The following is a 57671-nucleotide window of genomic DNA, read 5'->3' as shown; positions in this document are numbered from 1 at the left end:
TGTAAGAAATACCGTTCTGACGTGCTGCTGCGTTGATACGCGCAATCCACAGTTGACGGAACTGACGCTTACGTTGACGACGGTCACGGTAAGCATACTGACCAGCTTTGATAACTGCCTGGAAGGCAACGCGGTATACGCGAGAACGCGCACCGTAGTAGCCTTTGGCTTGTTTCAAAATTTTCTTGTGACGTGCGCGTGCAATTACACCACGTTTTACGCGAGCCATATGTGCTCTCCTGTATCTATTCTAATTAAAAAGTTAAAAACGTTAACGGCTTATGCGTACGGCAGGCACGCGATAACCAGGCCCAGATCGCCTTTAGAAACCATGGCTTTCGGACGCAGGTGACGTTTACGTTTAGTCGCTTTTTTGGTCAGAATGTGACGCAGGTTAGCGTGCTTGTGCTTAAAACCACCTTTACCGGTTTTTTTGAAGCGCTTAGCAGCACCGCGTACGGTCTTAATTTTTGGCATTTTAATAACTTCCACTTCGCATTGTTAATAAACGAAACATAGGCGAACAAAACCTGTGAAGCCCGAAGGCTTCACAGAATTGTTACTTGAAGGCCTTACTGTTTCTTCTTAGGAGCAAGCACCATAATCATCTGACGGCCTTCGATCTTCGTTGGGAAGGATTCGACCACTGCCAGTTCTTGCAAATCGTCTTTCACGCGATTAAGCACTTCCATACCGATTTGCTGGTGGGCCATTTCACGACCGCGGAAACGCAGCGTGATTTTGGCCTTATCGCCCTCTTCGAGAAAGCGAATCAGGCTGCGGAGTTTTACCTGATAGTCGCCTTCATCTGTCCCAGGACGGAATTTAATTTCCTTCACCTGGATAACTTTTTGCTTTTTCTTCTGTTCCTTAGAAGACTTACTCTTTTCATAGAGGAATTTGCCGTAATCCATTATACGACAAACCGGCGGCTCGGCGTTAGGGCTGATTTCGACTAAGTCTACTCCGGCTTCTTCAGCTTTTTCCAGAGCTTCTCTCAGACTCACAATACCAAGCTGCTCGCCTTCCAGACCTGTTAAGCGAACTTCTTGCGCGCGAATTTCGCTATTAATACGATTCGGACGCGCCGTTTGAACTCGTTTTCCGCCTTTAATACTTTATTCCTCCAGTTGTTGAAGACTGCGGCTGCGAATCTCTTGTTGCAGCTTCTCAATCACGTCATTTACGTCCAGACTGCCCAAGTCTTTACCGCGGCGGGTGCGAACGGCAACTTTGCCTGCTTCCACCTCTTTATCACCACAGACCAACATATAAGGGACACGACGTAAAGTGTGCTCGCGGATTTTAAAGCCAATCTTCTCATTTCTCAAGTCTGCTTTTACACGAATGCCCGCATTTTGTAGTTTCTGCGTCAATTCGTTAACGTATTCAGACTGCGAATCGGTAATATTCATCACGACTACCTGAACAGGCGCGAGCCATGTCGGGAAGAAACCAGCGAACTCTTCGGTCAGGATACCGATGAAGCGTTCCATCGACCCAAGAATCGCACGGTGAATCATTACCGGCACCTTACGCTCGTTGTCTTCACCTACATAGGAGGCGCTCAGACGAGACGGTAAGGAGAAGTCCAGCTGTACTGTACCGCACTGCCATGCACGATCGAGGCAGTCATATAAGGTAAATTCAATTTTCGGACCGTAGAATGCGCCTTCACCCAGTTGATACTCAAACGGGATATTATTTTCTTCCAGCGCAACCGCCAGATCCGCCTCAGCACGATCCCACATCTCATCGCTGCCGATACGCTTATCAGGACGAGTGGAAAGCTTGACGACGATCTTCTCGAAGCCAAAGGTGCTGTACATATCGTAGACCATACGAATACAAGCGTTAACTTCATCGCGGATCTGCTCTTCGGTGCAGAAGATATGCGCATCATCCTGCGTAAAGCCGCGTACGCGCATCAGACCATGCAGCGCGCCTGATGGCTCGTTACGGTGGCAGCTACCGAATTCCGCCATACGCAGCGGCAAATCACGATAGGATTTCAGACCCTGGTTAAAGATCTGAACGTGGCCCGGGCAGTTCATCGGCTTGATGCAATATTCGCGGTTTTCTGAGGATGTGGTGAACATCGCATCTTTATAGTTGTCCCAGTGCCCGGTTTTTTCCCACAGCACACGGTCCATCATGAACGGGCCTTTAACTTCTTGATACTGGTACTCTTTGAGTTTAGAACGAACAAAGACTTCCAGCTCGCGGAAGATAGTCCAGCCGTCGTTATGCCAGAACACCATGCCCGGCGCTTCTTCCTGCATATGATACAGGTCGAGCTGCTTACCAATTTTACGATGGTCGCGTTTTGCGGCCTCTTCCAGGCGCTGCAGATAAGCGTTCAGGGCTTTTTTATCTGCCCATGCCGTACCGTAAATACGCTGCAACATCTTATTATTGCTGTCACCGCGCCAGTATGCGCCGGCAGTTTTCATCAGTTTAAAGTGATGGCAGAAACGCATATTCGGCACGTGCGGACCACGACACATGTCGACATATTCTTCATGATGGTACAAGCCAGGCTTGTCATCATGAGCAATGTTTTCATCAAGAATGGAAACTTTGTAGCTTTCACCACGCTTCACGAAGGTTTCACGCGCTTCGTGCCAGCTGACTTTCTTCTTGATAACGTCGTAATTTTTCTCGGCGAGCTCATGCATCCGCTTTTCGAGCGCTTCGACATCTTCCTGAGTTAGCGTGCGGTCAAGATCAACGTCATAGTAAAAACCGTTGTCGACAACCGGGCCGATCGCCATTTTCGTGTGCGGCCAAAGTTGCTTGATTGCGTGACCTAACAGATGCGCGCAAGAGTGACGAATGATCTCCAGACCCTCTTCATCTTTTGCGGTGATGATGGAAAGCGTCGCATCATTTTCAATCAGATCGGAAGCATCAACCAGCTCGCCATTCACACGGCCCGCAATGGTGGCTTTCGCCAGGCCAGGACCAATGTCCAGAGCAACATCCATCGGGCTTACAGGGTGGTCATAATGGCGTTGGCTGCCATCAGGAAGAGTAATAACAGGCATGTTATATCCTTATTTGCAGTGGTGACCCATACGCAAGATCACATACAAAGAGAAAATGAATTTATTGACAGTGAGTTGTGTATCCATCTAGCCAACCATTGCTAAATTGGCGCACAACCTTCGACACAGACGAAAATCGCTATTTTCGTCCGGCATGACGATGGTAACACTAAAAAAAGGGAGATTGCATCTTTCTGTTCTACAGAACCTGAATCCCAACACACTACCCAGCACGCGTATCGTTAATGATGTACATGGTCACTCTGAGTCTCGACTTACTGCCACCGTATGAGTCATTCACATCAGATAGCTTTCGACGACCGCTATCTATATTCTCCAGATGGGGACCTGGCAGCATGCGATAACGCACAATACGAAACCCACTTTCCAAAGCACATACCAGCAAAGAGCCATTACATGCTGCTATGAAGCTTCTATAACTAGCAACGTCTCCCTTATGATGCCGTACTTGTAATTCGTCTGTGTTGCTTGAAGTATGTCGCGGCACGATGTGAGATGAGTTACTCGTCGAGTGATAGCCCTTTCTCTGTATAGTCTTTTACAGGACTCGGGAACCTCATGATGAACCTTCGAATACCACTGTATATAAACGCAGTAACAATCATGCGTAATTATCAAAAGCATTTACATTGCTTGATGTTTGTGCTGCAAACGCTTGATAGCTTCATGCTATCGGAGGCGCAGTAGATAGGAGTGTTAATGAGTGTTAATATGTCAATAACACGGTTTTGATATCGGGAAGATAGTGATGAGTAATGATTATAGACTACCAGATTCAGAATATCTTGCCAGAAGATTTTCCGTACCACACCTTGTTTGCCTGATGGCAATATTATTAATATTTTTAATACTAAGCATTTTTTCTAAAGGCTCTATATGCTTATAATTTCATACATTGTATTATGCTTATTATTTATAGTTTATCTCTATACTCTTTCCGTAAGAATTGAGGGAAAAATAATAAATGTAATGGTCCCATACCTGATAATAACAGTGCCTACACTGTACGTGTTTGAAGGTATATTTGTATACCTCTCAGAGGTGCGGAAGTATACAGTGGAATATTTGTTTTTCTATACTTGCTATATAACATACATAGCATCATTTGTTATTTCTTATCTTTACACACAAAGAAAACCCATATACAACAAATCAAACACAAAAAATAAACCAAGGTATGTGTTTACTTCATTGTTATTCACCTTCCTTGCTTTTATCATTTACCTTCCAGTGTTGATGGAGTTCAGAGAGTACATACTTAGCCCAAGAAGAATATACGAATTAACCAGAACAGGGTATGGTATATACTTCTATCCTTCATTAATGTTTTCTCTTGTCGCTTCTATTTGCGCGTTCTTTACATACAAAAAATCAAAGTTATTTTGTATTTCCATAGTTTTATTTAACTGTATACTTATTTTCTTGCATGGTAACAAAGGACCAATATTTAGTATATTTATAGCATTCATCCTTTATCTTTCATATATTGAAAATAAAAAAATTAAATTTATGTTCCTGGTGAAATCGTTTGCTGTTATAGCAGTCATTGTAACGGCATTCTTTGCATATACGTTTACTGATGGGAATCCGATAGAGAATATGGCGAATTACTCGGATTATACCCGTAATGCTGTTCTTGTTGCTTCCTCAAACTTTGACTTTATGTATGGAAAATTACTAATGGAGAGCGAGGTTTACTCGAGGATTCCGAGGGCTATTTGGCCTGATAAGCCTGAAGATTTTGGCGCATTGTATCTGGCAAAAGTATTTTTCCCTGATGCATTCTACAGAAATCAGGGCGCTCCTGCTTTCGGGTATGGTGAACTATACGCAGATTTCGGGCTTTTTACACCAGTTTGGTTAGTTATATCTGGAGTATTTAAAGGCGTCCTGGCTAAGTATTTCTCCAATAAAACTCAGGAAACAAAGTCAGCGCATTATTTCATAATGTTCCTATTTTGCATTGGAATAAGTGTGATTCCTGTTAGCATGGGATGGTTGTTCCCTGAGCATTTGATGATTGCCTTTATGGTATACATTGCATCTTCCTTTGTTTTTTCAGCGCATATAAGATTCGTTTTACTAAGAAGCGATAAATAATTTATACGGCGGCAATGCCGCCGTTTTATTTAGTTTTGGAGCGTAAATCTTGTTGGGTTTGCTGAACAGCATTACCAACGTAAATTACTTTTGATGCATTCATGATAGCGCTTGAGTTTCCTAATAATGATTTATGAATAGCCCCTCAATTATGTATTTCTCGCCGCCGGTTATTATTAGTCCTGCCGCTACTCCGCCCTAATCCACATCTACTCATATGCGGATCATCCCGAGATTATCACCGTAATATAATCTACCATTGATACCAATAAACGCTGTGTTATGAATGACAGTTCCCTGCTTAAGTTAGATTAGGTACACACATCTTACGGCACGAAAGGGATCAATGTGAAACGGTATGAAACATATATATGCGTTATTACTAGTAATAACGCGGAACTGGTGAAACAGGTTTAAACGAACGTGAATGGATGTGAATGAAGGATAGTACTTATACGCAAGATCACATACAAAGAGAAAATGAATTTATTGACAGTGAGTTGTGTATCCATCTAGCCAACCATTGCTAAATTGGCGCACAACCTTCGACACAGACGAAAATCGCTATTTTCGTCCGGCATGACGATGGTAACACTAAAAAAAGGGAGATTGCATCACTCTGTAGCAAATCAAGGCCCTTGACAGGGTTTCTCCATTATCTTTCTACGCGCCGTATAGCGCTTCTCATCGACAACCTAACCTCTGCGCCAGACTCCCCTTTGTCGTTTTCACCTCGCTGGCTACCGCTTCAGGCAAGGCAGACCACAGCGTCAGCACTGGCTTCGTTTTATGTTCGATAGCCTCCACGGTAACCTGATAGTCGCAAAAATTCGCCGAACGGGGCGTATTCTGATCCATAATAAACGCAGCGTAATTTCCTTCACTTTTTGACGGCGTCGTTCCGGTGAATAAAACCTTCCAGTACCCGCTGGGAATTTCTACCGTCGCATCTTCTGGCAATGTGGCGATATGCCGCTCAAAAAGGGGGCCGGTCACTACGTGCACTACAGATACATCAGCCTGTTTGGCAAGTTCGCGCACCCGGTTTTCCAGTGCAGCCCATGCTCCCTGATTCAGGGCGGATTTCTGCGGCGTAATATTCGATAAATAATTTAACGACGGCCAGTCCGATACGCCGCCCAATCCTGCCAACGGCGCCTGGTGTCCCCTGTCGACTTTTAATAGCGTATGGGCATTTTTATAGGCGGAAGGGGCCAACGTATCCGAGGGCGGTAAATCGGGGTCCTGCGCCCAGTTCCGCGGGCGACCGCTTGCCTGGCTGGTTTTTGTCACGCTATAGGCAACCCAGTTGGCAAATTTCGTGGCGCTATTATTATTGAGCGTATAGACATGGCGATAGATTGTTTGTTGGCTTCCTCCTTGAGGACAGCCAACGCTACAGTTATCAGGTTGCTGAACGAGTACGTTACGATGGGGTAACTCGGGTGCCGATGTTGTATCCTGGGGAGGATACGATGTAGTACATGCGCTTAATAATACTACGGGCAGTAATTTTAGCAGATTAATGGTTTTATTCATTTTTTCTTCCTTAATAATAACCGCCCTAATAATTCAGGTAGCAATAATTTGGTTATATTACCCTGCCAGCCGTTAGATGCGCTCATCATTAAAGACAACACTATCACGGTAAAAATTAATAACAGATAAACATCGAAGCCATCATAGAAAATGAGCTCAAAAGAATACAACGTGATATTCATATTGATACCAAAAAACATCGTATTATATGCATAATCGTGAAGCCAATAATTTCTCGCACTCAGATAGCGAATGAAAAATGGATATTCAATAATATCTGACGCATGTTTTTCAACACCATTTTTCAACATTAAGGCAACGTATCCTCTCAATGACTCGCTGCTGGCAGGAGTTTAGTTATATTTAAAGGTTTAATAAGCACTGCGCATCATGCTGCTGTGCTTATTACTTTGTAAAAATAAGAGTATTCACTTTCATATTCAGGGGTAAAAAGTGAACAAATACAGCTATTGCGCAACGATGATTGCCGCCATACTCAGTACGACCACAATGGCCAATGCCAGTAGCCTTGCTATTTCAGTGGCGAATGATGATGCAGGTATATTTCAACCATCCTTAAATGCCCTTTACGGGCACAAGGCTGCAGACCGGGGTGATTATACTGCCGGGCTCTTTTTAGGCTACAGCCACGATCTCACTGACGCCAGTCAACTCTCTTTTCATATCGCGCAAGATATTTATTCTCCATCAGGCGCCAATAAGAGAAAGCCTGAAGCCGTCAAAGGCGACCGCGCGTTCAGCGCCTTTCTTCATACCGGACTGGAGTGGAATTCATTAGCCACCAATTGGTTACGTTATCGTTTAGGTACCGATATCGGCGTTATTGGTCCTGACGCAGGCGGTCAGGAGGTTCAGAATCGGGCGCATCGAATAATAGGCGCAGAAAAATACCCTGCCTGGCAGGATCAAATTGAAAACCGTTATGGTTACACGGCAAAAGGAATGGTCTCCCTTACGCCAGCTATTGATATTCTGGGTGTCAATGTGGGCTTCTATCCAGAAGTCTCTGCTGTCGGCGGCAATCTCTTCCAGTATTTGGGGTACGGCGCAACCGTTGCGCTGGGAAATGATAAGACCTTCAACTCTGATAATGGGTTTGGGTTACTGTCCCGCCGAGGGTTAATACACACTCAAAAAGAGGGATTGATCTATAAAGTATTTGCTGGCGTTGAGCGCAGGGAAGTTGATAAAAACTACACGTTACAGGGGAAAACGCTGCAAACAAAAATGGAAACGGTGGATATTAATAAAACCGTGGATGAATATCGCGTCGGTGCCACCATCGGCTATTCTCCCGTCGCATTTTCTCTTTCTTTAAACAAAGTCACGTCGGAATTTCGCACCGGAGACGACTATTCTTATATCAACGGCGACATCACCTTCTTCTTCTGAGGCGTCACCACGGAATAACCGGGTTACGTAACGTAACCCGGCGCAATATTACATCTTATAGCCCAGCGTTACCGTAGTGCGGCGATCGGTATGTTCAGGCGCTGATTCAGGCGGCTGCGAGTTCCACGTTAAATTATACCCCACCTTTAGACCAAAATGTTCGTTAATGGCGACATTGAGGGCTGTTTCCGAATTTAGTGTGGTGTCTTCTGCGCCAAATACTGACACCCCCTGTGTAAACTTAGCATTGTCAGTTAACTGCCAGGCATAGCTGCCGGAAGCATAACCCAACGGCTGCGTTTCAGTAGTATCGTCCGTATGTTCGTCATAGCGAACCCCTGGACCGAATTCAAAACGGAAGCTGTGCACTGGGCCATTAAGGAACTGCCGCCCGTAACCGGCGGTCAGTACGTCGCGCTGACGATAACCGTTGAAACGGTCTGTCAGCCAACTGGCCTGGCCAAAGGTATAATCATAATCCGTCATATTAAAACGGTTACGCGCGCCTACCGCATATTTTTCTGAAGAGCGTTCATCATTAGAGGAGGTATTGCTGGCATTGCCCCATAATGACCAGGCGGTACGTTGTCCATACCAGGTCATCGCCGTGTCAGCCGTTAAGGAAGAACTTTTAGTATTGCCTGACTGAGCAAGGTAGCCCGCATTCAGATTACCTTCAAAAGGTTTTTTCGCGGTGGAGGGATCATCCATGACAGTAAAAACGGAATCATCGGCGGCGGCATACAGAGACGCGAACACGCCACCCGCCAGCATAACTACAGCGGGTACTGCCTTCAAAAGCTTCATTTATATAGAGTCCGTACAACTAAAAAAGAGACCACGACGGTCCCGGAAACTTTCATAGGGATCAATGACAAACGCCCCTGGAAAGGTAGCGAATTATAAGAAGCCCCGAATAACATAGCAATCAATTACTATTTCATTTTTTGAATAAGAACCCTCCCGAAGCATTCATTTATTTATATAACTTTACTTCGTACTTCTTTAAATAAAGATCCGGAAAATCATATTGTTAATTCCTTCACTTTCCGGGGATTAAGTGCCAGACTGAAATCAGCCTAACAGGAGGTAACGATGGTACGTATCTATACGTTGACGCTTGCGCCCTCTCTCGATAGCGCAACAATCACGCCGCAAATTTATCCCGAAGGTAAACTGCGGTGCTCCGCGCCGGTATTCGAACCCGGCGGCGGGGGTATTAATGTCGCTCGCGCCATTGCGCATCTTGGCGGCACCGCGACCGCAATTTTCCCGGCTGGCGGCGCTACCGGCGAACATCTGGTCGCACTACTGGCTGACGAAAATGTCCCCGTGTCTACCGTCGATGCGAAGGACTGGACGCGTCAGAACCTGCACGTCCACGTCGAGTCCAGCGGCGAACAGTATCGTTTTGTTATGCCCGGCGCCACGCTGGACGATGACGAATTTCGCCAGCTTGAAGAACAGGTACTGGAAATTGAATCCGGGGCAATTCTGGTTATCAGCGGCAGCCTTCCGCCCGGCGTTAAGGTCGAGAAACTCACGCAACTGATTTCCGCCGCGCAGAAGCAAGGCATTCGCTGCATTATTGATAGCTCTGGCGACGCGCTCACCGCCGCGCTGGCGCTTGGCGATATCGAACTGGTGAAACCTAACCTGAAAGAATTGAGCGCGTTGGTTAATCGCGATCTGACGCAGCCTGATGATGTGCGTAAAGCGGCCCAGGAATTAGTGCAAAGCGGCAAGGCTCGCCGGGTAGTGGTCTCTCTGGGGCCGCAAGGGGCGCTGGGCATAGACAGTGAGAATTGCATCCAGGTTGTTCCTCCCCCGGTGAAAAGTCAAAGTACTGTTGGCGCAGGCGACAGTATGGTAGGCGCGATGACGTTAAAACTGGCGCAAGACGCGTCGCTGGAAGAGATGGTGCGCTTCGGTGTGGCGGCAGGCAGCGCCGCTACGCTCAATCAAGGTACGCGTCTGTGTTCCCGTGACGATACCCAAAAAATATACGCCTACCTTTCCGCGCAATAATCGTATCCCCCTCGGCGAGGGGGATACCGGAAAATCGGTTAACGGGCGGCGCATCCGCTGCTGTTAAAAACACAGTTGCTCCCAACGAGGTGAACGATGGCCAGTGGCGATATTACCCGTTATGTTATTACCGTAACCTTCCATGAAGATTCCCTGACCGAGATTAACGAACTCAATAACCATCTGACGCGTAGCGGTTTTTTGCTGACATTAACGGACGATGAAGGGAATGTGCATGAGCTCGGCACCAATACGTTTGGCTTTGTTAGCGCTCAGAGCGCTGATGAAATCAAAGCGCTTGTCGCCGGACTTGCGAAAAGCGCGTTAGATAAGGATGTCGACATTACCGTGGCGACCTGGGAGGCGTGGAGTAAAAACGCACAATAAGTGCCATTCCCGCCGCGGCGCGTCCGCGATGTGCGTTAGTTCGTATTTTTTAACCGCATTTTTGCGCTAACCTTATGATCTGGCAGACAACGTGGGGAGAGACATTATGTGGCAAGCTATCAGTCGTCTTTTAAGCGAGCAAGTCGGTGAAGGCGAAATCGAACTGCGTAATGAACTGCCTGGCGGAGAAGTTCATGCCGCATGGCATTTACGTTATGCAGGCCATGATTTTTTCGTGAAGTGCGATGAACGAGAAATGCTTCGCGGTTTTACCGCTGAAGCCGATCAGCTGGAGCTGCTCTCCCGCAGTAAAACCGTTGTTGTGCCTAAGGTATGGGCGGTAGGTTCGGATCGGGATTACAGCTTTTTAGTCATGGACTACCTCTCGCCCCGCCCGCTGGATGCTCATAATGCGTTTATTCTTGGGCAACAGCTGGCGCGTCTGCACCAATGGAGCGATCAACCTCAATTCGGTCTCGATTTTGACAACGCGCTCTCTACCACGCCGCAGCCGAATACCTGGCAACGCCGTTGGTCGACTTTTTTCGCCGAACAGCGCATTGGCTGGCAGCTTGAACTCGCCGCGGAAAAAGGCATTACTTTTGGTAATATTGACGCCATTGTTGAACATGTTCAGCAACGTCTGGCGTCGCATCAACCGCAGCCTTCTCTTTTGCATGGCGATCTATGGTCGGCGAACTGCGCGCTTGGCCCTGACGGCCCCTATATCTTCGATCCAGCCTGCTATTGGGGCGACAGAGAATGCGATCTGGCGATGCTGCCGCTGCATACCGATCAGCCACCGCAGATTTATGACGGCTATCAGTCCGTTTCGCCGCTACCGCTGGATTTTCTCGACAGGCAGCCGATTTACCAGCTCTACACCCTGCTTAATCGGGCAAGGCTGTTTGGCGGTCAGCACCTGGCCACTGCGCAAAAAGCGATGGATCGGCTGCTTGCGGTATAGGTACAGCCCATGCCGGATACGGGCTATCCGGCATTTTTCAGTTTACATGAAGCCTAACAAGGAAAAGAAAAAGTAGCCGAGCACGATAATAATGACCGGCAAAATATAGAGCGGGAAAAACTGTAAAAAGATGGTATGGTGCGGCACCACGATACGTGACTCTATCTGCTCACGCGTTAGCCCTTCCGCGCCTTTTGCTTTTTCCAGGATCAACTGATCTTCCACGCCTTCACGTAAAAAACGTGACTGGCGGCTCATTCTGGCGCCGGAATCCTGCATCGCCAGCCCGACAAAAATCAGAATAAAAATGAGCCAGAAACCGATATTCAGGCTTCCCTGAAAATTCGGCGTCGGCGAGTTGTACCAAAAAACATTCAGAAACGGCGTATTCACGCGCATCATGTCTATCATTACGTGGGTAAAATCCAGCATTACCGCATTTATTCCCTCCTGCTTTTCACTGTGCGCATACATAAATTTAAGGACTGAGATGAGCGTGGAAAGCAGTGCTGGAATAAAAATAACCCACCCAACAACTCTTTTTAGGATTGCAATGCGTCCAGCTTGTTGATACGTCATGAGTTCCCCTTGATAAAGACGCGTCGTTTTGGCCTAAGTCTACCTGTTGATTCCCGTTTTCGCCTGATCTTTAAGGGCGATACACTAAGAACATGGTCATAATGAACGCTTAATTCGTTATTTTTTAATCTCAACAGGAGAGGTTGTGATGTCAACCCCACGTCAAATTCTTGCTGCAATTTTCGATATGGATGGACTACTGATCGATTCCGAACCGCTCTGGGATCGCGCTGAACTGGACGTGATGGCAAGTTTAGGCGTAGATATTACTCGGCGCCATGAACTGCCAGACACGCTTGGGCTACGCATTGATATGGTTGTCGATCTCTGGTTTGCGCAGCAACCGTGGAGCGGCCCCGATCGCCAGGAAGTGACAAACCGTGTTATTGCCCGCGCGATTACGCTTATCGAAGAGACGCGCCCTCTTTTGCCGGGTGTGCGCGAGGCCGTGGCGCTGTGTAAAGCGCAGGGGCTATTAGTGGGGCTTGCCTCGGCATCGCCGCTGCATATGCTGGAAAAAGTGCTCACCATGTTTGAACTGCGCGACAGTTTTGACGCGCTGGCCTCTGCGGAAAAATTGCCCTACAGCAAACCGCATCCGCAGGTCTATCTGGATTGTGCGGCCAAACTAGGCGTTGATCCATTAACCTGTGTGGCGCTGGAGGATTCAGTGAATGGTTTAATCGCGGCAAAGGCGGCGCGAATGCGCGCCATTGTGGTGCCAGCAGAAGAAAACCAGCATGATCCGCGCTTTGCGCTGGCGAATGTCAAACTTAACTCACTGACAGAGCTGACGGCGGCGCATCTACTCGGTTAAGATGTTTCCGAAACAAAGTCAACGGGCAATTAGCCGCTGAGCCAGACGGCAAGCGGCTTTGACAGAGACAAAGAGTTACAACGTCACCACTTCCGCCTACTGTATAAAAACCCTATACTGTATGAATTGACAGTTTAATGGGTTTTATCATGACGGCGGAAGGACATCTTCTTTTTTCTATAGCCAGCGCGGTTTTCGCCAAGAATGCCGAGTTAACGCCCGTCCTTGCGCACGGCGACTGGTGGCATATTATTCCTTCGGCTATTTTGACCTGTCTGCTGCCGGATATCGACCACCCCAAATCTTTTCTTGGTCAGCGCCTGAAATGGGTATCGAAACCGATCGCCCGCGCGTTCGGTCACCGGGGGTTTACCCATAGTCTGCTGGCGGTCTTTGCCCTACTGGCGACCTTTTATCTCAAGGTTCCGGATACGTGGATTATCCCGGCGGATGCGCTGCAAGGCATGGTACTTGGCTATTTAAGCCATATCGTCGCGGATATGCTCACCCCCGCAGGCGTTCCCTTACTGTGGCCGTGCCGCTGGCGTTTCCGCCTGCCTATTCTGGCGCCGCGCAAAGGCAATCAACTGGAGCGATTTTTATGTATGGCGTTGTTTGCCTGGGCGGTGTGGATGCCGCAGTCCATGCCGGAAAACAACGTCATACGCTGGTCTTCGCAGATGATCACTATCCTGCAAATGCAGTTCAATCGTTTTATAAATCACCAGATTGATTAGTAAATCAACGCCAAAGTCATTTTTGGTATAAACCATTCCATTTGAATATAAGAGCCAGCTCACAGTTCTGCTAATCTTGCGCGAACAGAATCGCTAAAACACAGCGCTTCATAATAAAAAAATCAGGAGAACGGGGATGAATTTTCCATTAATTGCGAACATTGCGGTGTTCGTCATTCTGCTGTTTGTACTGGCGCAGGCCCGTCATAAACAGTGGAGTCTGGCTAAAAAAGTGCTTGTCGGCCTTGTGATGGGCGTGGTCTTTGGTCTGGCCCTGCACACCATTTATGGCGCTGACAGTCAGGTGTTAAAAGACTCCATTCAGTGGTTCAATATTGTCGGCAACGGCTATGTGCAATTGCTACAAATGATTGTGATGCCGCTGGTATTCGCCTCTATTTTAAGCGCCGTGGCACGACTGCATAACGCCTCTCAATTGGGGAAAATCAGTTTTCTGACTATCGGCACACTGCTGTTTACTACCCTTATCGCAGCGCTGGTGGGCGTGCTGGTCACCAATCTGTTCGGACTGACGGCGGAAGGTCTGGTTCAGGGCGGCGCGGAAACCGCGCGTCTGAATGCCATTGAGACGAGCTATGTCGGCAAAGTGGCCGATCTCAGCGTGCCGCAACTGGTGCTGTCTTTTGTACCGAAAAATCCGTTTGCGGATCTGACTGGCGCAAATCCTACGTCTATTATCAGCGTGGTGATTTTCGCCGCATTCCTGGGCGTGGCCGCGCTTAAACTGCTGAAAGATGATGCGCCAAAAGGCGAGCGTGTGCTTGTTGCTATCGATACCCTGCAAAGCTGGGTGATGAAGCTGGTGCGTCTGGTGATGCAACTTACGCCTTACGGCGTACTGGCGCTGATGACGAAAGTGGTTGCCGGCTCCAATCTGCAGGACATTATTAAGCTTGGAAGCTTCGTGGTAGCGTCATATCTTGGTCTGGCGATAATGTTTGTGGTTCACGGCATACTATTGGGCGTGAACGGGATTAGCCCGCTGAAATATTTCCGCAAGGTGTGGCCGGTGCTGACATTTGCCTTTACCAGCCGCTCCAGCGCCGCCTCCATTCCACTTAATGTCGAAGCGCAAACCCGCCGCCTGGGCGTGCCGGAGTCCATCGCCAGCTTTGCTGCCTCTTTTGGCGCGACCATCGGCCAAAACGGTTGTGCCGGTCTTTATCCTGCGATGTTGGCGGTAATGGTTGCGCCGACGGTCGGCATCAACCCCTTAGATCCCGTATGGATAGCCACGCTGGTGGGTATCGTTACTGTAAGTTCGGCGGGTGTTGCCGGCGTTGGCGGCGGCGCGACCTTCGCCGCGCTGATTGTGCTGCCTGCCATGGGCTTACCGGTCACGCTGGTCGCGCTGTTAATCTCCGTCGAACCGTTGATTGATATGGGCCGTACCGCACTGAACGTGAGTGGCTCAATGACCGCGGGTACGCTGACCAGCCAGTGGCTGAAGCAGACCGATAAAATCATTCTCGATAGCGAAGAAGACGCTGAACTGGCGCATCGATAATACATTATCGGGAGTTCACATCGTCTGAGACACGACGATCAGCAACTCAAAATGTCTGTCACTAAAAACGCCGGTCTCCAGTACCGGCGTTTTGTTTTTTTCTTAGTCAGCGATTTCGTTTTCCTGGCGAACCTGATTCGCCCAACGCTGCGCCGATTCTGGCACGCTAAAGGCGGGCGACCGTTGAAATGACTCCCCCGTCAGAACAAAGGCAACATATTTACCGCGCAGTATCCAGACGTCGCGAAACGTATCCATTTTTATCGCATGTTCCGGCGGCGCGGGTTCAACACGCGGAATATAGCTAATAATCTGGCGATTTTGCTGGCGAAGAGGTTTCATCATTAATGCTTCACTAAAAGAGGCTAAGGCTAAAAATCAGAAAAACACTATTTTAGCCGATCTTCGCCCCCGACGTCCTGTTCCGCGCGTGCGATTTCCCCGTTGTACCCTGTCTGCCGTTCCGCTCTCCCCCGGCATAATTGCTGAAATGTTCTATAGTTAGAGTGATTTTGACTACTACTACGCCCATTTCAGTGATGAAAGCAGGAGACGAGTTCAATGTCGCATAATGAGAAATCCCCCCATCAGTCCCCCGTGCATGATACCCGTGAATCACAGCCCGGCCTGGACTCCCTGGCACCGTCAGACGGTTCACATCGCCCCACGCCAGAACCGACGCCGCCGGGCGCGCAACCGACGGCCCCCGGCAGCTTAAAAGCGCCCGAGACCGCGAATGATAAGCTCACTGCCCTCGACGCCTTTCGTAAAGGCAGCGAAAATTATGCGCTGACCACCAATCAGGGCGTGCGCATCGCCGACGATCAAAATTCTCTTCGCGCCGGCAGCCGCGGCCCTACGCTGTTGGAAGATTTTATTCTGCGCGAGAAAATTACCCACTTTGACCATGAGCGTATCCCGGAGAGGATCGTTCACGCCCGCGGATCTGCAGCGCACGGCTATTTTCAGCCATATAAAGACCTGAGCGACATCACGAAAGCCGCGTTTCTGTGCGATCCACAGAAAATTACCCCGGTCTTTGTTCGCTTTTCGACAGTACAGGGCGGCGCGGGGTCTGCTGATACCGTACGTGATATCCGCGGTTTTGCGACCAAATTTTATACCGAAGAGGGAATTTTCGATCTCGTCGGCAATAACACGCCGATCTTTTTTATCCAGGATGCGCATAAGTTTCCGGATTTTGTGCACGCCGTTAAGCCCGAACCACATTGGGCTATTCCGCAAGGACAGAGCGCGCACGACACCTTCTGGGACTATGTTTCCTTACAGCCTGAGACGCTGCACAACGTCATGTGGGCAATGTCGGATCGCGGTATTCCACGCAGTTATCGAACGATGGAAGGGTTCGGCATTCACACCTTCCGTCTGATCAATGCACAAGGGAAAGCGACCTTTGTCCGTTTCCACTGGAAACCGTTGGCAGGTAAAGCCTCGCTGGTATGGGATGAGTCACAAAAACTGACCGGTCGCGATCCGGATTTTCACCGCCGGGATCTGTGGGAGGCCATCGAAGCGGGCGATTTCCCGGAATACGAGCTGGGCCTACAACTCATTGCCGAAGAGGATGAATTTAAATTCGATTTTGATCTGCTCGATCCGACCAAACTGATTCCGGAAGAGTTGGTGCCAGTACAACGCGTCGGCAAAATGGTGTTAAACCGTAATCCGGATAACTTTTTCGCTGAAAACGAACAGGCGGCATTTCATCCAGGACATATTGTTCCCGGCATTGATTTTACCAACGATCCGCTGTTACAGGGGCGTCTGTTCTCTTATACCGACACGCAAATCAGTCGTCTGGGCGGGCCAAACTTCCACGAAATTCCGATTAACCGCCCTACCTGCCCCTACCATAACTTCCAGCGTGACGGTATGCACCGGATGGATATCGACACCAATCCGGCGAACTATGAACCAAACTCCATTAATGACAACTGGCCGCGCGAAACGCCGCCAGCGCCAAAACGCGGCGGCTTCGAATCATACCAGGAACGCGTGGATGGCAATAAAATCCGCGAACGCAGCCCTTCTTTTGGTGAATATTACGCGCATCCTCGCCTGTTCTGGCTCAGTCAGACGCCGATAGAGCAGCAGCATATTATTGACGCGTTCAGCTTTGAACTGGGTAAAGTCGCCCGCGCGTATATTCGGGAGCGGGTGGTCGATCAGTTAGCGCATATTGATGTCACGCTGGCTCAGGGCGTCGCGCATAATCTCGGTTTTGCACTCACCCATGAGCAAACGCAAATTGCCCCGCCTCCTGATGTCAACGGTCTGAAAAAAGATCCGGCGCTCAGCCTGTATGCGGTGCCAGACGGCGATGTTAAAGGCCGCGTGGTCGCTATCCTGCTGAACGACAAGGTTAACGCCGCCGATCTGCTGACCATTTTGCAGGCTTTAAAAGCTAAAGGCGTCCACGCAAAACTGCTCTATTCACGGATGGGTGAAGTAACGGCTGATGACGGTTCAACATTAACTATTGCGGCAACCTTTGCCGGCGCGCCGTCGCTAACAGTCGATGCGGTAATAGTACCGTGCGGCAATATTGCCGATATCGAGAGTTGTGGCGATGCCCGTTACTACCTTCTGGAAGCCTACAAACATCTGAAGCCCATCGCACTGGCAGGCGACGCCCGACGGTTTAAGGCGCTTTTAAACATTGATAGCCAGGGGGAAGAAGGACTTGTTGAGGCAGATAACGTTGACCACCACTTTATGGACACTCTATTGACGCTGATGGCGGCACACCGTGTCTGGTCGCGTGCGGGGAAAATTAACGCGATTCCTGCATAAACGACAAAAAATGCGGCGCATTCTTGCGCCGCAAACTCAGGAGCTAAATATCAAGAAAACTGCCAGGACGATATCCACGTTCCGCAATCGCTGCCTTGAGTGACGCAGACGTCAACACCTCCAGTTCAGTTAAGCGGGGGTAACAATAGGCGCTCTGGCGAATAATGTTGTCCACAAACGCCGGATGACACATCACCTCCAGAGAGGCCTCTCCTCGATGCGCCGAGGCATCCAGAATGCGTAAAAAGCACGCTTCGGTGATCTCCTCGCCGTAAAATTCACTACTAAATCCTTGAGTGCTGCGCAAATCCGACGGCAGATCGTCGGCGTTCAACACCGTCTGGCGGTCAATACGTAACGCAATCCCGCGCTGCGCCGCAAAGCGGGCGACGATGGGGAAAATTTGCGGGAACATATGCACATGATGGTGGCTGTCGAGATGCGTTGGCTCGCGGCTAAATACGTCGATGAAACGCTGATACTGACACGCCAGTTCATGCGCAATTTCATCCAGCGGAAGCGTATCCTCCTCCGCCATTTGCCAGATCCATTTCCCCAACAGGCCGTCTCGCGTCAGGCCCGGCATCTCTGACACCGGTTTGCCTAACGTCAAAACAAAATGCATTCCCACCCCAAGCGCAGGCAGCTCGCGGCTAAGCTGCGCCGCATGGTCAATAGCCTCGCCATTGACCAGCGCCGTCGTGGAGGTCACAACGCCGTTGCGATATGCTTCAACAATGCCGTAATTTTGCCCTTTACTCAGGCCAAAATCATCAGCATTCACAATCAACACGCGTTCCATAGCCTACCTCTGTCAGTGGTGCTTACCTGTAAGCGCTTCGATGCAAGCGGCAAAATTAGGCAGCCATTTTTCATGCGCCAGAATAAGCTCACGCGCCAGGACTTCTGCGTCACGGTCGGAATGCACCAGCGGACTCAGGTTAAGCGCCAGCAGAACATCATTAAAGTTTCCGCTCAGCGCCGCATTGCTGGCCGCGACCTCAAATCCTTTAATCGTGTGGATAAGCCCCAGCACTTTTTCGTCAAAACGGGTGATACGCGGGTGCGGCGTCGCGCCATTGCGTCCCAGAATGCAGGTCATTTCCACCGCCCATTCCGCCGGAATATTCTCGACATGCCCATGATGTGGAATATTAACGTAATGCTCAGTCTGCTTGTCATTATAAATAGCGTTAATGACTTCACAAGCGGCATCGGAATAATAAGCGCCGCCGCGTTGTTCAAGCTCTTTCGGCTTCACGTTTAGCTCAGGATTTTTGTACAAGTCGAAGAGTTGTTTCTCCACTTTCTGTACGACCTGAGCGCGCGCGCCGCCTTTGTAATATTCGCCCATTTCAATCGCCAGCATCTCTTTTTGCTTGAAGTAATACAACAAATAAGAGCACGGCAGCATGTTCAGCGAGCGAATCAATCCTTCACTAAACGGCAGATCAAAGATATTTTTTACGGTTGACGCTTTCAACTGACCGGACGCCACGCCATCCAGTAATTCTGCGAACCGTGAGGTGCCATTCACCAGCACATCTTTAATAAAGACCATATGGTTTAGACCAAACAGGTCAATGGAAAGATCGTCATTCTCATTCAGCGCCAGCACGTCATGAATAAACATTTTCATGCCGACAGGAATATTACATACGCCGATGAATTTTTTAAAGTTGGTATGGCGATAAACCGCTTCCGTCACCATCCCCGCCGGATTAGTAAAGTTAATGACCCACGCATTCGGACATAATTCCTCAACATCCTTAATGATGTCAAAAATAACCGGAATGGTGCGCAACCCTTTAAATAAACCGCCAGCGCCGTTGGTTTCTTGCCCCAGATAGCCGTGGCTAAGCGGGATACGCTCGTCCAGTTCACGGGCTTTGAGTTGACCAACGCGCAGCTGGGTAGTAACAAAATTAGCGTCTTTCAGCGCTTCCCGACGATCCAGCGTTTTATACAATTTTAGCGGAACGCCTGCTTTATCAATCATTCGCTGGCAGAGATCATAAATAATGTCCAGCTTCTCTTTCCCGTCTTCAACGTCAACCAGCCATAATTCAGTGACAGGTAATTCATGGTAGCGTTTAATAAAGCCTTCAAGTAATTCAGGGGTGTAGCTGCTCCCGCCACCAATAGTGACGACTTTTAATTTCTGGCTCATAATATCTCCCTTCAGTGTATGACACTGATATGTATTACGCTATGCCCGCTCGTAAGAAATAGCGTGACGTTCCCCGCGCTATTGGGGCAAGCGTGAAATGTAATTAATCGAGCAATGCAAACCGTTACTCATTAATTTCCGTCAATCGCTTCCGATAACTATTCGGCGTGAATGAGGTCATCTTCTTAAACGTTTTAATAAACAGACTTGGACTGCTATACCCGGCTTCATAAGCAATATCCGTAACCGAATAGTTGGTCATTTCCAACTGTTTCTTGGCAAAATTAATGCGAATCTCATTAATGATTTGCATCGGCGTTTTGCTGTAATAACGTCGGGTGGCGCGCGTCAGATACTCCTGGGATTTTGCCGACAGGCGCACCATATTTTCCAGCGCATGTTCGCCAAACTGCGTTTTATCATGCATTATCTCCACGGTTGCTTTCAGCCATTGTGGAATATCATCATAAACCTGCTCTTCGCGGTAATGACGTAAGCGGTTTATAATATAAAATGTCACCACTTCAATAAATTCGTCGAGCCCATTACCGCGAAAGTTCAACGACGCAATCACCGTTTCAATATAGGTAAGGAAGGTGCTATTCGCCCTGTATACCTGCGATGCCACAAAACAAAACGGCAGTAACGGAAGATAATGCTGTTCAAAAAAACGTTTACTAATTCCTACGTTCAAAATACGCGTTGCGCCAAACTCATAGAAACTTTGGTGATTCGAACCCACCGGGATAAAAACAAAATCTCCACGTTCCAGCAGCACACGCTTCCCGTTAATCTCCTGGTAATAACGTCCGGTTAATACCAGGGTAAATTCATAATAGTCGTGCTGATGCAGCCCGGTGACGCTTTCCGTCTTGTTATAGATAAACACATGGAAATTTTTGCCATTGAAGAGCTGCTGCTCATAAACCGTTTTGATTTCCGTTGCGTTAACCTGTAGCTGCATCATCCGCCCCCTGTTATTTCAGTTTCTCATGGAGCTCAATCAACTCAGCGATCAGTTCACGAGCCAGCATTGAGGTCATCAAATGATCCTGAGCGTGAACCAGGACCAGACTGACTTTCATTTTGCCTTCGCCCTGATCGCCTTCGATGAGTTTTGTCTGCACAAGATGCGCTTCATTGAGCGCTATGCGCGACTGGTCCATCATCGCTTTCGCCGCCTCAAAATCGCCTTCTTTCGCTTTTCTGAGCGCGCCATATGCCAGGCTGCGCGCCTGACCAGAATTGATGATAAGCCCCATAACGACTTCTTCGAGTTCCTCAGCCGCTGTCTGGTTATCTACAACATTTTCAAGATCAAACATAGTCTTTCCTCTGATTCAGCCCGGCATGGCATCCCATGCCGACGCGGAGTTTAGAATTTCAGTGCGTTAGCGATATCTTCTTCGCTTTCTTCCTGCTCAATGGCGTTCTGCGCTTTGTTAGCCACCACCACGAAGGGGAGATAAATCAGGGTAGCGACCGCCAGGTTAAATAGCGCAACCAGCAACGCGGCGACACTGCCGTTGGTGTTAAAGAACGCCCCCAACCCGGTTGGCATGGTCCACGGCGCAATATTGGTAATCGGCGGAATAATACCCAAATAGTAAGCCACCAGCGTAATCGCCGCCAGAATCGGCTGAACCAGAATGAAGGGGATAAACATCACTGGGTTCATAATAATCGGCAGGCCAAACAGGATGGGTTCGTTAATCTGGAAGATACCTGACGGCAGCGCCAGTTTTGCCACCTGGCGATAGTCCGCGCGACGAGATGCGAGGAAGATAGCGATGATCAGACCCAGCGTTGCGCCGCTACCACCGAGGAAGATATAAGAATCCAGCATCGGTTTCGCCCAGATATGGAACGTTTTACCAGCTTCCAGCGCCGCATCGACGGAGCCATACTGTTGGTAAATAGAGATGTTTTCCAGCGCCCAGGGCGTCATGATGCCACTGTCCAGCGCGGTCAGCGCCAGCGAACCATGAATACCAAAGAACCACAGCAGCGGTACAAAAATGACATATGCCCACCCTACCACGCTACCCAGCGATGCCAGCGGCGTAGAGATAGTGTCCATAATAATCTGATGGAAGTTAGAACCGTAATTAGACAGCGCCCAGGCAATAATCCCCATAATAGAGAGAATAATAAAGCCGGGAATTAATGCTGAGAATGAACGAGACACCGAAGCTGGTACGCTGTCCGGTAGTTTAATCACCCAGTTGCGCCGGACAATAAATGTAAACATCTCCGCGACCACCAGGCCAATAATAATACCGGAGATAATATTCGCGCCGCCCAGCCAGTTAGCGCCTACGGCATAGGCCTCGCCGACACTATACGGCGTTACGGTCATAAATGCCGCCACGGAGAGCAGTCCGGCGGCCAGCGCATCAACCTTGCGCTCTTCCGCCAACGCCATGCCGATAAAAAATGGCGCCATGAGCGACATAATGCCCAATGTGCCGTTATAGACGTTACCGCCGATGCCTTTCAATCCATTAAGCGTTTCAATGGTTGAGGCATCAAGCCGAATGCCCATGGAATAAAAAAACGACCCCTCCCCAAAGCTCAGGAAAACGTTATTAATTAATACAAACATCGCCCCCGCAAGGGTTAATGGCATTAAACGAATAAAGCCGTTCTTGATTGCATTAACGTGTGGCTGCTTTCCTATTTTTACAGCAAAAGGAAGGAGTACCTTTTCAAGTGAAGCAATGACGTTACTCATAGAAAAATACCCTTAAATACCGCAATAAAATATTGCGGTTAGTGTATGAAATAACTCTTTGACGGGAAAAATTAAAAAATAATTAATTCGCGGCGGCTTTTTTAATTGCCGCTACCGCAGCTTTAAGCACGCCTAAACCATCTACCTTGCCGTACAACATTGAATCAATGACTTCTACCGGTTTACCGGGTAATAAACGCTGAATTTCGGGGAGCATATAAGCAATTTGCGGGCCTAATAACACGACGTCCGCTGCCGGGCCTTTTTCACCGGCCAGGGTTTCAGGGAATGCTTCAATAATCACCGGCACTTCATATTTTTCAGCCTGAGCGCGCATTTTTGATACCAGTAACGATGTTGACATGCCCGCAGAACAAAACAGATAAATGTGTTTCTTTTCCATAAAAACCTTCCTCATGTGCGATTATCTGTCAACCAGATACGCCGCAAGCCTCAACCTGCATCCATACTCTGGGCGACTTGCGTAACCGGATTTACTTTTTTAGGTGGCTGAAATGAGTATACGGGATCGGACCGCCGGATGGTATTTCCTTGACCCACTAAATTGTCTCTCATTGACCTGGCGTTATGACCCCCCTCACATTTCGGGTAAATAATTCGCGATAATAAATAAGGTTATTGCAGGCACAAAAAAACCGGCTCGCAGGCCGGTTTCCTTGAATGTTCAGGCAATGTACAGTTGTTACTGCTTCGGCGCCTGTGGGTCAGTGTCGTACTCCGCACAGGTCTGGTAGCCGGAGTTAATCACGTGCCCAGTATCATCCAGCGCAACAAAGTAGGTTTCCGCTTTACCATCACGTTGACCCAGGATGTAGGTCTGACAGGTACCGCGCGCATGAATCATGCTCACTTCAGATGACGGTTTGCCCGCAATCTGCGCAACCTGTGCCCTGCTCATTCCTTTTTTAACATCTTTAACGACAGGCTCAACAAATTGGTCTTTTGTACGATCATACGCCGTACAGCCTGCCAGCATAGTCATTACCGCCGCTGCGCTTAAAATTCCTGCTACGTTCTTGTTCATTTTCCGTCCTCTTGTTTATCAGCGTGTTATGTAAGCCTGGAATACATCAGAATATTTTTCAAGCCGCGACCCGCCACAAAAAGCCTTTCGGAAAATTCTCTAACGCAACGATATGTTGTTTTAAACACCGCTTAGCCCGCCAAACCTTGTCGTTTCAGCGGCGAAGGGTTAGCTTTAACAGGGTAAAGATTCATTTTTTTAATGTCGAAGGGGGTTAAATGACTCTGCAGCAAGAGATAATCCAGGCGCTTGGCGCGAAACCGCATATCAACCCTGAAGAAGAAATTCGCCGCAGCGTGGATTTTCTTAAAGCGTACCTGAAAACCTATCCCTTTTTGAAATCACTGGTGTTAGGCATCAGCGGCGGGCAGGATTCGACGCTGGCCGGGAAACTCAGCCAGATGGCTATCGCCGAATTGCGGGAAGAGACCGGTGATAATGCGCTGCAGTTTATCGCCGTTCGTCTGCCTTATGGCGTACAGGCCGATGAACAGGATTGCCAGGACGCCATTGCTTTTATTCAGCCGGACAGAGTACTCACGGTCAATATTAAAGGCGCCGTCCTCGCCAGCGAGCAGGCGCTGCGCGAAGCGGGAATTGAGCTGAGCGATTTTGTTCGCGGCAATGAAAAAGCGCGTGAGCGAATGAAAGCGCAATATAGCATCGCCGGTATGACTCACGGCGTCGTGGTGGGCACCGACCATGCGGCGGAAGCGATAACCGGGTTCTTCACCAAATATGGCGATGGCGGTACCGATATTAACCCACTTCATCGCCTTAACAAACGCCAGGGCAAACAGCTTCTCGCAGCGCTGGGCTGTCCTGAGCATCTGTATAAAAAAGTCCCCACCGCCGATTTGGAAGACGACCGCCCTTCACTGCCTGATGAAGCCGCGCTGGGCGTAACGTATGACAATATTGACGATTACCTGGAAGGCAAAACGCTGGACCCCGCCATCGCTAAAACTATCGAAGGCTGGTATGTAAAAACTGAACATAAGCGCCGTTTACCGATTACGGTATTCGACGACTTTTGGAAAAAGTAAGCGTACTTCTACTGTTGCGCCGGATATCGCTCGTCTATCCGGCCTCCTCTCTTCCCAGCCTCTTTTTTAATCACCCATCCGCTGTTATACTGGATGAATAACCAGTTAACGGAGATCACTGTGGTACGGCGTCAATCAGCCCCCCGCCTTGAGTTTGAAGCGGCGGCCATTTACGAATATCCAGAACATTTACGTCCTTTCCTCAGCGAAGCGCCAGCCTTACCGGGTGTCTATATATTTCATAGCGAAAGCGATACGCTGCCGCTTTATATCGGTAAAAGCGTGAATATTCGCAGCCGGGTGCTCTCACATCTGCGAACGCCTGACGAGGCCGCTATGCTGCGACAGGCGCGGCGGATAAGCTGGATCTGCACCGCTGGGGAAATGGGCGCGTTGCTGCTGGAGGCGCGGCTGATCAAAGAACAACAGCCGCTGTTTAACAAGCGGTTACGGCGTAATCGCCAGCTTTGCTCTCTACAGTTGAGCGAACAAAAGATTGAGGTCGTTTCCGCCCGCAGCGTCGATTTTTCCCATGAGCCGAACCTGTTTGGGCTCTTCGCCAACCGTCGGGCAGCGCTGCAAAGCTTACAGAACCTCGCCGATGAACAAAAATTGTGTTATGGCCTGCTGGGGCTTGAATCGGTAAGCCGTGGGCGCGCCTGTTTTCGTTTCGCTCTGAAGCGCTGCGCTGGCGCGTGTTGTGGGCAAGAAACCCCGCAGGCGCATTTTCTTCGCCTGCAGGCCTCACTGGAACGGTTACGTGTGGTTTGCTGGCCCTGGAAAGGCGCTATCGCGTTAAAAGAGAGCCGCCCACAAATGACCCAGTTCCACATTATCAACAACTGGTTATGGCTGGGGGCGGTCCCCTCGCTGGATGAGGCCACCACCCTGGTGCGCACCCCTGCGGGCTTTGATCAGGATGGCTATAAAATTCTCTGTAAACCGTTAATGTCAGGTCAATATGAGATCATTGAACTGCACACCGACTGTCGCCAGTCATAAAGAAAACCGCCGATCCTGTCCACCTCAACGATTGTGTTGTCGACAAGACCGGCGGTCTTAAATTATGCGGAAAGTTATTCTGCCGCAGCAGGCATTTTACCTTGTTGCGCCGGGCGTTCTGTCAGACGCTTCTCAAAATTAGCGTTATATTGCTTTTTCTGCTCCGGTGTCAGAACGTTATAAATTTTATTCTGGGTTTCCATATGCGCCAGCATATTGGCCTTGCGCTGCGCTTCCATTTTCGTAATTTGCGCTTCGGCTTTGGCTTTATCGAAGGTATCGCTGGCGATAATATCATGCATGGCGCGACGCTCTTCCAGCAGCGGACGTTTCATTTGCTCGCGCTGCGCTTTCATAATATCGCGAATTTGTTGCTTCTGTGCGTCTGTCAGGTTCAGGTTTTTAAACATCATATCGTGATGTGGGCCAAATTTACCTTTATGCTGCATCATCGGCTTCGCATCCGCTGGCGCGGCGGTGGTAGTCTCAGCGGCATGAGCCAGATTCGCAGCACCCATCGCCAGGGTAGAGGCAACAAATAGAGCAGTCAGTTTACGCATATTTCCATCCTTCCTTTCAGTTATTTTTACGGCATATTTAAAACAGCGCCGTGTTGTCGTGATTAACTTTAACCGTCTTAGCGTCAATTAGTCAGAACAACGGTAAAACAATGAAAGTATAAAAAACACTTTTTCGCCAATTGTGAAGAAAAAAAGAATAAATTGCGCAGAGTTGAAAGATAAATATACAGTAGCATGATATAGCAGAAATTATGCAGAACTATAACGCAGCAACGCTTATTAATAAAGCAATTCTCCAGGAATAATCCGTAATAGCATGAAACTGTGTCCCAAATCATCCCTGTAATCCTAACGTGAGCTTACAGGGACATTTATCAGGGCAGTCTTTCCAGCATTAATCCAGCCCGCAATCCGCAGGCGACAGAGGGATTAGGAAAGAGAACATATTCAACGTCATGCGTCACCGTCACACGCTTATCCCCCTCCTCGGCCAGCAACGTTCCCTTCGCAAAGGCAGTAAAATTCAGCGTTTGCGCATCCATATAAAGCGTGAACTTGTCGCTGTGACGCGTGATTTGCGACACCACCCGATAGCGTAGCGGCGGCGAAGACGAGGTTGACGTTTCGACACCGCTCAACAGCGCCGACAACGCCTGCGAGGTTACGCTGAACTGCGTCAGATCGTTTTGCCCAAACGGCAACGCCTTTCCCAACTCCAGCGTACAGGAAAGCGCGCCGAAATGTTCAGAGCTAAAGTGCGTAAACGTACCGCCGGGCGCCTGATGAAATACTAAAGCCTCCAGTCCTGCCGCGCCCAGCCACGCCAGAAAATCTGTCTCCCACGGGCGGTCGCGCTGCGGCAATACGCCAAAACGCAAATGATGCGAGCCACGAATGGCGGTATGCAGATCCAGATGCCAGCGTACCCGCGCCTGGCCAGATGAAAAGAAGGTCTCCAGACTTAGCTCCAGCTCACGCGCCCGCCACGTTTCATCGCTTTCGGCAAAGGACTGCCAACGCCCGCCAAACATACGGTTCATATCGCTGTGACAATAGCGTATTCCCGCCGCCAGCGCCTGCGGATTGCCGAGTACCACCAGCACTCGCCACGTTAACGTCAAGCTGCCTGAATGCAGCGCCGACAGCAGCTTATCCAGCATCTCTACCGGCGCGGTTTCATTGCCGTGTATCCCCGCAGAAAGAATTAACGCGCGGTCGACCGGCGCATCGGGCGTGAGTTCAAGCAGACCATGGCCTAACCAGCGCCAGCGAAAACCCGCGCCCTTCCCCTGCGTCACCCGTGGTGTCGTGCCGCTTAGCGTCAACGCCAGAAAGTTATCCATCAGCCGCCCCCGTTTGCTGGAAAGGATAAACCGACCCCAAATCCAGCAGACGCGTTAACACATCCAGCGCCTCCCGGCCTTCTCGCAATAATAACGGATCGGCCAGATCGGCGGCGGTCAGGCGATCGCGATAATAACGATCCGCCCACGCGTTAAGGGCCGTAAACAGAGCGTCATTCATCATTACCGCGGGATTCACCGCCCGTCGTTCTTCTTCTGTTAACACCACGCGTAATCGCAGACAGGCCGGGCCGCCGCCGTTGGCCATACTTTCTCGCAAATCAAATACCTGCATCGCGCTGATGGGGTTATCCTCCGCCATCAGCTTATTCAGATAGCGCCAGACGCCGACATGGTCCTGACATTCCCGCGGCAACACTAACAGCATTGAGCCGTCGTCACGGCTTAACAATTGACTATTAAACAGGTAGGTCGCCACAGCATCTGATACAGAAACCTCGCCGGCGGGCACCTCTATCGCCATAAAACCGTCAACGCGCGTACGCAACTGATTAATGAGCACTTTCTGCCGGGCAAACGCCGCTTCGTGACAAAACAATACCTGTCGATTCGAAACGGCGATGACATCATTATGGAATACGCCTTGATCGATGACCTCCGGGTTTTGCTGAGCGAAGATAACCTGTTGCGGATTCACCTGATTAAGACGCGCCACGGCCTCGCTGGCTTCGCGGCTCTGGCGCGCCGGATAACGAGCGGGTCGTATTTCATTCTCCTCTTCGCGCCCATAGACAAAAAGCTGCACGCCTGCCGAACCATACTCGCCGCCAAGACGGTTATGATTCGCCGCGCCTTCATCTCCCAATAATGCGACCTGCGGTAACGCGCTATGCACTGAAAACTGGCTTTCATCGCGAAATATGGCGCGTAGTAGCGCTTCGGTAACAGGCGCCTCAAGTGCGCGATGAAATTTATTGTTTAAATTCGCCACCGTCAGGTGAACTTTCCCGTCCAGCGCGTCTGCCGATGGGCAAACCGTCGCCGCATTCGCAACCCACATTGGTGACGCGGAACTCACGCTGGAAAGCCAGCGTGGCGCCTGACGCGCAACCTTATCCAGAATCTGCTCATCGCTACCCGTGAAGCCGAGCTGACGCAACGCCGGAATAAAAGGCCGCTCATGCGGCGGGATCACCGCCTGGGGAAAGCCGACATCCGCCAAAGCTTTCATCTTTAGCAGCCCCTGCTTTACCGCCAGACGAGGATTCGACACCTGAAAACGGTGGCGGGTCGATGCCTCATTGCCGAAGGATAGCCCGGCATAATGGTGCGTAAGCCCCACCAGCCCGTCAAAATTAACTTCATGCGCCGTCATACCGCCTCCCTGCGAGAAAAGTCGAGGCCGGGGCTTAATGTCGCAGGCAACGTCAGTTCGGGAGATTCCAGACTGGCCATCGGCCAGGCGCAATAATCGGCGGCATACCAAGCGCTGGGCCGATGGTTGCCAGACGCGCCGATACCACCAAACGGCGCAGTACTCGCTGCCCCGGTGAGCGGTTTATTCCAGTTAACGATCCCTGCCCGCGCCTCCAGCAAGAGCTGTTCGAACTGCGCGCGATCCGTCGACACCAGCCCACACGACAGACCAAAACGGGTATTATTCGCCAGACGAATCGCCTCATCGAAATGCGCATAACGCCAGACGTTCAGCAGCGGACCAAACACCTCTTCATCCGGCACATCCGCGACGCCCGTCAGCTCAATGATGCCAGGCGTCAGCAGAGAGGTTCCCTCTTTGACCTTCCGCGGCGCCAGTAGCGTGCGACCGCCTAATGCCTCTCGTTGACGCCAGGCCTCCATCACATGCTGTGCCGCCTGCGCTGAAATCAGTCCGCCGATAAACGGCTGCGGATCGTCGTCCCATCTGCCGGGCTGCAGACGTCCGGCAACGTCAACCAGCCGCGCCAGAAATGCATCTCCCTGCGCACCCTGTTTTACCAGAAGGCGTCGCGCGCAGGTACAGCGCTGTCCGGCGGTAATAAACGCCGATTGCAGCGTCAGATGTACCGCCGCATCTATATTTGCCGCATCCTCAATAATGAGCGGATTGTTTCCGCCCATTTCAAGGGCCAGGATTTTTTCCGGCTGGCCGGATAGCTGGCGATGAAGCTGATATCCGGTACTGGCGCTGCCGGTAAACAGCAGCCCATCGAGATCGTCGAGCGAACTTAGCGCTTGTCCGGTCTCCCGGCCGCCCTGCACCAGATTAAGAACGCCTGCCGGTAGCCCGGCCCGTTCCCAGAGTTTTATTACCGTTTCCCCGGTCCATGGCGTTAGCTCGCTAGGTTTGAAGATCAGCGTATTGCCTGCCAGCAACGCGGGCACAATATGGCCATTCGGTAAATGGCCGGGAAAGTTATAAGGGCCGAATACCGCCAGCACACCGTGAGGACGATGGCGCAACGTCGCGGCGCCATCGACAAGTTCGCTTTTTTGTTCGCCTGTTCTGGCGTGGTAAGCCTTAATCGAGATGGCAATCTTATTGATCATCGCCGTCACTTCCGTTGCCGCCTCCCAGCGCGGTTTACCGGTTTCACGCGCGATGACCTCCGTGAGCTCGGCTTTATGCGCCTCCAGCAGGGCGGCAAATTTCTCTACGATAGCCTGTCGTGCCGCAAAAGGCTGTCTGGCCCAACGAGGAAACGCCGCGCGCGCCGCCTGACAGGCCTCGGCGACCTGTGCCGCATTAGCGTCATTCCCCTGCCAAAGTATCTCCGCACTCACCGGATTCGTTTTGCGGCGGCGTTCGCCCTGACCGGTTATCCAGTCGCCGTTTATCCATAGCGTCATACGGTTTTCTCCTCAGCGCAAAGGCGTACCAGCCGAACGTGGTCGCCCGCGCGACATTTCAGCGCATCCAACTGCGCGGCGGTAAGTACAAGTCGTGAAGTCTGCGGATCGGCACGCACCAGCGCGGCCCGAAAGTGGTGATAGTTTTCATTGGCGACCAGACATGCCGGATAGTCGCCAGGCGCGGGTTGCCCTTCCGCGACTTCCACCAGTCGGCTTTTACGAATGGCCCGCACGCGGTCAATATCACACTCCAGCGTCGGCCCACCGTCGAAGATGTCGATATAGTGGCGATAGCGAAAACCTTCCTTTTCCAGCACCGCGCGGGCTGGCGCCGTTTGCGGGTGGACTTCGCCAATCACGGCCTGTGCCTCTTCAGATAAGAAGTGGGTATAAATAGGATGTTTGGGCATCAGCTCGGCGATAAACGCTTTTTGCCCGGTACCGCATAAAAAATCCGCCCGGCTGAAATCCATAGAGAAAAAGCGTTTGCCGAGACTTTGCCAGAAGGGAGAATAACCGTGCTCGTCAATGACGCCGCGCATTTCCGCCACCACTTTCTCATTGAATTTATCGCGAAACGCGGCCATAAACATAAAGCGCGATTTTGACAACAGGTAGCCGTTACCCTCTTTACGCCATTCGGGATCGAGAAACAGCGTGCAAAGCTCACTGCTGCCAGTGTGATCATTACTCAGGAATAATGTTGGCAACGCGTTATATACATTCAGCTCTTTGGAGGCATGAACCAGCGTACCGACACGATAGTTATACCAGGGGTCGTTAAGACCGACCGCGACCTCAATGGCGCAGATCCCGCCGACCTCACCCGTTTCACTGTCCTCGAGAACGAATACATACCCTTGTTCGCCTTTTGGCAGCTCGTCGGACCAGGTTTTTAGCGCGCGTTCAATGCGGGCCGCCAGAGTCGCTTCATTTGCCGGTAGCGAGGTTAAGCCGCCGCCCGTTTTGCCTGCAAGCTGCATCAGCGCGGCGATATCCGCATGTTCGACAGGACGAATCACCCGCATGATGCGCCTCCCGTCTGAAGGCGTTCGCACGCCAGGGCAAAACGATCAAGCCCGGTGGCTATCTCCTCGTCGCTCACATTTAACGCTGGCGCAAAACGCACCACGTCGCCGCCGGCGATGAGCACCATCACGCCTGCTTTTGCCGCTTCCTGGGCGATGAGTTTGGCTTTTCCGGCAAACTCCGTCTGTAGCACACAGCCAAGCAGTAGCCCCAGCCCGCGAATTTCACTGAACATGCCAAAACGTACATTAATGGTATTTAGACGTTCAATAAACGCATCGTGGCGCTGTCTGACGCCGTTTTGCATCTCCGGCGTATTGATGATATCCAGTACTTTTCCGGCAACTGCCGTCGCCAGCGGATTACCGCCGTAGGTGGTGCCATGGGTGCCTGGCGTCATAACGCTGGCATAGTCTTGCGTGGTCAGCATCGCGCCGATCGGGAAGCCGCCGCCCAACGCTTTAGCAGTCGTCAGGATATCGGGCGTAACGCCATAATGCATATATGCATACAGTTCGCCGGTACGTCCGACGCCCGTCTGCACCTCATCAAAAATCAGTAACGCCTGATGCCGGTCGCACAATTCACGCAGCCCCTGCAAAAAAGCTTTCGTGGCGGGGATCACGCCGCCCTCGCCCTGCACAGGCTCTACGATCACGGCGCAGGTATTGTCATCAATTAGCGCGCTGGCGGAGTTCAGATCGTTATAGGCTGCATGACGAATATCCGGCGGCAGCGGCGCAAAGTCCTGTGAATAGGAGGGTTGACCGCCAGCGCTGACGGTAAAGAGCGTGCGACCATGGAACGCGTTTTTAAAGGCCACAATGCCGCTTTTATGATTGCCGACACGATCGTGGGCATATTTGCGCGCCAGTTTTAATGCTGCTTCATTTGCTTCAGCGCCTGAATTACAAAAGAAAACGCGTTCGGCGAAGGTCGCGTCGATCAGTTTTTTCGCCAGTCGCAGCGCCGGCTCATTGGTGTAACCGTTCCCGGTATGCCAGAAGCGATTCGCCTGTTCATTTAACGCCTCGCGCAGCGCCGGATGCGCATGTCCCAAGGCGTTGACCGCGATCCCGCCAGCAAAATCAATATACTCTTTCCCCTGCTGATCCCACAGGCGTGAGCCTTCTCCGCGTACAGGAATAAAAGGCGCGGGAACATATACTGGCACCATCCATTCATCAAAGTTTTCGCGCGTAACTGACAGAGACATAGCGACCTCTTTTGGTAAAAATAAAGTTATTTATATGTTAATTAATATGAGTGTTTGCGCTGTAAATGTAGATTGCAGCATTCGTGCCAGCCAGCGTTAACATTGCATAAACAGAAGTGATAAACGGTAAATCAATGGGTTACAGCGTAGCGATATTCACTTTTACTGCATGAAAAGTGAATATTCCCGCATAATCGGTGGCTAAAAAGAGGAAAAAGCGAAATATTATTCAGTTGCCAAATATAATTCTGGAATTGTGATCTTATACGAAATTTACTGGAAATTACCGCCCCGTTCTGGCGCATCTGCACGCAAACCGTGCCATTTTCGCGCTATAGAAAACACCATACGCTTCCATTGGCCGAATCTGACGATGAGTGGCAGTCACCCGGTAAAATTTCTGTTACCATCCCAACACGATTCACCTTGCAAAGTGGCAGTGACTATGAAATTTGTCTCTTTTAATATCAACGGCCTGCGCGCCCGTCCCCATCAGCTTGAAGCGATTGTCGAAAAACACCAGCCCGATGTGATCGGCCTACAGGAGACAAAAGTCCACGACGAAATGTTCCCGCTCGAAGAGGTCGCGAAGCTGGGCTATAACGTTTTCTATCATGGACAAAAAGGCCATTACGGCGTCGCGCTGCTAACAAAAGCCACGCCCATTTCCGTCAGACGCGGTTTCCCGGATGATGGCGAAGAGGCGCAACGCCGCATTATCATGGCGGAAATCCCCTCGCCGCTGGGTAATATCACCGTCATTAACGGCTATTTCCCGCAGGGGGAAAGCCGGGATCATCCGTTGAAGTTCCCCGCGAAAGCGCAATTTTATCAGAACTTACAAAACTATCTTGAAACGGAACTCAAGTGCGATAATCCGGTATTAATTATGGGCGACATGAATATCAGTCCGACCGATCTGGATATTGGCATCGGCGAAGAGAACCGCAAACGCTGGCTGCGTACCGGTAAATGCTCCTTCCTGCCGGAGGAGCGTGAATGGATGTCACGGTTACTGAAGTGGGGATTAGTGGACACGTTCCGTCAGGCGAATCCGCAAACAATGGATAAATTTTCGTGGTTTGATTACCGCTCAAAAGGTTTCGTGGATAATCGCGGGCTGCGCATCGACCTCTTGCTGGCAAGCGCTCCGCTGGCGGAACGTTGCGCAGAAACCGGTATTGACTACGACATTCGCAGTATGGAAAAACCCTCCGACCATGCGCCGGTCTGGGCGACGTTTCGTGTTTGATTTCGCTTTCTGATTAACCGTAAGGCCGGGATAGCGCGACGCTTCCCGGCAGGAATAACGACCTTAACGACAATGATAAAAAAACTCGATGTTGTTGCCGCCATCATTGAACGCGACGGCAAAATTCTGCTGGCCCAGCGCCCAGATCATGCGGATCAAGCCGGTTTATGGGAATTTGCCGGCGGTAAAGTCGAACCCGGCGAAACCCAGCCGCAGGCGCTTGTCCGTGAGCTACGCGAAGAGTTAGGGATTGATGCCACGCCCGGCGTCTATATCGCCAGCCATCAACGCGACGTGTCTGGCCGACGAATTCATTTGCACGCCTGGCATGTGCCTGCGTTTAACGGCCTGATACGTGCGCTGGAACATCAGGCATTAGCCTGGTGTACGCCGGAAGAGGCGCTGGAATACCCCCTCGCCCCGGCGGATATTCCGCTATTGCAGGCGTTTATGGCTTTACGCGACGCCAGACTAACGGATTCGTGCTGATGGTTTTTTCGTCACGCTGGCACTGGAGCAAGACGCCTTCCACTTTGATTACCGCGCCTTCGGAGTAATTCTGATCCTGGTAAACGCAGCACTGAATGCAGGGCTGGGATGACTGACCGCGCGTGCTGAAAACTTCCGGCGGGACATTCACCTGAATATCAGGACGACTGTTCTGGTTTGCCAGCCCGACCATTGGCATTATCGCCATCACGGCGACCACGAGGCTTCGGCACATAGGAGTTCCTTATTTTTCTAAGTATATTCTCAGTATAACGGTAAGCCGCCGTGAAAACTTTAATCCTCTTTTGTCATCGCTTTTAGTTATGACCCTCGCCCCGTTATGAATTTACTTAGCAGCGTCATTTTTTTCTTGCTTACCGTCACATTGCTGATGGTATAGTCGAAAACTGCAAATACATATTCTGATAAAACGCAAATACAACCACATTAATATATAAGAGGTTTTTATATCTATGGATCAGACATGTTCTCTGGAATCGTTCCTCAACCATGTACAAAAGCGCGACCCGCATCAAACCGAGTTCGCGCAAGCCGTCCGTGAAGTCATGACCACCCTGTGGCCGTTTCTTGAACAAAACCCCCGTTACCGCCACATGTCTTTACTGGAACGTTTGGTTGAACCAGAGCGCGTAATTCAGTTTCGCGTAGTGTGGCTGGACGACAAAAACCAGGTGCAGGTAAATCGCGCCTGGCGCGTGCAGTTCAACTCTGCTATCGGCCCCTATAAAGGCGGTATGCGCTTCCATCCTTCGGTAAACCTTTCCATCCTTAAGTTCCTCGGCTTTGAGCAAACCTTTAAAAATGCCCTCACCACGTTGCCGATGGGCGGCGGTAAAGGCGGCAGCGATTTCGATCCGAAAGGGAAAAGCGAAGGCGAAGTGATGCGTTTCTGCCAGGCGCTGATGACTGAACTGTATCGCCATTTAGGGCCGGATACCGACGTGCCTGCCGGGGATATCGGCGTGGGCGGGCGCGAAGTGGGCTTTATGGCGGGAATGATGCGCAAGCTTTCCAATAACAGCGCCTGCGTCTTCACCGGCAAAGGGCTTTCCTTCGGCGGCAGCCTGATTCGCCCGGAGGCGACGGGCTATGGCCTGGTCTACTTCACCGAAGCGATGCTTAAACGTCATGGTCTCGGTTTCGAAGGGATGCGCGTCGCCGTGTCCGGCTCCGGCAACGTAGCGCAATACGCCATTGAGAAAGCGATGGCCTTTGGCGCGCGCGTGGTTACCGCGTCGGATTCGAGCGGGACGGTGGTCGATGAAAGTGGCTTCACGCCAGAGAAGCTGGCGCGTCTGTGTGAAATTAAAGCCAGCCGTGACGGTCGCGTCGCTGACTACGCCCGTGAGTTTGGTTTAACCTATCTGGAAGGCCAGCAGCCCTGGAGCGTACCGGTGGATATCGCCCTGCCATGCGCGACGCAGAACGAACTGGACGTTGACGCCGCGCGCGTACTGATTGCCAATGGCGTAAAAGCCGTGGCGGAAGGGGCAAATATGCCAACCACGATTGAAGCGACCGATCTCTTCCTTGAGGCGGGCGTACTGTTTGCGCCGGGTAAAGCCGCCAACGCGGGCGGCGTGGCGACATCAGGGCTGGAAATGGCGCAGAACGCCGCGCGGTTGAGCTGGAAAGCCGAGAAAGTGGATGCCCGTCTGCATCACATTATGCTGGATATCCACCACGCCTGTGTCGAGTACGGCGGCGATAATAAGCATACCAACTACGTTCAGGGCGCCAACATCGCCGGTTTCGTGAAAGTCGCCGACGCCATGCTGGCGCAGGGCGTCATTTAATCCCGTCGTCAGGCCAGATGGCTTTACGCTTATTCGGTCTGACGGCCTGTCTCCTCAGCAGGCGGGCTTTTTTTGCCCGCTCGCTTGCGCGGCGCGCTCTTTTTCTTTTCTCCGCCACCTGGCGCGACTATCCCTCTGAAGCGCTTCACCGGCGTGCGCTTAGCCTGATCGATCAGTTGATATAACGTGCCGACCAGCGGTTGCATAAAATCCTGGTAACGGCACTGCTTTTCGCTGATTTGCGTCAAAACAGATTCCCAGTGCGCGGTCATATCTGGACGGGCCGCCATTTCCGGCAGCGAATGTATTAACGCTTTGCCAGCATCGGTAGAATGAATGTAGCGACCTTTTTTGGTCAGAAAGCTACGTTTGAACAGCAGCTCGATAATCCCGGCGCGCGTGGCTTCCGTCCCCAGCCCATCGGTCGCGCGCAGGATCTTTTTCAGATCTTTATCCTGCACGAAGCGGGCAATTCCGGTCATCGCGGAAAGCAATGTCGCATCGGTGAAATGACGCGGCGGCTGGGTTTGGCGTTCGACCACTTCCCCCTTTTCACACAGCAACTCATCACCTTTGGCGACAACCGGCAGCGGCGTACCGTCGTTTTCCTCGTCGCGCTCTTTACTGCCCAGTAACGTCCGCCAACCGGCCTCCGCCAGAAAACGCGCTTTGGCGACAAATTTTCCTTTGGCGATTTCCAGTTCAATAACGCATTTACGAAACACCGCGTCCGGGCAGAACTGCATCAGATACTGACGCGCAATCAGGGTGTACACTTTCGCTTCGTTTTCCGTCAGATGGACAGAAGAACTGCGCGCCGTCGGGATAATCGCGTGGTGCGCATCCACTTTTTTGTCATCCCAGCAGCGATTGCGCGTATCAGGATTAACCACAGGCTGCGGCAGTAAATCCGGGGCGTGGACGCTAATCGCGTTCATGACCGCCTGCCGTCCGGCAAAGTGTTCTTCCGGCAGATAACGGCAGTCGGAACGCGGATAGGTAATCAGTTTGTGGGTTTCATATAGCTTCTGACAAATATCAAGCACGTTTTGCGCGCTCAGGCCAAAACGTTTAGCGGCTTCAATCTGTAGCGTCGAGAGCGAAAACGGCAGCGGCGCGGATTCTGATTCCCGTTTATCATTATAACTGGTTACCAGCGCGGGCTGACCGTTGATTCGGTTCACTACATGCTCCGCCAGCGGACGATGAAGCAAGCGCCCCTCTTCATCCTGATAAGGTTCGCACGCCTCGCTCGGCTGCCAGATAGCGGTAAAACGCTCGTCGGCAGGCGTAACGATGTGCGCCTTCACTTCAAAGAAGTCTTTGGCGACGAAGTTCTCAATCTCTTCATCTCGCCGCACCACCAGCCCCAGTACCGGCGTCTGTACGCGTCCCACGGATAACACACCCTGATAGCCGGCATTACGGCCCAGGATCGTGTAAGCGCGGGTCATATTAATGCCATACAGCCAGTCCGCTCGCGCTCGCGCCAGCGCGGAGACGCACAGCGGCACGAAGTCGCTGTTCGCCCGCAGCCTGTCAATAGCACGCTCGACCGCCTGCGGGTTAAGGTCGTTTATCAGACAACGCCGTACCTGCTGGCGCTTTTCGGCAGGAAGCTGGAGATAATCCAGCACTTCATCAACCAGAAGCTGCCCTTCGCGATCCGGGTCGCCGGCGTGAATAATTTCACCGGCTTGATGCAAAAAGCGCTTAATCACATTGAGCTGTTTGGTGACGGAAGGACGAGGCTGAAGCTGCCATTTTTCCGGCACGATAGGCAGGTCAGCCAGATTCCAGCGCGCATAACGGCTGTCATACGCATCCGGCTGCGCCTGTTCCAGCAAATGACCAATACACCAGGTGACGACCTGCCCGTTTCCGCACTCAATAAAACCATCGCCTTTACGGTGCGGTCTTGGCAGCACATCCGCAATGGCGCGCCCCAGACTCGGTTTTTCGGCAATAAACAACCGCATCAGGTTAACGAATCTCAACCATAGCGCGACCGCCGCGGGCCTCGACCAGTTCACCAATCGCGGTCAGATCGATACCAAATTCCGCCGCGGTGGCTTTAACATCGTCTTCGGCGTCCGGCGTTACCGCCAACAACAGACCGCCTGACGTTTGCGGATCGCACAGCAGGCTACGAACTTCACGCGACATGTCGCCCATCAGATGACCATAGCTGGCGAAGTTGCGCTCTGTGCCGCCCGGTACGGCGCCCAGAGCAATATACTCTTCCACGCCCGGCAGTTTAGGGATGTCCTGATAGCAAAGCAGCGCCTGCACGCCTGCGCCCTGGCACATCTCGCTCAGGTGCCCCAGCAGGCCAAAACCGGTAACGTCAGTCATAGCTTTTACGCCGTCGATATTGGCAAACGCCGCGCCAGCAATGTTCATCCGACACATGACTTCCGTCGCCAGCCCCTGATGTTCAGGCTTAAGCAGCGATTTTTTCTCGGCGGTGGTCAACACGCCAATCCCCAACGGTTTGGTCAGAAAGAGTTTGCATCCCGCCTGCGCGGTACTGTTTTTCTTCACCCGTTCGGTCGGCACTACGCCTGTGACCGCGAGACCAAAGATCGGCTCCGGGGCGTCAATAGAGTGTCCGCCCGCCAGCGCGATACCGGCCTGACGGCAGGCAAAACGCCCCCCCTCGGTCACTTCACGCGCAATATCGGGCGACAGGGTATTAATCGGCCAGCCAAGGATCGCGATCGCCATAATCGGTTTGCCGCCCATCGCAAAAATATCGCTGATGGCGTTTGTTGCCGCAATGCGGCCAAAATCAAACGGGTTGTCGACTATCGGCATAAAGAAGTCGGTGGTGCTGATAATACTGGTGCCATTACCCAGATCGTAAACCGCCGCATCATCGCGGGTTTCATTACCCACCAGCAGGTTCGGGTCGACGAACTTCGCCTGCTCGCTATGCAGGATAGTCTCCAGCACTTTAGGGGAAATTTTACAACCACAACCAGCGCCGTGGCTGTATTGCGTTAAACGAATGGCTTGCTCGCTCATGGACATCTCCTGTCATTGCATTCGCGCTATGGTAGCGCTCATTCCCTGATGTGGTAAGTATCACTGTCTGAATTACCGCGCCTTTGCTCAGAATCCAGACAGTTTTATCCCTCAGCGTCAGAAATAACGCACAAACGGCGTGGGGTCGGGGGTACCGATCGTCGTTGACGCTTTGAGCTGCGGCGTGCCGAGATAGAGAAAACCAACAATTTTATCCTGCGGGCGGCACTCAAAGGCTTCCCGCACGATAGCGCTCTCCGTTAATGCGCCGCTACGCCAGATACCATTAAACCCTTGCGCAATCGCCGCCATTTGCATCGCCATCACCGCGCATCCGGCAGACATCTCCTGTTCCCACACCGGAACCTTATGGTTTTCTTCGCATTTCGCCACCACGGTAATGATCAGCGGCGCGCGAAACGGCGCATTACGCGCTTTTTCGATCGCTTTCTCATCGCCTCCGGCAGCGACAGCGCCTTGTTCAAGCACGGCGCTGAAGCGGTCGCGCCCCTCTCCTTCAATCACAAAAAAACGCCACGGCTGTAGAGATTTATGATCGGGAACACGCATTCCCGCCCGCAGAATGTTCTGTAATTGCTCTCCGACAGGCGCCGGTTCTGCGAGACGAGAGGCGCTACGACGGTTGACCAGCAGTTCTAGTGCATCCATTTGATTAACTCCAGCAATGATATTTATTCACAAAATTAACACGGGAGCGGATTTTGTTACAGCGCAGGCAGTGATTCCTGCTGACAACTGCCTGATGGGTCATTACGATAGCCACATCTTAATGCTTTATCCTCACCAAGGTATAAGCGTTGTTACTCAGATAGGGAGAATACATGCGAACCCTGTGGCGATTTATTGCCGGATTTTTTAAATGGACGTGGCGAGTGTTGAACCTCGTCCGTGAAATGGTACTCAACCTGTTCTTTATTTTTTTGGTTCTGGTGGGCGTTGGGATCTGGATGCAGATCGGTAACGGCAGCAACAGTGAGCAAACGGCGCGCGGCGCTTTGCTGCTGGATATTTCCGGCGTCATTGTGGATAAACCCTCCACCAATCACCGTCTGGGCGCGCTGGGACGCCAGTTATTTGGCGCCAGCTCCGACCGTCTGCAGGAAAACTCCCTGTTTGACATCGTCAACGCTATTCGTCAGGCGAAAGATGACCGTAACATCACGGGTATCGTTCTGGATCTGAAAAACTTCACCGGTGCCGATCAGCCGTCAATGCGCTATATCGGTAAAGCGCTGCGCGAATTCCGCGACAGCGGCAAACCGGTTTTCGCCGTGGGTGAAAACTACAGCCAGGGTCAGTATTACCTCGCCAGTTTCGCCAATAAAATTTGGCTTTCCCCACAGGGTCAGGTAGATCTTCACGGCTTCGCTACGAATGGCCTGTACTACAAAACGCTGCTGGATAAACTGAAAGTCTCTACCCACGTTTTCCGGGTCGGCACCTATAAATCCGCCGTCGAGCCGTTTATCCGCGACGATATGTCGCCCGCCGCCCGCGAGGCCGACAGCCGCTGGATAGGCGAACTGTGGCAGAACTACCTGCATACCGTTTCCGCCAATCGCCAGATTTCGCCGCAACAACTCTTCCCCGGCGCGCAGGCTATTATCGACGGGTTAACCAGCGTGGGCGGCGACACCGCCAAATATGCGCTCGACCATAAACTGGTGGACGCCCTCGCCTCCAGCGCAGATGTTGAAAAAGCGCTGACGAAGCAGTTTGGCTGGAGCAAAACCGAAAATAACTATCGCGCGATCAGCTATTACGATTATTCGCTGAAAACGCCTGCGGATACCGGCGGTACTATTGCGGTTATTTTCGCCAATGGCGCGATTATGGATGGCGAAGAAACGCCAGGGAATGTCGGCGGCGACACTACGGCATCGCAGATCCGCGACGCACGCCTTGATCCTAAAGTGAAAGCGATTGTGCTGCGCGTCAATAGCCCAGGCGGTAGCGTCAACGCCTCCGAAGTTATCCGCGCCGAACTGGCGGCGGCAAGAGCGGCTGGCAAACCGGTGGTGGTCTCAATGGGCGGCATGGCGGCCTCCGGCGGTTACTGGATCTCTACGCCGGCAAACTATATCGTGGCCAGCCCCAGCACGCTGACGGGTTCAATTGGCATCTTCGGCGTCATCAATACGGTAGAAAACAGCCTGTCGTCGATTGGCGTACACAGCGACGGCGTTTCCACCTCGCCGCTGGCGGATATTTCGATGACCAAAGCGCTGTCACCGGAAGTGCAGCAGATGATGCAACTCAGTATTGAGTACGGCTACAAACGCTTTATCACACTGGTGGCAGACGCGCGTAAGCGTACGCCGGAGCAGATTGATAAAATCGCACAAGGCCATGTCTGGACCGGAGAAGACGCGAAAGCCAATGGTCTGGTGGACAGTCTCGGCGACTTTGACGACGCCGTCGCCAAAGCGGCGGAGCTGGCGAAACTGAAACAGTGGCATCTTGATTACTATCAGGACGAACCGACGGTCCTTGATATGGTCATGGACAGTATGACCGGATCAGTACGCGCCATGCTGCCGGAGGCCATTCAGGCGATGCTCCCGGCGCCGCTCGTTTCCGCCGCCAACACGGTGAAGGCCGAGGGGGATAAACTGGCGGCATTTAACGATCCGCAAAACCGTTATGCGTTCTGTTTGACTTGCGCGAACGTTCGCTAATGCTTCATCAATAGCCATACCGGATGGCGGCGTCTGCTCATAGCCGCCATCCGATAATCATTAATACGTCCTTCGCGACACGACTGAACATTATCATGCAAAAGAAATCAATTTACGTTGCCTATACCGGCGGTACTATCGGTATGCAGCGCTCAGATAAAGGGTATATCCCGGTGTCCGGGCACCTTCAGCGCCAGCTGGCGCTGATGCCGGAATTCCACCGCCCGGAGATGCCGGATTTTACCATCCATGAATATGCCCCGCTGATGGATTCATCAGATATGACGCCGGAAGACTGGCAGCATATCGCTGCAGATATCAAAGCGCACTACGATGAGTATGACGGTTTTGTTATTCTGCACGGCACCGACACGATGGCGTTTACCGCATCGGCGCTCTCTTTCATGCTGGAAAATCTGGGTAAACCGGTTATTGTGACAGGGTCACAAATTCCGCTGGCAGAGCTGCGCTCCGACGGGCAAATTAATTTGCTGAATGCACTTTATGTCGCCGCCAACTATCCTGTTAATGAAGTAACGCTGTTTTTTAATAATCGTCTGTTCCGCGGCAATCGCACGACCAAAGCCCATGCGGATGGTTTTGACGCTTTTGCCTCTCCTAATCTGCCGCCCTTGCTGGAAGCAGGAATTCACATTCGCCGTTTAAATACGCCTCCCGCGCCCTACGGTTTTGGTGAATTAATCGTACACCCTATTACGCCGCAACCGATAGGCGTAGTGACGATTTATCCGGGGATTTCCGCCGAGGTAATACGTAACTTTCTGCGTCAGCCGGTAAAAGCGCTGATTCTGCGCTCTTATGGCGTAGGCAACGCGCCGCAAAATAAAGCGTTTTTACAGGAGCTGAAAGAGGCCAGTTCGCGCGGCATCGTGGTGGTTAACCTGACGCAATGCATGTCAGGGCGAGTCAATATGGGCGGGTACGCTACCGGTAATGCGCTGGCGCACGCTGGCGTGATTGGCGGTGCCGATATGACCGTCGAAGCCACCTTAACCAAACTGCATTATTTGTTAAGCCAGGGTCTGGACACTCAGGCGATTCGTAGCGCGATGGCGCAAAACTTGCGTGGTGAATTGACGCCGGATGATTAAAAAATCCCGACGACAAGGAGAAGATAATGACAAACCGGGCCTTATTACTGGTCGACTTGCAAAATGACTTTTGCGCCGGCGGCGCGCTGGCTGTAGCGGAAGGCGACAGCACCATCGACATCGCCAACGCTCTTATTGACTGGTGCCAGCCCCGGCAGATTCCGGTGCTGGCCAGCCAGGACTGGCATCCCGCGCAGCATGGCAGCTTCGCCAGCCAGCATCAGGCGGAACCCTATAGTCAGGGAAAGCTGGACGGGCTGCCGCAAACGCTCTGGCCGGATCACTGCGTTCAACATACCGACGGCGCGGCGTTACATCCCCTGCTTAACCAACATGCGATTGACGCCTGCATCTATAAGGGTGAAAACCCGCTGATTGATAGCTACAGTGCGTTTTTTGACAACGAACATCGGCAGAAAACTACCCTTGATACCTGGCTTCGCGAGCATGACGTTACCGAGCTTATCGTGATGGGGTTGGCGACCGATTACTGCGTAAAATTTACGGTGCTGGATGCGCTAGAGTTGGGCTATGCCGTTAACGTTATCACCGATGGCTGTCGCGGCGTGAATATTCACCCGCAGGATAGCGCACACGCGTTTATGGAGATGGCGGCGGCAGGCGCGACGCTGTATACGCTGGCAGACTGGGAAGAGACGCAGGGCCAGGCTGTCGCCAGGTAGCGTAGCAGGTATCGTATCCGGTCAATACATCACGCAACGGTGAGACCATTGCATAGATCTTTGGGCCGGATACGTCACGTCAGCGTCGCTACCAGGCAAAGCTCAACGCAGGCTGGAGAGCGCTTCTAACGAAACAGATTACAAAGCGCGGGCTGGCCGGCGCAATGTTCTGGGAATAAGGCACCGATGACAATAACCAGTTAGCGACACAGTTGGCGGACTCGCTGGACATTAAGCGTTATTCGTAAAAATATGGCGGGCCTGTGTCTGGCAGCAATGAGCAGGCCCGGTAAGCACAACGCATTGGCAATTAAACCACCGGATGGCGACTACCTCTTATCCGGCTGCCGTTACTGCATTTTCAATGTCGCAATCGGCTTTGACGTAATACCGAAATCCGCTTTGAGCTGCTGCTTGCTTTTCATCACCATCTGACCGTGAGTATCGATCGTCATATGTTGCGCTTCGGTATTGTGCCGCGCCTGCCATAGCATCACCAGCTGTAGGCTGTTTTCTTTCTGTTCCGGCGTCAACGCCACGCCATCCGGCCATTTACCCAGCTCAACGGCGGTGGATAAACGTTGATACACTTCCGGCGTCATGCTGTTAATGATCTCATCAAAATTCATGATGTGTCCGCTCCTGTGGAATAATTTGCTGAATCGTTTTTTCAACCTTTCAGTTGATCGCCGTTTTTCTCGTCAGAAAAGGCCAGCGAGGCCGAATTAACGCAATAGCGCTCACCGGTTGGCTGCGGCCCGTCCGGGAAAACGTGTCCGAGATGCGCATCACAGTTTCCGCAACGAATTTCGACACGCTGCATGCCATGAGAAAAATCGTCTATGTAACGAATCGCCTCTTCGCTGACAGGCTGGTAAAAGCTAGGCCAGCCGCAGCCTGAATCGTATTTGGTGTGGGAGTGAAAAAGCGGCGTATCACAGACCAGGCAGTGATAAACCCCATCGCGTTTATTATGTAGCAGGCGTCCGGTAAATGGCGGTTCTGTGCCACGATCCTGCGTCACATAGAATTGCATTTCGGACAATTTTTTCTTGAGTTCTTCTGCTGAAGGTTGGTTAGCCATTTGCTCACATCTCACTTTAAACGTGCTCACATTGCCTGACCGATTCTAACAAAACATTAACACCTCAGTACCAACTTTTGTTCTAAACTTGATCATTGCGAAATGGCGGCTCACGAATCGTGACTGATGTCACATTATTATCTCGGTTGCCCTTTAAAATTCGGGGCGGCGCCCCCATGTGGTTTCAAGCCGAAAGGAAGAGTGAGGCGAATCAGCCGCGCAAAGGTTGTGCAGAGGATTGATTTGTCGCAATGATTGACACGATTCCGCTTGACGCTGCGTAAGGTTTTTGTAATTTTACAGGCAACCTTTTATTCACTAACAAATAGCTGGTGGAATATATGACTATCAAAGTAGGTATCAACGGTTTTGGCCGTATCGGTCGCATTGTTTTCCGTGCTGCTCAGAAACGTTCTGACATCGAGATCGTTGCAATCAACGACCTGTTAGACGCAGAGTACATGGCATACATGCTGAAATATGACTCCACTCACGGCCGTTTCGACGGTACTGTTGAAGTGAAAGACGGTCATCTGATCGTTAACGGTAAAAAAATCCGTGTTACCGCTGAACGCGATCCGGCTAACCTGAAATGGGACGAAGTTGGTGTTGACGTAGTGGCTGAAGCTACCGGTATCTTCCTGACTGACGAAACCGCGCGTAAACACATCACCGCTGGCGCGAAAAAAGTGGTTCTGACGGGTCCGTCTAAAGACAACACCCCAATGTTTGTTAAAGGCGCTAACTTTGACAAATACGAAGGCCAGGACATCGTTTCCAACGCTTCCTGCACCACCAACTGCCTGGCGCCGCTGGCTAAAGTTATCAACGACAACTTCGGCATCATCGAAGGTCTGATGACTACTGTTCACGCGACTACCGCAACCCAGAAAACCGTTGACGGCCCGTCTCACAAAGACTGGCGCGGCGGCCGCGGTGCATCTCAGAACATCATCCCGTCCTCTACTGGCGCTGCTAAAGCGGTAGGTAAAGTACTGCCGGAACTGAATGGCAAACTGACTGGTATGGCGTTCCGCGTTCCGACTCCGAACGTATCCGTTGTTGACCTGACCGTTCGTCTGGAAAAAGCGGCTACCTACGAGCAGATCAAAGCTGCTGTTAAAGCTGCTGCCGAAGGCGAAATGAAAGGCGTTCTGGGTTACACCGAAGACGACGTTGTATCTACCGATTTCAACGGCGAAGTATGCACTTCCGTGTTCGATGCTAAAGCAGGCATCGCGCTGAACGACAACTTCGTGAAACTGGTCTCCTGGTACGATAACGAAACCGGTTACTCCAACAAAGTACTGGACCTGATTGCTCACATCTCCAAATAAGTTGAGATGACACAGTCATTGGTAAGAGCGACTCAGGTCGCTCTTTTTTTTGCTTAAAGATATACCCGTCATACTTCAAGTTGCAGGTGTGTTGGCTATGCTTTCTCACCCGAATCACTGACGGAAGTCGAACTTATCGGGATGAATCAGGGATGTCCCTGGCCGTAGGTTACCTACGGTTGTTCAAATTCGTTCCCGATGAATTTGTCGTTCACTTGCCGCGTTACTCGGCCTGCGGCCCCGCCTCTACGGGCCAGCGCAAGCACTGGTCAAGGCACAAGCGCCTTGTCATGCAACTCGAATTATTTAGGGTTAAGAGGATTGCGTAATGATTAATAAAATTTTTGCCCTCCCGGTTATCGAACAGCTTACCCCTGTCCTTTCCCGTCGTCAGCTTGATGACCTGGATCTGATCGTCGTTGACCATCCGCAGGTTAAAGCCTCTTTTGCATTACAGGGCGCGCACCTTCTCTCCTGGAAACCCGTTGGCGAGGAAGAGGTATTGTGGCTCAGTAATAATACGCCTTTCAAAACCGGCGTGGCGCTACGCGGCGGCGTACCGATCTGCTGGCCCTGGTTTGGACCTGCGGCTCAACAGGGTCTGCCGTCACACGGCTTTGCGCGTAATCTACCGTGGGCGCTAAAAGCGCATAATGAAGATGATAATGGCGTAATGCTGACATTTGAGCTGCAAAGCAGTGAGGCCACCCGGAAATACTGGCCGCACGATTTCACGCTGCTGGCACGTTTTAAAGTGGGCAAAACCTGTGAAATTGAACTGGAAGCGCATGGCGAGTTTGCAACCACATCCGCGCTCCACAGCTATTTTAACGTTGGCGACATCGCCAACGTTAAGGTCAGCGGACTCGGCGATCGGTTTATTGATAAAGTTAACGACGCTAAAGAAGGTGTCCTGACCGACGGTATGCAAACCTTTCCGGACCGTACCGATCGCGTTTACCTCAATCCTGAAGCATGTAGCGTGATCCACGATGCGACATTAAACCGCACGATTGATGTGGTCCACCACCATCACCTTAACGTCGTAGGCTGGAACCCTGGCCCGGCGTTATCCGTCAGCATGGGCGACATGCCGGATGACGGCTATAAAACGTTTGTCTGCGTTGAAACGGTTTACGCTACTGCGCCGCAACAAGCCACAGAAGAAAAACCCTCTCGTCTGGCGCAGACTATCTGCGTCGCTAAACGCTAAAAGTGAATGGATAACGGCGTTGCTATAGGCTCTGGAAGGCGTCAGCCGCCATCAGGCATGACTTGCCGGATGGCGGCGCTTACACATTTTATCCGGCGTCACACCATATCCAACGCGGTTTTCCCTTTTGGCGCAGGCCAGGCGTTGTCCAGTAAGGCAAGTTCGTTTGCTGACAAGGCGATCTCAAGCGCCGCTGCATTTTGCTTCACGTGTTCTGTACTTCCGGCTTTCGGGATCGCCATCACGCCCGGATGCGCAATCACCCACGTCAGTAAGATTTGCGCCGCCGTAGCGTTATGCGCTTGCGCAATTTCATTCACCACCGGATGATTCAGTAAACCGCTACGTAACCGGCCAGCCTGCGCCAGCGGGCTATAGGCCATCACTGGCATTCGCTGTTGTTGACACCACGGCAATAAATCATACTCAATACCGCGTGACGCCAGATGATAGAGCACCTGATTTGTCGCGCATTGCTGTCCCCCCGGGATGCGCCACAGCGCCTGCATATCGTCATAATCAAGATTAGAGACTCCCCAACGGCGAATTTTCCCCTGCGCGATTAGCCGCTCCATACCTTCAACGGTCTCTTCGAATGAAAAGCTTCCGGCCCAGTGCAATAGATAGAGATCGAGATAATCTGTTTTCAGACGACGCAGGCTTTCCTCACAGGCGGCAACTATCTTCTGGCCGCCAGCGTTCCACGGGTACACTTTTGACACCAGAAATGCCTCATCGCGTCGCCCTGCCAGCGCCTCGCCCACGACCTTTTCCGCCCCGCCGTCGGCATACATTTCCGCCGTATCAATAAGGCGCAACCCCAAATCCAGCCCCGCACGCAGCGCCGAAACCTCGCGCTGACGTTGATCCGCGCGCTCGCCCATATACCATGTTCCCTGTCCGATGGCAGGAAGCGTCACCTGCCCGCAAAACGTTACGTTTTTCACTGATTTCATTTCCTTTTCAATGTCACTCGACGGTAAAACAATACCGGACTCTTAGACCCTACGGTAATGTCCGGCATCATACCGCGCAAGGGGGCGATTTTCTTGTCACTGACGAACGTCATCCGCAATCATGTCGACGATGCGAGTAATATGCGCGGCGGGTCGCTGATTCAGTAATAATTGACGCATCACATTCATATAGGGCGTCACATGTTGAAAGAACTCCAGATATCCTTTACAGAGATAATTTTGCCGTTCGCCGCCGTCCATGCAAATTCGATGTTTCGGACAACCGCCGTGACAGGCAAAGCGCCACGTACAGTTCTGGCAGCGTGAGGAAAGGTTTGCTTTAGCCGCGCCAAACTGCTGCTGAAAAGGAGAAGCCGCCATTTCTTCTAAAGAGTGTTGCTGCAGATTGCCCAGTTTATAGGCGGGAAAAACAAAATGGTCGCAGCTAAACACGTCGCCATTCTGCTCCACCAGCAAACTTTGCCCGCAGGTCGACTGCATCGTACAAAGCGTGGCGGGCTCCCCCATCCAGACGCCAAGTAAGTTGTCAAAAAGCTGTACGAATATGCGTCCGACATCGTGACGTATCCATTGATCAAAAACATCGCACATAAAGGCGCCCCACCCTTCAGGCGTGACGGAAAAGGGCATCAGCGCAGGCGAATCCTCATTGTCAGATAACGTCAAAGAACGCTGTGCTTTTTGCGCGAGCGGCTCAACAATGGGAATAAATTGCAGGTGTTTACTTTCCAGTTCCTGGGTCAAAAAATGATAAATAGCGTTGCCATGACGGCATGACGCATCATTCACGACAGTGAGCGTGTTGAACTCGACATCATTTGCCTGCAGAAGGCGGATAGCATTAACGACTCGGGAAAAAGACGCCCGCCCTGACGGCGTTTTCCGGTAATTATCATGAACGACTTGCGGCCCATCAATCGATATACCAATCAGGAACTGATGCTGCGCAAAGAATGCCGCCCACTCTTCATTGATTAATACGCCATTGGTTTGCAGACTGTTGTAGATAGTTTTGCCGTTGGCATAGCGTTGCTGCAAGCGCACCACTTTTTGGTAAAAAGAAAGACCGCATAGCGTCGGCTCTCCCCCCTGCCAGCAAAACGAGACCTCTGAGGATGGCGTATCATCAATTACCCGACGGATATACGTCTCCAGCACATCGTCAGACATGACGCGCTGGCCCCGGGGTTTATCAAGATAGAAACAGTACTTGCAGGATAAGTTACACAGGCTGCCGCTGGGCTTGGCTACGGTATTGAATACTATGCTCATTCGTCTTACTCGCTGTGAAGAATGGGTATAGCATAAGCGGGACGTGACAGGGCGATATCAGCCAGCATTGCAACAATTATTACGCTAATTGTTAGCGCAGTTGTAATCACCTGGATTTTTCATATAAAAGGCTAGTTTTTTAAATTGATGTAACAAAGTATAAATCACATAAGGCTGCGCCATACCCGGTCAACAGCGCATTTATGCAAGCCGCCATGTTCGCGTTTCAGACAGCACAAAGCCTGCATAACGCAGGCTTTGTCATGGTTTTTCTGGCAAATTCAATCAATCAGAATCTATAGGTCACGCCAGTAGAAAGGATACCGGTCCAGGATTTATCCACCATCGGGCTATCGGTAATTTCATCCGACAGACGGGTGTAGCGCGCAGTACCATATACGCTCCAGTTACCGGCGAAATTATAGTTAGCGCTCAGTTCAAGATACGGGTTCCAGCTATCGTTCGGGTTATAGCCGCGCAGGCCGCTACGCGAAGATTCTTTACGTGATACGCCGTAATAGTAATCGTTCTGGTTCTCGCTATTCCATTCAACCCCGATACCTGGCGTTAAGGTCAGCCCGCCATTGGTATACCGATAAAGCCAGGCCAGATCCCAGACAATACCGTTACTGTTATCCAACGTATCCCCTGCCAGTGAGGTACGCAGGAATCCATATTGGGTGTGATGCGCGTAAGAAACGCCCGCCATCATAGTACTTTTACGCCTGTCCAGACGACGCAACTGATGGTCATCGCTGTCGCCCGGTTTGAAGTACATCGGGGACCAGTATGCCATGATTGACAACTTATCGGCATTGTCATTCCACAAGTAGTACCCGCCGCCCAGACCACGGAACCAGAAGTTTTCGCTTTCATAAGCGATGACCGGTATCGGATAAACATCGCTATCGTAATCTTTATAAGGGTGTTCAACCACACCAACGCCTGCGCCCAACGTCAGGTTGCTTTCAGCGTGCGCGACGCTGGCGGATGTTGCAATAAACACGCCAAGAGCCAGAAGTTTAAGTTTGGTCACAATCCATAATTCCTTATTCAAATGTTCTGCGGCAAAAGTGTAACCGCCAATACCTGTAAGCCCAACTATTTTACACAATGTAACCGTTTAATATCACCACCACCGATTATTTTCAGATGATCGGCTGATGATCGTTATGTGACCGGGAACGCTTTTTCTGATATCCACCAGCCTTTTCTACCTGATGAGTTATTGATATGTCATCGAAATCCACTGACGCGTACAGGCAAGTTTTGCAAATGCCATCTACGCTTAATGTTAAGAAGGTGTATCACCGGACACGTTGATCTTCTGACCAATAAAATGGCATGAGAGTTGCTTTTTTTGCTTAGCAGAAACGGCGTTCAGTCTACCTCTTCCGGGAGCCTCTACTATTCATATGAACGGCTCTTAACATGTGCGAAAAAACGAAAGGATGGCATATCATGAATATATTCGATCACTATCGCCAGCGTTACGAAGCTGCCAAGGACGAAGAGTTCACACTGCAGGATTTTCTTACCATTTGTCGGCAAGATCGCAGTGCTTATGCCAACGCGGCAGAGCGGCTATTAATGGCTATCGGCGAGCCTAATATGGTCGACACTGCCCAGGAACCCCGACTTTCCCGACTCTTCTCCAACCGGGTTATTGCTCGCTATCCTGCGTTTGAAGAGTTTTACGGCATGGAAGACGCGATTGAACAGATTGTCTCTTATCTGAAACATGCGGCGCAAGGGCTGGAAGAGAAGAAGCAAATTCTCTATTTGCTGGGACCTGTGGGGGGTGGCAAATCATCGCTCGCTGAACGGCTGAAATCGCTAATGCAGCGCGTGCCAATTTATGTTTTAAGCGCCAACGGCGAGCGTAGTCCGGTCAACGATCATCCGTTATGCCTGTTTAATCCGCAGGAAGACGCGCAGATTCTGGAAAAAGAGTACGGTATTCCGCGCCGCTATCTCGGTACGATTATGTCCCCGTGGGCGGCCAAACGCCTGCATGAGTTTGGCGGCGATATTACTAAATTCCGCGTGGTGAAAGTCTGGCCCTCCATTCTGGAGCAGATTGCCATCGCCAAAACGGAACCCGGCGATGAAAACAACCAGGATATTTCGGCGCTGGTCGGCAAGGTGGATATTCGTAAACTCGAACATCACGCCCAGAACGATCCGGATGCGTATGGTTACTCTGGCGCGCTGTGCCGCGCTAACCAGGGGATCATGGAGTTCGTCGAGATGTTTAAAGCGCCTATTAAGGTGCTGCACCCCTTGCTGACCGCAACCCAGGAAGGTAACTACAATGGTACAGAAGGTATTTCCGCCCTGCCCTTTAATGGCATCATACTTGCCCACTCAAACGAATCTGAATGGGTGACGTTCCGTAACAATAAAAATAACGAAGCGTTCCTCGACCGTGTCTATATTGTGAAGGTGCCTTATTGCCTGCGAATCTCCGAAGAGATCAAAATCTACGAGAAACTACTTAATCATAGCGAGCTGGCTCATGCGCCCTGCGCGCCGGGCACGTTGGAAACGCTTTCGCGCTTCTCGATTCTTTCCCGCCTGAAAGAGCCGGAAAATTCCAGTATTTACTCGAAAATGCGCGTTTATGACGGTGAAAGCCTGAAAGATACCGACCCCAAAGCCAAATCGTACCAGGAGTATCGCGACTATGCGGGCGTGGATGAAGGGATGAACGGTCTCTCCACCCGATTCGCCTTTAAGATCCTCTCCCGCGTATTCAACTTCGACCATGCGGAAGTGGCGGCAAACCCGGTACATCTGTTCTACGTTCTGGAACAACAAATCGAGCGTGAGCAGTTCCCGCAGGAGCAGGCTGAACGTTATCTGGAGTTCCTGAAAGGCTATCTGATCCCGAAATACGCCGAATTTATCGGCAAGGAGATCCAGACGGCCTATCTCGAATCTTATTCTGAGTACGGGCAGAACATTTTTGATCGTTACGTGACTTATGCAGATTTCTGGATTCAGGATCAGGAGTATCGCGACCCGGATACCGGTCAACTGTTCGATCGCGAGTCGCTGAACGCCGAACTGGAAAAAATTGAAAAACCAGCGGGTATCAGTAACCCGAAAGATTTCCGTAATGAGATAGTAAACTTTGTCCTGCGCGCCAGAGCCAACAATAGCGGCCGTAATCCAAACTGGACCAGTTACGAGAAGCTGCGCACGGTGATTGAGAAAAAAATGTTCTCTAATACTGAAGAGCTGTTGCCGGTCATTTCTTTTAACGCCAAAACGTCGACTGACGAGCAGAAAAAGCATGACGACTTTGTCGATCGGATGATGGAGAAAGGGTATACCCGTAAGCAGGTTCGTTTGCTGTGCGAGTGGTACCTGCGCGTGCGTAAATCGTCGTGATGTTAATGCCCGGTGGCGCTTGCGCTTACCGGGCCTACAAAGTAATGTTCTGTAGACTGGCTAAGCATTAGCGCTATCCGGCACTGACAGAACAGGCGCTCAGTTGGCAGTACGGGGGGCATATGACCTGGTTCATAGACCGACGTCTTAACGGCAAAAATAAAAGCACGGTGAATCGCCAGCGCTTTTTGCGTCGTTATAAAGCACAAATTAAGCAGTCGATTTCCGAAGCAATTAATAAACGCTCTGTGACCGATGTCGACAGCGGAGAGTCCGTCTCTATTCCAACCGATGATATTAGCGAACCGATGTTTCATCAGGGGCGCGGCGGTCTGCGCCATCGCGTCCATCCGGGTAACGATCACTTTATCCAGAATGATCGCATTGAGCGTCCGCAAGGCGGTGGCGGCGGCGGTTCCGGCAGCGGTCAAGGTCAGGCCGGCCAGGACGGCGAAGGCCAGGATGAGTTTGTTTTTCAGATTTCAAAAGATGAGTATCTGGATCTGCTCTTTGAAGATTTAGCGCTGCCTAATCTGAAAAAAAACCAGCATCGCCAGCTTAACGAGTATAAAACTCACCGCGCCGGTTTCACCTCAAACGGCGTGCCGGCTAATATCAGCGTGGTACGTTCGCTACAAAACTCTCTGGCGCGCCGTACAGCAATGACGGCAGGAAAACGCCGCGAACTGCACGCGCTGGAAACGGAACTGGAGACCATCAGCAAAAGCGAACCAGCGCAACTGCTTGAAGAGGAGCGGTTACGTCGGGAGATTGCCGAACTGCGGGCTAAAATCGAGCGGGTGCCGTTTATCGACACCTTTGATTTACGCTATAAAAATTATGAAAAACGGCCTGAGCCCTCCAGCCAGGCGGTAATGTTCTGTCTGATGGACGTCTCTGGTTCGATGGACCAGGCAACCAAAGATATGGCCAAGCGTTTTTACATTCTGCTCTATCTGTTTTTAAGCCGAACGTATAAGAACGTCGAAGTGGTTTATATCCGCCACCATACCCAGGCGAAGGAAGTGGACGAACATGAGTTCTTTTATTCGCAAGAGACCGGCGGGACGATTGTCTCCAGCGCGCTTAAACTCATGGATGAAGTGGTTAAAGAGCGCTACGACCCCGGTCAGTGGAACATCTATGCGGCGCAAGCGTCAGACGGTGATAACTGGGCCGACGATTCACCGCTGTGTCATGAGATTCTGGCGAAAAAGCTGCTGCCGGTAGTGCGCTATTACAGCTATATCGAGATTACCCGCCGCGCCCACCAGACCTTATGGCGCGAGTATGAACATCTGCAGGCGACGTTCGATAACTTCGCCATGCAGCATATTCGCGATCAGGAGGATATTTATCCGGTATTCCGCGAATTGTTTCAGAAACAGAGCGCCAATCAAAACGTATAAATAAACCCGCCCGTTCATATGTCGGGCGGGTTTTAATAAACCTGGTGTTCGGTTTTTATGACTGAAGCAATTACCCGCGAATAGTCTGAATGAAGGTATTCCGGCATATCGGGTAATTTAACCCATTAATAGAATTCCATCATGTTAATAACACCAAGGCCAAGACCAAGGCCCCAAATGTCCTGGTTGCTCCACTCCAGGAGGAAGAATGTGACAGGCATGGACTGTATCAAAAACATGATCCAAAACATGTGAAAAAGGATCATCCGCCATCGCCGACGACGTAAAACCTGCTGCCAGTAATGCAAAAAATAAAATCACAGCCATCTCTTTAAATCGTTTCATAGCGCCTCCGAACGGAAGTACATTATTATCCTTACCACTTCACACTCCTTTCATCATCATAATAAAGGTTATTTTCTTTTTGTCACAAATAGATCAGTATTATTGATTAAAAATTTAGTTTTTATCACAATAGTCACACATGAAAATATAAACACAGCGTATTAATTGGTTTATTAAACCGAGAATGAGTTTTATTCCTGCATAGCACACGTTTTATTTTTAAACAGTCTATTAGAGGAATTCTCATCGCTATGGTAAACTAACGCATCCGACTTTCAGGGCTGTAGTTCATCATGAATTTGCATCATAAAGCGCTCAGGCACTTTATCTCAGCAAGCGTCATCGTTTTGACATCGTCCTTCCTGATTTACGAACTTATTGCCAGCGACAGGGCAATGAATGCCTATATGCGTTATATCATGGAGAGAGCCGATTCGTCGTTTTTGTACGATAAGTACCAGAATCAAAGCATCGCCGCACATTTGATGCGAACTTTTGAAGCGCCGGGAGATCCCGTCACTGCAGAAAAACGCCGCGCGTTTTGCGACGCCTTTGAGGCCATTAACGGTACGCACGGCGTCAACCTGACCCGGCATAATTATCCGGCGCTACATGGTACCCTGCAAACCGCCGCTACACAGTGTACCGATAATCTTGATGACGCCCTTTTACTGCCTGCGTTTGATCAGGCGGTAAGCATCAACCGAGCGCAGGACGACCACAGTCACGGGCTGGGCACACTGGAGCTTAAATTCCGTTATTACGTTGATTTAAATAAACATTATGTCTATTTCTATGATTTAATCAACTCACGGCGCTTCGCCATGCATCGTTGGACTTTTTTACAAAAAGGTACAATGGGTATTAACAGAAAAGATATAGATAAACTTTTTACCGGCCGTACGGTTATTTCAAGTATTTACATGGATGATATTACCCAGGAAAACGTCATGAGCTTTTTAACGCCAGTCTATCTGGCGGGAACGTTAAAAGGTATCGTGATGGTGGATGTTAACCAGGATAATTTAAAAAATATTTTTTATACCCAGGACCGTCCGCTGGTTTGGCGCTATCTTAACGTAACACTAAAGGATATGGACTCCGGAAAAGAAATTATTATTAATCAAAGCAAAAATAATCTGTTTCAATATGTGAATTATAGCCATGATATCCCTGGCGGACTGCGCGTTTCGTTGTCCCTTGATTTAACCTATTTCCTTGTCTCGTCCTGGAAAGCGCTGGCCTTTTACTTACTGGCAACGGCGCTCCTGCTTAATATGGTACGGATGCACTTTCGGCTTTATCGCAACGTCACACGCGAAAATATTAGCGATGCCATGACCGGGCTTTACAACCGTAAAATATTAACACCGGAGCTGGAACAGCGACTGCAACGCCTGGTCAATGCCGGGACGCCGGTAACATTTGTCGCTATTGATTGCGATAGGTTAAAACTGATCAACGATACCCAGGGGCACCAGGAAGGCGACCGAATTATAACCCTGTTGGCGAAAGCGATTAAAACATCGATTCGTAAAAGCGATTACGCCATTCGCCTCGGCGGCGATGAGTTCTGTATTATTCTTGTTGATTACGCGGCGGATTTGGCTATCCATCTGCCGGAGCGTATTATTCGTAACCTGCAAATTATCGCACCGGATAAGACAGTCCATTTTTCTGCCGGGATTTATAATATGCAGCCCAATGATACGATTAATGATGCCTACCAGGCTTCCGATGCGCAGCTCTATCTGAACAAACAACAAAAACAACATCGTTCATCATAGTGCTTCGCAGTAAATGTTCATATTGCACCAGGAGTGAGAAATGGCCGAAATAACTGAAGTCGCGAAGGGTGTCGCTACACACCAACGTTTAGTGGCTTTATTAACCCAGGAGAACGCGCGCTATCGTGTGGTGAGCCATGAGGCGGTAGGAAAATGCGAAGCGGTATCTGAAATACGCGGTACTGCGCTGGGCCAGGGCGCAAAAGCGCTGGTCTGTAAAGTCAAAGGCAACGGCGTCAACCAGCACGTTCTTGCTATTCTGGCGGCCGATCAGCAAGCCGACCTCTCTCAGCTTGCTTCACATCTGGGCGGCTTACGCGCTTCCCTTGCCAGCCCGGCGGAAGTCGATATGCTGACCGGCTGCGTTTTTGGCGCGATCCCGCCTTTCAGTTTTCACCCCAATCTGAAACTGGTCGCCGATCCGCTCCTATTTGAGCGTTTCGATGAAATTGCCTTTAATGCCGGCCTGCTGGAAAAATCAGTCATTATGAATACACAGGACTATCTGCGCATCGCCCGACCAGAACTGGCAGTCTTCCGCCGCTTTCAGTCATCGCCAACGGCTTAGTCCCCTTCCCCTTCAAGGAGCAATACAGACACAACGATAATGATAAAAATGGCGAAAAACGACGCCGTTATCATCAGCGCTTCAAGAAACGGTGGATCGTACATAATTGTATCCTCAGGAAGACAACAATGACGGTTCACCTGTTAGCAATACGCGGCGTTGATGGCAATTTAATGACAACGCCGTTTTTCACGTAGAGATTGTCTTTCAGGCAGTTGCCTGAAATTCGCATCAATCGTTAAAAAGGCCTGTGCGCTTTGCCGTTTGGGCGTAAAGTAGTCAGGCTTACTTTTTGGCAAGGAAACCA

56 protein-coding genes and 1 pseudogene (1 of these 57 cut by a window edge) are annotated in these 57671 nt (G+C 50.9%); 23 read left to right on the top strand and 34 right to left on the bottom strand.

Annotated features, from left to right (window positions below):
- The 4 genes from rplT to thrS form a co-directional block, all read right to left on the bottom strand.
- A protein-coding gene (gene rplT / locus ACLD3P_RS01750; protein ID WP_000124850.1) for a 50S ribosomal protein L20 crosses the window boundary here: on the bottom strand, positions 1-229 show its 5' portion. The gene continues 128 nt to the left of window position 1, outside the view; the window shows 229 of its 357 coding nt (coding positions 1-229); it begins with the start codon at positions 227-229; the stop codon falls past the left edge of the window.
- A gap of 50 nt (positions 230-279) precedes the next feature.
- A complete protein-coding gene (gene rpmI / locus ACLD3P_RS01745; RefSeq protein WP_001124225.1) occupies positions 280-477 on the bottom strand; it encodes a 50S ribosomal protein L35 in 198 nt (65 codons plus the stop codon).
- Between the two features lie 95 nt (positions 478-572).
- Positions 573-1115: a translation initiation factor IF-3 gene (gene infC / locus ACLD3P_RS01740; protein ID WP_001574431.1), complete on the bottom strand. Its 543-nt coding sequence runs from the start codon at positions 1113-1115 to the stop codon at positions 573-575.
- Positions 1116-1118: 3 nt separating this feature from the next.
- Positions 1119-3047, bottom strand: coding sequence for a threonine--tRNA ligase (thrS, locus tag ACLD3P_RS01735; protein WP_001144226.1), 1929 nt, complete (start codon positions 3045-3047; stop codon positions 1119-1121).
- An 897-nt stretch (positions 3048-3944) separates the two neighbouring features.
- On the opposite strand from thrS, the gene rfc reads away from it, so the two are divergent.
- Entirely contained in the window at positions 3945-5168 is a 1224-nt protein-coding gene (gene rfc / locus ACLD3P_RS01730; RefSeq protein ID WP_023182074.1) for an O-antigen polymerase Rfc, read from the top strand.
- A 306-nt stretch (positions 5169-5474) separates the two neighbouring features.
- Here the strand turns inward: rfc and ACLD3P_RS01725 are convergent.
- From ACLD3P_RS01725 to ACLD3P_RS01715, 3 genes and pseudogenes are all read right to left on the bottom strand, one after another.
- Positions 5475-5680: pseudogene (locus ACLD3P_RS01725) on the bottom strand (hypothetical protein).
- A gap of 172 nt (positions 5681-5852) precedes the next feature.
- Positions 5853-6707 (bottom strand): DNA/RNA non-specific endonuclease, encoded by an 855-nt coding sequence (locus ACLD3P_RS01720; RefSeq protein ID WP_131046373.1) that lies wholly within the window; start codon positions 6705-6707, stop codon positions 5853-5855.
- Entirely contained in the window at positions 6704-7018 is a 315-nt protein-coding gene (locus tag ACLD3P_RS01715; protein ID WP_023220947.1) for a hypothetical protein, read from the bottom strand. Before ACLD3P_RS01715 ends, ACLD3P_RS01720 begins: the two co-directional genes overlap by 4 nt.
- Positions 7019-7160: 142 nt before the next feature.
- Between ACLD3P_RS01715 and ACLD3P_RS01710 the strand changes: the two genes are divergently transcribed.
- Positions 7161-8120: a lipid A deacylase LpxR family protein gene (locus tag ACLD3P_RS01710; protein WP_001046434.1), complete on the top strand. Its 960-nt coding sequence runs from the start codon at positions 7161-7163 to the stop codon at positions 8118-8120.
- A 48-nt stretch (positions 8121-8168) separates the two neighbouring features.
- Here ACLD3P_RS01710 and ACLD3P_RS01705 read toward each other — a convergent pair whose 3' ends face one another.
- Positions 8169-8927, bottom strand: a complete 759-nt coding sequence (locus ACLD3P_RS01705; protein WP_000770981.1) for a YdiY family protein — start codon at positions 8925-8927, stop codon at positions 8169-8171.
- Positions 8928-9215: 288 nt separating this feature from the next.
- Here ACLD3P_RS01705 and pfkB point away from each other — a divergent pair, with 288 nt between their 5' ends.
- From pfkB to ACLD3P_RS01690, 3 genes are all read left to right on the top strand, one after another.
- Positions 9216-10148 carry a 6-phosphofructokinase II gene (pfkB, locus tag ACLD3P_RS01700; RefSeq protein ID WP_000251707.1) on the top strand — a complete coding sequence of 311 codons (933 nt, stop codon included), beginning with the start codon at positions 9216-9218 and terminating at the stop codon, positions 10146-10148.
- Positions 10149-10244: 96 nt separating this feature from the next.
- A complete protein-coding gene (ghoS, locus tag ACLD3P_RS01695; RefSeq protein WP_000146133.1) occupies positions 10245-10535 on the top strand; it encodes a type V toxin-antitoxin system endoribonuclease antitoxin GhoS in 291 nt (96 codons plus the stop codon).
- Between the two features lie 106 nt (positions 10536-10641).
- Entirely contained in the window at positions 10642-11502 is an 861-nt protein-coding gene (locus ACLD3P_RS01690) for a fructosamine kinase family protein (RefSeq protein ID WP_000267686.1), read from the top strand.
- A 42-nt stretch (positions 11503-11544) separates the two neighbouring features.
- On the opposite strand, the gene ACLD3P_RS01685 is transcribed toward ACLD3P_RS01690, so the two are convergent.
- Positions 11545-12081, bottom strand: coding sequence for a YniB family protein (locus ACLD3P_RS01685; RefSeq protein WP_000222158.1), 537 nt, complete (start codon positions 12079-12081; stop codon positions 11545-11547).
- Between the two features lie 148 nt (positions 12082-12229).
- Here ACLD3P_RS01685 and hxpB point away from each other — a divergent pair, with 148 nt between their 5' ends.
- From hxpB to tcyP, 3 genes are all read left to right on the top strand, one after another.
- The gene (hxpB, locus tag ACLD3P_RS01680; protein WP_000106854.1) at positions 12230-12898 is read left to right on the top strand and encodes a hexitol phosphatase HxpB; all 669 of its coding nucleotides are present in this window, start codon (positions 12230-12232) and stop codon (positions 12896-12898) included.
- Positions 12899-13035: 137 nt separating this feature from the next.
- Positions 13036-13635, top strand: a complete 600-nt coding sequence (locus ACLD3P_RS01675; RefSeq protein WP_000505804.1) for a metal-dependent hydrolase — start codon at positions 13036-13038, stop codon at positions 13633-13635.
- A 136-nt stretch (positions 13636-13771) separates the two neighbouring features.
- Complete coding sequence (gene tcyP, locus ACLD3P_RS01670) at positions 13772-15163, top strand: cystine/sulfocysteine:cation symporter (protein ID WP_367850415.1); 1392 nt, start codon at positions 13772-13774, stop codon at positions 15161-15163.
- 102 nt (positions 15164-15265) lie between these two features.
- Here tcyP and cedA read toward each other — a convergent pair whose 3' ends face one another.
- Positions 15266-15508: a cell division activator CedA gene (cedA, locus tag ACLD3P_RS01665; RefSeq protein ID WP_000977510.1), complete on the bottom strand. Its 243-nt coding sequence runs from the start codon at positions 15506-15508 to the stop codon at positions 15266-15268.
- A 216-nt stretch (positions 15509-15724) separates the two neighbouring features.
- Here cedA and katE point away from each other — a divergent pair, with 216 nt between their 5' ends.
- Positions 15725-17977: a catalase HPII gene (katE, locus tag ACLD3P_RS01660; protein ID WP_000019097.1), complete on the top strand. Its 2253-nt coding sequence runs from the start codon at positions 15725-15727 to the stop codon at positions 17975-17977.
- Positions 17978-18020: 43 nt separating this feature from the next.
- Here katE and chbG read toward each other — a convergent pair whose 3' ends face one another.
- From chbG to osmE, 7 genes are all read right to left on the bottom strand, one after another.
- The gene (gene chbG / locus ACLD3P_RS01655) at positions 18021-18779 is read right to left on the bottom strand and encodes a chitin disaccharide deacetylase (RefSeq protein ID WP_131046374.1); all 759 of its coding nucleotides are present in this window, start codon (positions 18777-18779) and stop codon (positions 18021-18023) included.
- Positions 18780-18791: 12 nt separating this feature from the next.
- Positions 18792-20147: a 6-phospho-beta-glucosidase gene (locus ACLD3P_RS01650; protein WP_131046375.1), complete on the bottom strand. Its 1356-nt coding sequence runs from the start codon at positions 20145-20147 to the stop codon at positions 18792-18794.
- A 124-nt stretch (positions 20148-20271) separates the two neighbouring features.
- Positions 20272-21114 carry a transcriptional regulator ChbR gene (gene chbR, locus ACLD3P_RS01645; protein ID WP_000983393.1) on the bottom strand — a complete coding sequence of 281 codons (843 nt, stop codon included), beginning with the start codon at positions 21112-21114 and terminating at the stop codon, positions 20272-20274.
- A 10-nt stretch (positions 21115-21124) separates the two neighbouring features.
- Entirely contained in the window at positions 21125-21472 is a 348-nt protein-coding gene (chbA, locus tag ACLD3P_RS01640) for a PTS N,N'-diacetylchitobiose transporter subunit IIA (RefSeq protein WP_000459883.1), read from the bottom strand.
- Between the two features lie 50 nt (positions 21473-21522).
- Positions 21523-22881, bottom strand: a complete 1359-nt coding sequence (chbC, locus tag ACLD3P_RS01635) for a PTS N,N'-diacetylchitobiose transporter subunit IIC (protein WP_000073063.1) — start codon at positions 22879-22881, stop codon at positions 21523-21525.
- Between the two features lie 82 nt (positions 22882-22963).
- Positions 22964-23284, bottom strand: coding sequence for a PTS N,N'-diacetylchitobiose transporter subunit IIB (chbB, locus tag ACLD3P_RS01630; RefSeq protein ID WP_000412161.1), 321 nt, complete (start codon positions 23282-23284; stop codon positions 22964-22966).
- A 300-nt stretch (positions 23285-23584) separates the two neighbouring features.
- On the bottom strand, positions 23585-23926 hold the full coding sequence (gene osmE, locus ACLD3P_RS01625) for an osmotically-inducible lipoprotein OsmE (protein WP_001039301.1): 342 nt from the start codon (positions 23924-23926) through the stop codon (positions 23585-23587).
- 218 nt (positions 23927-24144) lie between these two features.
- Here osmE and nadE point away from each other — a divergent pair, with 218 nt between their 5' ends.
- Both nadE and cho read left to right on the top strand, forming a co-directional pair.
- Positions 24145-24972 (top strand): ammonia-dependent NAD(+) synthetase, encoded by an 828-nt coding sequence (gene nadE / locus ACLD3P_RS01620; protein WP_000174980.1) that lies wholly within the window; start codon positions 24145-24147, stop codon positions 24970-24972.
- A gap of 120 nt (positions 24973-25092) precedes the next feature.
- Positions 25093-25974, top strand: coding sequence for an excinuclease Cho (gene cho, locus ACLD3P_RS01615; protein ID WP_001556068.1), 882 nt, complete (start codon positions 25093-25095; stop codon positions 25972-25974).
- Between the two features lie 74 nt (positions 25975-26048).
- Here the strand turns inward: cho and spy are convergent, their stop codons facing one another.
- The 6 genes from spy to ACLD3P_RS01585 all read right to left on the bottom strand — a co-directional run bounded on the left by spy (position 26049) and on the right by ACLD3P_RS01585 (position 32897).
- Positions 26049-26534 (bottom strand): ATP-independent periplasmic protein-refolding chaperone Spy, encoded by a 486-nt coding sequence (gene spy, locus ACLD3P_RS01610; RefSeq protein WP_001228999.1) that lies wholly within the window; start codon positions 26532-26534, stop codon positions 26049-26051.
- A 335-nt stretch (positions 26535-26869) separates the two neighbouring features.
- Positions 26870-27838: a succinylglutamate desuccinylase gene (gene astE / locus ACLD3P_RS01605; RefSeq protein WP_411006353.1), complete on the bottom strand. Its 969-nt coding sequence runs from the start codon at positions 27836-27838 to the stop codon at positions 26870-26872.
- On the bottom strand, positions 27831-29174 hold the full coding sequence (gene astB, locus ACLD3P_RS01600) for an N-succinylarginine dihydrolase (RefSeq protein ID WP_411006352.1): 1344 nt from the start codon (positions 29172-29174) through the stop codon (positions 27831-27833). The genes astE and astB overlap by 8 nt, the downstream gene beginning before the upstream one ends.
- Entirely contained in the window at positions 29171-30649 is a 1479-nt protein-coding gene (gene astD / locus ACLD3P_RS01595; protein WP_197399902.1) for a succinylglutamate-semialdehyde dehydrogenase, read from the bottom strand. Before astD ends, astB begins: the two co-directional genes overlap by 4 nt.
- Complete coding sequence (astA, locus tag ACLD3P_RS01590; protein ID WP_001263885.1) at positions 30646-31680, bottom strand: arginine N-succinyltransferase; 1035 nt, start codon at positions 31678-31680, stop codon at positions 30646-30648. Before astA ends, astD begins: the two co-directional genes overlap by 4 nt.
- Positions 31671-32897, bottom strand: a complete 1227-nt coding sequence (locus ACLD3P_RS01585) for an aspartate aminotransferase family protein (protein ID WP_000059498.1) — start codon at positions 32895-32897, stop codon at positions 31671-31673. The genes astA and ACLD3P_RS01585 overlap by 10 nt, the downstream gene beginning before the upstream one ends.
- A gap of 445 nt (positions 32898-33342) precedes the next feature.
- Here ACLD3P_RS01585 and xthA point away from each other — a divergent pair, with 445 nt between their 5' ends.
- Positions 33343-34149, top strand: coding sequence for an exodeoxyribonuclease III (gene xthA, locus ACLD3P_RS01580; RefSeq protein WP_000673954.1), 807 nt, complete (start codon positions 33343-33345; stop codon positions 34147-34149).
- Between the two features lie 72 nt (positions 34150-34221).
- Positions 34222-34638: a pyrimidine (deoxy)nucleoside triphosphate diphosphatase gene (locus ACLD3P_RS01575; RefSeq protein WP_001527820.1), complete on the top strand. Its 417-nt coding sequence runs from the start codon at positions 34222-34224 to the stop codon at positions 34636-34638.
- On the opposite strand, the gene ACLD3P_RS01570 is transcribed toward ACLD3P_RS01575, so the two are convergent.
- The gene (locus tag ACLD3P_RS01570; RefSeq protein WP_000336847.1) at positions 34598-34873 is read right to left on the bottom strand and encodes a YnjH family protein; all 276 of its coding nucleotides are present in this window, start codon (positions 34871-34873) and stop codon (positions 34598-34600) included. The genes ACLD3P_RS01575 and ACLD3P_RS01570 overlap by 41 nt on opposite strands.
- Before the next feature lie 238 nt (positions 34874-35111).
- Here ACLD3P_RS01570 and gdhA point away from each other — a divergent pair, with 238 nt between their 5' ends.
- Positions 35112-36455: an NADP-specific glutamate dehydrogenase gene (gene gdhA / locus ACLD3P_RS01565; RefSeq protein WP_000372865.1), complete on the top strand. Its 1344-nt coding sequence runs from the start codon at positions 35112-35114 to the stop codon at positions 36453-36455.
- 29 nt (positions 36456-36484) lie between these two features.
- Here gdhA and topB read toward each other — a convergent pair whose 3' ends face one another.
- From topB to ACLD3P_RS01550, 3 genes are all read right to left on the bottom strand, one after another.
- Positions 36485-38434 carry a DNA topoisomerase III gene (gene topB, locus ACLD3P_RS01560; protein ID WP_411006351.1) on the bottom strand — a complete coding sequence of 650 codons (1950 nt, stop codon included), beginning with the start codon at positions 38432-38434 and terminating at the stop codon, positions 36485-36487.
- Positions 38435-38438: 4 nt separating this feature from the next.
- Positions 38439-39482 (bottom strand): selenide, water dikinase SelD, encoded by a 1044-nt coding sequence (gene selD / locus ACLD3P_RS01555; protein WP_001294888.1) that lies wholly within the window; start codon positions 39480-39482, stop codon positions 38439-38441.
- Positions 39483-39599: 117 nt separating this feature from the next.
- Positions 39600-40151: an NAD(P)H nitroreductase gene (locus tag ACLD3P_RS01550; protein WP_061378393.1), complete on the bottom strand. Its 552-nt coding sequence runs from the start codon at positions 40149-40151 to the stop codon at positions 39600-39602.
- Positions 40152-40324: 173 nt separating this feature from the next.
- Here ACLD3P_RS01550 and sppA point away from each other — a divergent pair, with 173 nt between their 5' ends.
- The 3 genes from sppA to pncA all read left to right on the top strand — a co-directional run bounded on the left by sppA (position 40325) and on the right by pncA (position 43976).
- Complete coding sequence (gene sppA / locus ACLD3P_RS01545) at positions 40325-42181, top strand: signal peptide peptidase SppA (protein WP_001259884.1); 1857 nt, start codon at positions 40325-40327, stop codon at positions 42179-42181.
- 95 nt (positions 42182-42276) lie between these two features.
- Positions 42277-43293, top strand: coding sequence for an asparaginase (ansA, locus tag ACLD3P_RS01540; RefSeq protein WP_411006350.1), 1017 nt, complete (start codon positions 42277-42279; stop codon positions 43291-43293).
- A gap of 26 nt (positions 43294-43319) precedes the next feature.
- A complete protein-coding gene (gene pncA / locus ACLD3P_RS01535) occupies positions 43320-43976 on the top strand; it encodes a bifunctional nicotinamidase/pyrazinamidase (RefSeq protein ID WP_000184707.1) in 657 nt (218 codons plus the stop codon).
- 350 nt (positions 43977-44326) lie between these two features.
- Here pncA and ACLD3P_RS01530 read toward each other — a convergent pair whose 3' ends face one another.
- Both ACLD3P_RS01530 and msrB read right to left on the bottom strand, forming a co-directional pair.
- Positions 44327-44605, bottom strand: a complete 279-nt coding sequence (locus tag ACLD3P_RS01530; RefSeq protein WP_079834900.1) for a YeaC family protein — start codon at positions 44603-44605, stop codon at positions 44327-44329.
- Between the two features lie 41 nt (positions 44606-44646).
- Positions 44647-45060, bottom strand: coding sequence for a peptide-methionine (R)-S-oxide reductase MsrB (gene msrB / locus ACLD3P_RS01525; RefSeq protein ID WP_001519539.1), 414 nt, complete (start codon positions 45058-45060; stop codon positions 44647-44649).
- 341 nt (positions 45061-45401) lie between these two features.
- Here msrB and gapA point away from each other — a divergent pair, with 341 nt between their 5' ends.
- On the top strand, positions 45402-46397 hold the full coding sequence (gene gapA / locus ACLD3P_RS01520; RefSeq protein WP_000153505.1) for a glyceraldehyde-3-phosphate dehydrogenase: 996 nt from the start codon (positions 45402-45404) through the stop codon (positions 46395-46397).
- Positions 46398-46725: 328 nt separating this feature from the next.
- A complete protein-coding gene (locus tag ACLD3P_RS01515; protein ID WP_020898700.1) occupies positions 46726-47610 on the top strand; it encodes a D-hexose-6-phosphate mutarotase in 885 nt (294 codons plus the stop codon).
- Positions 47611-47708: 98 nt separating this feature from the next.
- Here ACLD3P_RS01515 and ACLD3P_RS01510 read toward each other — a convergent pair whose 3' ends face one another.
- The 3 genes from ACLD3P_RS01510 to ACLD3P_RS01500 all read right to left on the bottom strand — a co-directional run bounded on the left by ACLD3P_RS01510 (position 47709) and on the right by ACLD3P_RS01500 (position 50895).
- Complete coding sequence (locus tag ACLD3P_RS01510) at positions 47709-48566, bottom strand: aldo/keto reductase (protein ID WP_000843751.1); 858 nt, start codon at positions 48564-48566, stop codon at positions 47709-47711.
- A gap of 96 nt (positions 48567-48662) precedes the next feature.
- Positions 48663-49859, bottom strand: a complete 1197-nt coding sequence (locus ACLD3P_RS01505) for an anaerobic sulfatase maturase (protein WP_023219671.1) — start codon at positions 49857-49859, stop codon at positions 48663-48665.
- 289 nt (positions 49860-50148) lie between these two features.
- Positions 50149-50895: a MipA/OmpV family protein gene (locus tag ACLD3P_RS01500; protein WP_000163762.1), complete on the bottom strand. Its 747-nt coding sequence runs from the start codon at positions 50893-50895 to the stop codon at positions 50149-50151.
- A 425-nt stretch (positions 50896-51320) separates the two neighbouring features.
- On the opposite strand from ACLD3P_RS01500, the gene yeaG reads away from it, so the two are divergent.
- The gene (gene yeaG / locus ACLD3P_RS01495; RefSeq protein ID WP_001518010.1) at positions 51321-53255 is read left to right on the top strand and encodes a protein kinase YeaG; all 1935 of its coding nucleotides are present in this window, start codon (positions 51321-51323) and stop codon (positions 53253-53255) included.
- A 122-nt stretch (positions 53256-53377) separates the two neighbouring features.
- Entirely contained in the window at positions 53378-54664 is a 1287-nt protein-coding gene (locus ACLD3P_RS01490) for a YeaH/YhbH family protein (protein ID WP_131046383.1), read from the top strand.
- 144 nt (positions 54665-54808) lie between these two features.
- On the opposite strand, the gene ACLD3P_RS01485 is transcribed toward ACLD3P_RS01490, so the two are convergent.
- The gene (locus ACLD3P_RS01485; RefSeq protein WP_024134150.1) at positions 54809-55009 is read right to left on the bottom strand and encodes a hypothetical protein; all 201 of its coding nucleotides are present in this window, start codon (positions 55007-55009) and stop codon (positions 54809-54811) included.
- Between the two features lie 293 nt (positions 55010-55302).
- On the opposite strand from ACLD3P_RS01485, the gene dgcJ reads away from it, so the two are divergent.
- Together dgcJ and ACLD3P_RS01475 are read left to right on the top strand one after the other, a co-directional pair.
- A complete protein-coding gene (dgcJ, locus tag ACLD3P_RS01480; protein ID WP_024798639.1) occupies positions 55303-56796 on the top strand; it encodes a diguanylate cyclase DgcJ in 1494 nt (497 codons plus the stop codon).
- A 49-nt stretch (positions 56797-56845) separates the two neighbouring features.
- Positions 56846-57364, top strand: a complete 519-nt coding sequence (locus tag ACLD3P_RS01475) for a YbaK/prolyl-tRNA synthetase associated domain-containing protein (protein ID WP_023893413.1) — start codon at positions 56846-56848, stop codon at positions 57362-57364.
- Here ACLD3P_RS01475 and yoaI read toward each other — a convergent pair.
- Complete coding sequence (gene yoaI, locus ACLD3P_RS01470; protein ID WP_000272239.1) at positions 57361-57468, bottom strand: small membrane protein YoaI; 108 nt, start codon at positions 57466-57468, stop codon at positions 57361-57363. The genes ACLD3P_RS01475 and yoaI overlap by 4 nt on opposite strands.
- Positions 57469-57671 lie beyond the last annotated feature (203 nt).

Source organism: Salmonella sp. 741265073_HBA (assembly GCF_046569105.1).
Lineage (GTDB): Bacteria > Pseudomonadota > Gammaproteobacteria > Enterobacterales > Enterobacteriaceae > Salmonella > Salmonella enterica.
The sequence above is the reverse complement of the archived record's forward strand: the minus strand, read 5'-3'. Positions and strand labels throughout refer to the sequence as shown.

Excerpts from the sequence above, each read along its gene's own strand:
- rpmI (WP_001124225.1), bottom strand. The coding sequence starts at position 477 with ATGCCAAAAATTAAGACCGTACGCGGTGCTGCTAAGCGCTTCAAAAAA.
- thrS (WP_001144226.1), bottom strand. The coding sequence starts at position 3,047 with ATGCCTGTTATTACTCTTCCTGATGGCAGCCAACGCCATTATGACCAC.
- rfc (WP_023182074.1), top strand. The coding sequence starts at position 3,945 with ATGCTTATAATTTCATACATTGTATTATGCTTATTATTTATAGTTTAT.
- ACLD3P_RS01720 (WP_131046373.1), bottom strand. The coding sequence starts at position 6,707 with ATGAATAAAACCATTAATCTGCTAAAATTACTGCCCGTAGTATTATTA.
- ACLD3P_RS01715 (WP_023220947.1), bottom strand. The coding sequence starts at position 7,018 with ATGTTGAAAAATGGTGTTGAAAAACATGCGTCAGATATTATTGAATAT.
- ACLD3P_RS01705 (WP_000770981.1), bottom strand. The coding sequence starts at position 8,927 with ATGAAGCTTTTGAAGGCAGTACCCGCTGTAGTTATGCTGGCGGGTGGC.
- pfkB (WP_000251707.1), top strand. The coding sequence starts at position 9,216 with ATGGTACGTATCTATACGTTGACGCTTGCGCCCTCTCTCGATAGCGCA.
- ghoS (WP_000146133.1), top strand. The coding sequence starts at position 10,245 with ATGGCCAGTGGCGATATTACCCGTTATGTTATTACCGTAACCTTCCAT.
- ACLD3P_RS01690 (WP_000267686.1), top strand. The coding sequence starts at position 10,642 with ATGTGGCAAGCTATCAGTCGTCTTTTAAGCGAGCAAGTCGGTGAAGGC.
- ACLD3P_RS01685 (WP_000222158.1), bottom strand. The coding sequence starts at position 12,081 with ATGACGTATCAACAAGCTGGACGCATTGCAATCCTAAAAAGAGTTGTT.
- hxpB (WP_000106854.1), top strand. The coding sequence starts at position 12,230 with ATGTCAACCCCACGTCAAATTCTTGCTGCAATTTTCGATATGGATGGA.
- ACLD3P_RS01675 (WP_000505804.1), top strand. The coding sequence starts at position 13,036 with ATGGGTTTTATCATGACGGCGGAAGGACATCTTCTTTTTTCTATAGCC.
- tcyP (WP_367850415.1), top strand. The coding sequence starts at position 13,772 with ATGAATTTTCCATTAATTGCGAACATTGCGGTGTTCGTCATTCTGCTG.
- cedA (WP_000977510.1), bottom strand. The coding sequence starts at position 15,508 with ATGATGAAACCTCTTCGCCAGCAAAATCGCCAGATTATTAGCTATATT.
- katE (WP_000019097.1), top strand. The coding sequence starts at position 15,725 with ATGTCGCATAATGAGAAATCCCCCCATCAGTCCCCCGTGCATGATACC.
- chbG (WP_131046374.1), bottom strand. The coding sequence starts at position 18,779 with ATGGAACGCGTGTTGATTGTGAATGCTGATGATTTTGGCCTGAGTAAA.
- ACLD3P_RS01650 (WP_131046375.1), bottom strand. The coding sequence starts at position 20,147 with ATGAGCCAGAAATTAAAAGTCGTCACTATTGGTGGCGGGAGCAGCTAC.
- chbR (WP_000983393.1), bottom strand. The coding sequence starts at position 21,114 with ATGATGCAGCTACAGGTTAACGCAACGGAAATCAAAACGGTTTATGAG.
- chbA (WP_000459883.1), bottom strand. The coding sequence starts at position 21,472 with ATGTTTGATCTTGAAAATGTTGTAGATAACCAGACAGCGGCTGAGGAA.
- chbC (WP_000073063.1), bottom strand. The coding sequence starts at position 22,881 with ATGAGTAACGTCATTGCTTCACTTGAAAAGGTACTCCTTCCTTTTGCT.
- chbB (WP_000412161.1), bottom strand. The coding sequence starts at position 23,284 with ATGGAAAAGAAACACATTTATCTGTTTTGTTCTGCGGGCATGTCAACA.
- osmE (WP_001039301.1), bottom strand. The coding sequence starts at position 23,926 with ATGAACAAGAACGTAGCAGGAATTTTAAGCGCAGCGGCGGTAATGACT.
- nadE (WP_000174980.1), top strand. The coding sequence starts at position 24,145 with ATGACTCTGCAGCAAGAGATAATCCAGGCGCTTGGCGCGAAACCGCAT.
- spy (WP_001228999.1), bottom strand. The coding sequence starts at position 26,534 with ATGCGTAAACTGACTGCTCTATTTGTTGCCTCTACCCTGGCGATGGGT.
- astE (WP_411006353.1), bottom strand. The coding sequence starts at position 27,838 with ATGGATAACTTTCTGGCGTTGACGCTAAGCGGCACGACACCACGGGTG.
- astB (WP_411006352.1), bottom strand. The coding sequence starts at position 29,174 with ATGACGGCGCATGAAGTTAATTTTGACGGGCTGGTGGGGCTTACGCAC.
- astD (WP_197399902.1), bottom strand. The coding sequence starts at position 30,649 with ATGACGCTATGGATAAACGGCGACTGGATAACCGGTCAGGGCGAACGC.
- astA (WP_001263885.1), bottom strand. The coding sequence starts at position 31,680 with ATGCGGGTGATTCGTCCTGTCGAACATGCGGATATCGCCGCGCTGATG.
- ACLD3P_RS01585 (WP_000059498.1), bottom strand. The coding sequence starts at position 32,897 with ATGTCTCTGTCAGTTACGCGCGAAAACTTTGATGAATGGATGGTGCCA.
- xthA (WP_000673954.1), top strand. The coding sequence starts at position 33,343 with ATGAAATTTGTCTCTTTTAATATCAACGGCCTGCGCGCCCGTCCCCAT.
- ACLD3P_RS01575 (WP_001527820.1), top strand. The coding sequence starts at position 34,222 with ATGATAAAAAAACTCGATGTTGTTGCCGCCATCATTGAACGCGACGGC.
- ACLD3P_RS01570 (WP_000336847.1), bottom strand. The coding sequence starts at position 34,873 with ATGTGCCGAAGCCTCGTGGTCGCCGTGATGGCGATAATGCCAATGGTC.
- gdhA (WP_000372865.1), top strand. The coding sequence starts at position 35,112 with ATGGATCAGACATGTTCTCTGGAATCGTTCCTCAACCATGTACAAAAG.
- topB (WP_411006351.1), bottom strand. The coding sequence starts at position 38,434 with ATGCGGTTGTTTATTGCCGAAAAACCGAGTCTGGGGCGCGCCATTGCG.
- selD (WP_001294888.1), bottom strand. The coding sequence starts at position 39,482 with ATGAGCGAGCAAGCCATTCGTTTAACGCAATACAGCCACGGCGCTGGT.
- ACLD3P_RS01550 (WP_061378393.1), bottom strand. The coding sequence starts at position 40,151 with ATGGATGCACTAGAACTGCTGGTCAACCGTCGTAGCGCCTCTCGTCTC.
- sppA (WP_001259884.1), top strand. The coding sequence starts at position 40,325 with ATGCGAACCCTGTGGCGATTTATTGCCGGATTTTTTAAATGGACGTGG.
- ansA (WP_411006350.1), top strand. The coding sequence starts at position 42,277 with ATGCAAAAGAAATCAATTTACGTTGCCTATACCGGCGGTACTATCGGT.
- pncA (WP_000184707.1), top strand. The coding sequence starts at position 43,320 with ATGACAAACCGGGCCTTATTACTGGTCGACTTGCAAAATGACTTTTGC.
- ACLD3P_RS01530 (WP_079834900.1), bottom strand. The coding sequence starts at position 44,605 with ATGAATTTTGATGAGATCATTAACAGCATGACGCCGGAAGTGTATCAA.
- msrB (WP_001519539.1), bottom strand. The coding sequence starts at position 45,060 with ATGGCTAACCAACCTTCAGCAGAAGAACTCAAGAAAAAATTGTCCGAA.
- gapA (WP_000153505.1), top strand. The coding sequence starts at position 45,402 with ATGACTATCAAAGTAGGTATCAACGGTTTTGGCCGTATCGGTCGCATT.
- ACLD3P_RS01515 (WP_020898700.1), top strand. The coding sequence starts at position 46,726 with ATGATTAATAAAATTTTTGCCCTCCCGGTTATCGAACAGCTTACCCCT.
- ACLD3P_RS01510 (WP_000843751.1), bottom strand. The coding sequence starts at position 48,566 with ATGAAATCAGTGAAAAACGTAACGTTTTGCGGGCAGGTGACGCTTCCT.
- ACLD3P_RS01505 (WP_023219671.1), bottom strand. The coding sequence starts at position 49,859 with ATGAGCATAGTATTCAATACCGTAGCCAAGCCCAGCGGCAGCCTGTGT.
- yeaG (WP_001518010.1), top strand. The coding sequence starts at position 51,321 with ATGAATATATTCGATCACTATCGCCAGCGTTACGAAGCTGCCAAGGAC.
- ACLD3P_RS01490 (WP_131046383.1), top strand. The coding sequence starts at position 53,378 with ATGACCTGGTTCATAGACCGACGTCTTAACGGCAAAAATAAAAGCACG.
- ACLD3P_RS01485 (WP_024134150.1), bottom strand. The coding sequence starts at position 55,009 with ATGAAACGATTTAAAGAGATGGCTGTGATTTTATTTTTTGCATTACTG.
- dgcJ (WP_024798639.1), top strand. The coding sequence starts at position 55,303 with ATGAATTTGCATCATAAAGCGCTCAGGCACTTTATCTCAGCAAGCGTC.
- yoaI (WP_000272239.1), bottom strand. The coding sequence starts at position 57,468 with ATGTACGATCCACCGTTTCTTGAAGCGCTGATGATAACGGCGTCGTTT.